This is a genomic window from Cohnella xylanilytica, from assembly GCF_014212175.1.
GTDB lineage: Bacteria > Bacillota > Bacilli > Paenibacillales > Paenibacillaceae > Cohnella > Cohnella xylanilytica.
Genome location: NZ_JACJVR010000110.1, coordinates 1 through 57,154, shown reverse-complemented (window position 1 = coordinate 57,154; position 57,154 = coordinate 1). Strand labels below are relative to the sequence as shown.

At 61.7% G+C, this 57,154-nt stretch carries 53 protein-coding genes and 1 other annotated feature; of the genes, 38 read left to right on the top strand and 15 right to left on the bottom strand.

Annotation, left to right across the window (positions count from 1 at the left end; translation table 11 throughout):
• Positions 1-23 precede the first annotated feature (23 nt).
• Positions 24-926: a sensor histidine kinase gene (locus H7B90_RS26760; protein ID WP_311772821.1), complete on the top strand. Its 903-nt coding sequence runs from the start codon at positions 24-26 to the stop codon at positions 924-926.
• A 122-nt stretch (positions 927-1,048) separates the two neighbouring features.
• Here H7B90_RS26760 and H7B90_RS26755 read toward each other — a convergent pair whose 3' ends face one another.
• A complete protein-coding gene (locus H7B90_RS26755; RefSeq protein ID WP_185139042.1) occupies positions 1,049-1,477 on the bottom strand; it encodes a Dps family protein in 429 nt (142 codons plus the stop codon).
• Between the two features lie 240 nt (positions 1,478-1,717).
• Between H7B90_RS26755 and H7B90_RS26750 the strand changes: the two genes are divergently transcribed.
• The 12 genes from H7B90_RS26750 to H7B90_RS26695 all read left to right on the top strand — a co-directional run bounded on the left by H7B90_RS26750 (position 1,718) and on the right by H7B90_RS26695 (position 12,608).
• On the top strand, positions 1,718-2,617 hold the full coding sequence (locus tag H7B90_RS26750; RefSeq protein ID WP_185138958.1) for a radical SAM/SPASM domain-containing protein: 900 nt from the start codon (positions 1,718-1,720) through the stop codon (positions 2,615-2,617).
• Between the two features lie 259 nt (positions 2,618-2,876).
• Positions 2,877-4,154, top strand: coding sequence for an ArsB/NhaD family transporter (locus tag H7B90_RS26745; protein ID WP_185138957.1), 1,278 nt, complete (start codon positions 2,877-2,879; stop codon positions 4,152-4,154).
• A gap of 75 nt (positions 4,155-4,229) precedes the next feature.
• Entirely contained in the window at positions 4,230-4,634 is a 405-nt protein-coding gene (locus tag H7B90_RS26740; protein ID WP_185138956.1) for a Fur family transcriptional regulator, read from the top strand.
• The gene (locus H7B90_RS26735) at positions 4,601-5,329 is read left to right on the top strand and encodes a winged helix-turn-helix domain-containing protein (RefSeq protein WP_185138955.1); all 729 of its coding nucleotides are present in this window, start codon (positions 4,601-4,603) and stop codon (positions 5,327-5,329) included. Before H7B90_RS26740 ends, H7B90_RS26735 begins: the two co-directional genes overlap by 34 nt.
• A 169-nt stretch (positions 5,330-5,498) precedes the next feature.
• Positions 5,499-6,449: a thioredoxin-disulfide reductase gene (trxB, locus tag H7B90_RS26730; protein WP_185138954.1), complete on the top strand. Its 951-nt coding sequence runs from the start codon at positions 5,499-5,501 to the stop codon at positions 6,447-6,449.
• 48 nt (positions 6,450-6,497) lie between these two features.
• Positions 6,498-6,746, top strand: a complete 249-nt coding sequence (locus H7B90_RS26725) for a glutaredoxin family protein (RefSeq protein ID WP_185138953.1) — start codon at positions 6,498-6,500, stop codon at positions 6,744-6,746.
• Between the two features lie 65 nt (positions 6,747-6,811).
• Entirely contained in the window at positions 6,812-7,378 is a 567-nt protein-coding gene (locus H7B90_RS26720) for a peroxiredoxin (protein WP_185138952.1), read from the top strand.
• A gap of 649 nt (positions 7,379-8,027) precedes the next feature.
• Positions 8,028-8,237, top strand: coding sequence for a cold-inducible protein YdjO-related protein (locus tag H7B90_RS26715; protein WP_185138951.1), 210 nt, complete (start codon positions 8,028-8,030; stop codon positions 8,235-8,237).
• Positions 8,238-8,483: 246 nt separating this feature from the next.
• Positions 8,484-9,920, top strand: coding sequence for an aldehyde dehydrogenase family protein (locus H7B90_RS26710; RefSeq protein WP_185138950.1), 1,437 nt, complete (start codon positions 8,484-8,486; stop codon positions 9,918-9,920).
• A gap of 5 nt (positions 9,921-9,925) precedes the next feature.
• Positions 9,926-11,293, top strand: coding sequence for an aldehyde dehydrogenase (locus H7B90_RS26705; RefSeq protein WP_185138949.1), 1,368 nt, complete (start codon positions 9,926-9,928; stop codon positions 11,291-11,293).
• Between the two features lie 93 nt (positions 11,294-11,386).
• Positions 11,387-12,136 carry a YheC/YheD family protein gene (locus H7B90_RS26700; RefSeq protein WP_185138948.1) on the top strand — a complete coding sequence of 250 codons (750 nt, stop codon included), beginning with the start codon at positions 11,387-11,389 and terminating at the stop codon, positions 12,134-12,136.
• A 121-nt stretch (positions 12,137-12,257) separates the two neighbouring features.
• Positions 12,258-12,608 carry a DUF1444 domain-containing protein gene (locus H7B90_RS26695; protein WP_185138947.1) on the top strand — a complete coding sequence of 117 codons (351 nt, stop codon included), beginning with the start codon at positions 12,258-12,260 and terminating at the stop codon, positions 12,606-12,608.
• 59 nt (positions 12,609-12,667) lie between these two features.
• On the opposite strand, the gene H7B90_RS26690 is transcribed toward H7B90_RS26695, so the two are convergent.
• The 5 genes from H7B90_RS26690 to H7B90_RS26670 form a co-directional block, all read right to left on the bottom strand.
• Positions 12,668-14,734, bottom strand: coding sequence for a GxGYxYP domain-containing protein (locus H7B90_RS26690; protein ID WP_185138946.1), 2,067 nt, complete (start codon positions 14,732-14,734; stop codon positions 12,668-12,670).
• Positions 14,735-15,088: 354 nt separating this feature from the next.
• Positions 15,089-15,748 (bottom strand): TetR/AcrR family transcriptional regulator, encoded by a 660-nt coding sequence (locus H7B90_RS26685; protein ID WP_311772820.1) that lies wholly within the window; start codon positions 15,746-15,748, stop codon positions 15,089-15,091.
• Between the two features lie 46 nt (positions 15,749-15,794).
• Positions 15,795-16,838 carry an ABC transporter permease gene (locus H7B90_RS26680; RefSeq protein WP_185138945.1) on the bottom strand — a complete coding sequence of 348 codons (1,044 nt, stop codon included), beginning with the start codon at positions 16,836-16,838 and terminating at the stop codon, positions 15,795-15,797.
• On the bottom strand, positions 16,835-17,578 hold the full coding sequence (locus tag H7B90_RS26675) for an ABC transporter ATP-binding protein (RefSeq protein WP_185138944.1): 744 nt from the start codon (positions 17,576-17,578) through the stop codon (positions 16,835-16,837). The genes H7B90_RS26680 and H7B90_RS26675 overlap by 4 nt, the downstream gene beginning before the upstream one ends.
• Positions 17,579-17,776: 198 nt before the next feature.
• On the bottom strand, positions 17,777-18,562 hold the full coding sequence (locus H7B90_RS26670; protein ID WP_185138943.1) for a helix-turn-helix transcriptional regulator: 786 nt from the start codon (positions 18,560-18,562) through the stop codon (positions 17,777-17,779).
• Between the two features lie 182 nt (positions 18,563-18,744).
• Between H7B90_RS26670 and H7B90_RS26665 the strand changes: the two genes are divergently transcribed.
• Complete coding sequence (locus H7B90_RS26665) at positions 18,745-20,262, top strand: glycoside hydrolase family 43 protein (RefSeq protein ID WP_185138942.1); 1,518 nt, start codon at positions 18,745-18,747, stop codon at positions 20,260-20,262.
• Positions 20,263-20,368: 106 nt separating this feature from the next.
• Here H7B90_RS26665 and sigZ read toward each other — a convergent pair whose 3' ends face one another.
• The gene (gene sigZ, locus H7B90_RS26660) at positions 20,369-20,965 is read right to left on the bottom strand and encodes an RNA polymerase sigma factor SigZ (RefSeq protein ID WP_185138941.1); all 597 of its coding nucleotides are present in this window, start codon (positions 20,963-20,965) and stop codon (positions 20,369-20,371) included.
• Positions 20,966-21,068: 103 nt separating this feature from the next.
• On the opposite strand from sigZ, the gene H7B90_RS26655 reads away from it, so the two are divergent.
• Positions 21,069-22,094 carry an aldo/keto reductase gene (locus tag H7B90_RS26655; protein WP_185138940.1) on the top strand — a complete coding sequence of 342 codons (1,026 nt, stop codon included), beginning with the start codon at positions 21,069-21,071 and terminating at the stop codon, positions 22,092-22,094.
• 25 nt (positions 22,095-22,119) lie between these two features.
• Here the strand turns inward: H7B90_RS26655 and H7B90_RS26650 are convergent, their stop codons facing one another.
• Positions 22,120-23,046: a DMT family transporter gene (locus H7B90_RS26650; RefSeq protein ID WP_185138939.1), complete on the bottom strand. Its 927-nt coding sequence runs from the start codon at positions 23,044-23,046 to the stop codon at positions 22,120-22,122.
• A 276-nt stretch (positions 23,047-23,322) separates the two neighbouring features.
• Between H7B90_RS26650 and H7B90_RS26645 the strand changes: the two genes are divergently transcribed.
• From H7B90_RS26645 to H7B90_RS26620, 6 genes are all read left to right on the top strand, one after another.
• Entirely contained in the window at positions 23,323-24,516 is a 1,194-nt protein-coding gene (locus H7B90_RS26645; protein WP_185138938.1) for an MGDG synthase family glycosyltransferase, read from the top strand.
• A gap of 303 nt (positions 24,517-24,819) precedes the next feature.
• Positions 24,820-26,292 carry a sensor histidine kinase gene (locus tag H7B90_RS26640; RefSeq protein ID WP_185138937.1) on the top strand — a complete coding sequence of 491 codons (1,473 nt, stop codon included), beginning with the start codon at positions 24,820-24,822 and terminating at the stop codon, positions 26,290-26,292.
• A complete protein-coding gene (locus H7B90_RS26635) occupies positions 26,289-26,975 on the top strand; it encodes a response regulator transcription factor (protein WP_185138936.1) in 687 nt (228 codons plus the stop codon). The genes H7B90_RS26640 and H7B90_RS26635 overlap by 4 nt, the downstream gene beginning before the upstream one ends.
• 78 nt (positions 26,976-27,053) lie before the next feature.
• A complete protein-coding gene (locus H7B90_RS26630; protein ID WP_185138935.1) occupies positions 27,054-27,701 on the top strand; it encodes a hypothetical protein in 648 nt (215 codons plus the stop codon).
• Positions 27,702-27,736: 35 nt separating this feature from the next.
• Positions 27,737-28,351: a TetR/AcrR family transcriptional regulator gene (locus H7B90_RS26625; protein WP_185138934.1), complete on the top strand. Its 615-nt coding sequence runs from the start codon at positions 27,737-27,739 to the stop codon at positions 28,349-28,351.
• Positions 28,352-28,447: 96 nt separating this feature from the next.
• Entirely contained in the window at positions 28,448-29,941 is a 1,494-nt protein-coding gene (locus tag H7B90_RS26620; RefSeq protein WP_185138933.1) for an MDR family MFS transporter, read from the top strand.
• 77 nt (positions 29,942-30,018) lie between these two features.
• On the opposite strand, the gene H7B90_RS26615 is transcribed toward H7B90_RS26620, so the two are convergent.
• Together H7B90_RS26615 and H7B90_RS26610 are read right to left on the bottom strand one after the other, a co-directional pair.
• Positions 30,019-32,340 (bottom strand): FkbM family methyltransferase, encoded by a 2,322-nt coding sequence (locus H7B90_RS26615; protein ID WP_185138932.1) that lies wholly within the window; start codon positions 32,338-32,340, stop codon positions 30,019-30,021.
• 40 nt (positions 32,341-32,380) lie between these two features.
• Positions 32,381-33,934 carry a glycosyltransferase gene (locus tag H7B90_RS26610; RefSeq protein WP_185138931.1) on the bottom strand — a complete coding sequence of 518 codons (1,554 nt, stop codon included), beginning with the start codon at positions 33,932-33,934 and terminating at the stop codon, positions 32,381-32,383.
• A gap of 239 nt (positions 33,935-34,173) precedes the next feature.
• On the opposite strand from H7B90_RS26610, the gene H7B90_RS26605 reads away from it, so the two are divergent.
• From H7B90_RS26605 to H7B90_RS26560, 11 genes are all read left to right on the top strand, one after another.
• A complete protein-coding gene (locus tag H7B90_RS26605; protein ID WP_185138930.1) occupies positions 34,174-34,725 on the top strand; it encodes a GNAT family N-acetyltransferase in 552 nt (183 codons plus the stop codon).
• Entirely contained in the window at positions 34,722-35,744 is a 1,023-nt protein-coding gene (locus tag H7B90_RS26600) for an LLM class flavin-dependent oxidoreductase (RefSeq protein ID WP_185138929.1), read from the top strand. The genes H7B90_RS26605 and H7B90_RS26600 overlap by 4 nt, the downstream gene beginning before the upstream one ends.
• A gap of 26 nt (positions 35,745-35,770) precedes the next feature.
• On the top strand, positions 35,771-36,628 hold the full coding sequence (locus H7B90_RS33200) for an amidohydrolase (protein WP_260411241.1): 858 nt from the start codon (positions 35,771-35,773) through the stop codon (positions 36,626-36,628).
• On the top strand, positions 36,625-37,200 hold the full coding sequence (locus H7B90_RS33195) for a zinc-binding metallopeptidase family protein (protein ID WP_260411240.1): 576 nt from the start codon (positions 36,625-36,627) through the stop codon (positions 37,198-37,200). Before H7B90_RS33200 ends, H7B90_RS33195 begins: the two co-directional genes overlap by 4 nt.
• 27 nt (positions 37,201-37,227) lie before the next feature.
• Positions 37,228-38,247: an ABC transporter ATP-binding protein gene (locus H7B90_RS26590; protein WP_185138928.1), complete on the top strand. Its 1,020-nt coding sequence runs from the start codon at positions 37,228-37,230 to the stop codon at positions 38,245-38,247.
• Positions 38,244-39,254: an ABC transporter ATP-binding protein gene (locus tag H7B90_RS26585; protein ID WP_185138927.1), complete on the top strand. Its 1,011-nt coding sequence runs from the start codon at positions 38,244-38,246 to the stop codon at positions 39,252-39,254. The genes H7B90_RS26590 and H7B90_RS26585 overlap by 4 nt, the downstream gene beginning before the upstream one ends.
• A 30-nt stretch (positions 39,255-39,284) precedes the next feature.
• Positions 39,285-40,238, top strand: coding sequence for an ABC transporter permease (locus H7B90_RS26580; protein ID WP_185138926.1), 954 nt, complete (start codon positions 39,285-39,287; stop codon positions 40,236-40,238).
• Between the two features lie 19 nt (positions 40,239-40,257).
• The gene (opp4C, locus tag H7B90_RS26575) at positions 40,258-41,178 is read left to right on the top strand and encodes an oligopeptide ABC transporter permease (protein WP_185138925.1); all 921 of its coding nucleotides are present in this window, start codon (positions 40,258-40,260) and stop codon (positions 41,176-41,178) included.
• 56 nt (positions 41,179-41,234) lie between these two features.
• Positions 41,235-42,929 carry an ABC transporter substrate-binding protein gene (locus H7B90_RS26570; RefSeq protein WP_260411239.1) on the top strand — a complete coding sequence of 565 codons (1,695 nt, stop codon included), beginning with the start codon at positions 41,235-41,237 and terminating at the stop codon, positions 42,927-42,929.
• 45 nt (positions 42,930-42,974) lie between these two features.
• Complete coding sequence (locus H7B90_RS26565) at positions 42,975-44,315, top strand: LLM class flavin-dependent oxidoreductase (RefSeq protein WP_185138924.1); 1,341 nt, start codon at positions 42,975-42,977, stop codon at positions 44,313-44,315.
• Positions 44,316-44,498: 183 nt separating this feature from the next.
• Positions 44,499-45,044 carry a GNAT family N-acetyltransferase gene (locus H7B90_RS26560; protein ID WP_185138923.1) on the top strand — a complete coding sequence of 182 codons (546 nt, stop codon included), beginning with the start codon at positions 44,499-44,501 and terminating at the stop codon, positions 45,042-45,044.
• Positions 45,045-45,104: 60 nt separating this feature from the next.
• Here H7B90_RS26560 and H7B90_RS26555 read toward each other — a convergent pair whose 3' ends face one another.
• Positions 45,105-45,368 carry a hypothetical protein gene (locus H7B90_RS26555; RefSeq protein WP_185138922.1) on the bottom strand — a complete coding sequence of 88 codons (264 nt, stop codon included), beginning with the start codon at positions 45,366-45,368 and terminating at the stop codon, positions 45,105-45,107.
• Positions 45,369-45,548: 180 nt separating this feature from the next.
• Between H7B90_RS26555 and H7B90_RS26550 the strand changes: the two genes are divergently transcribed.
• The 5 genes from H7B90_RS26550 to H7B90_RS26530 all read left to right on the top strand — a co-directional run bounded on the left by H7B90_RS26550 (position 45,549) and on the right by H7B90_RS26530 (position 52,077).
• Entirely contained in the window at positions 45,549-46,388 is an 840-nt protein-coding gene (locus tag H7B90_RS26550) for a sugar phosphate isomerase/epimerase family protein (RefSeq protein WP_185138921.1), read from the top strand.
• 1,030 nt (positions 46,389-47,418) lie between these two features.
• Entirely contained in the window at positions 47,419-48,936 is a 1,518-nt protein-coding gene (locus H7B90_RS26545) for a DHA2 family efflux MFS transporter permease subunit (RefSeq protein WP_185138920.1), read from the top strand.
• 64 nt (positions 48,937-49,000) lie between these two features.
• Positions 49,001-49,603, top strand: a complete 603-nt coding sequence (locus H7B90_RS26540) for an acyl-CoA-like ligand-binding transcription factor (protein WP_311772819.1) — start codon at positions 49,001-49,003, stop codon at positions 49,601-49,603.
• Positions 49,604-49,701: 98 nt separating this feature from the next.
• The gene (locus H7B90_RS26535) at positions 49,702-50,502 is read left to right on the top strand and encodes a polysaccharide deacetylase family protein (protein ID WP_185138919.1); all 801 of its coding nucleotides are present in this window, start codon (positions 49,702-49,704) and stop codon (positions 50,500-50,502) included.
• 107 nt (positions 50,503-50,609) lie between these two features.
• Positions 50,610-50,850: a binding site (T-box leader), on the top strand.
• A gap of 48 nt (positions 50,851-50,898) precedes the next feature.
• Positions 50,899-52,077 (top strand): aminotransferase class I/II-fold pyridoxal phosphate-dependent enzyme, encoded by a 1,179-nt coding sequence (locus H7B90_RS26530; RefSeq protein WP_185138918.1) that lies wholly within the window; start codon positions 50,899-50,901, stop codon positions 52,075-52,077.
• Between the two features lie 123 nt (positions 52,078-52,200).
• Here the strand turns inward: H7B90_RS26530 and H7B90_RS26525 are convergent, their stop codons facing one another.
• The 4 genes from H7B90_RS26525 to H7B90_RS26510 form a co-directional block, all read right to left on the bottom strand.
• Positions 52,201-53,343: a Ger(x)C family spore germination protein gene (locus H7B90_RS26525; protein WP_185138917.1), complete on the bottom strand. Its 1,143-nt coding sequence runs from the start codon at positions 53,341-53,343 to the stop codon at positions 52,201-52,203.
• Positions 53,340-54,818, bottom strand: a complete 1,479-nt coding sequence (locus H7B90_RS26520) for a spore germination protein (protein ID WP_185138916.1) — start codon at positions 54,816-54,818, stop codon at positions 53,340-53,342. Before H7B90_RS26520 ends, H7B90_RS26525 begins: the two co-directional genes overlap by 4 nt.
• A complete protein-coding gene (locus tag H7B90_RS26515; RefSeq protein WP_185138915.1) occupies positions 54,815-55,912 on the bottom strand; it encodes an endospore germination permease in 1,098 nt (365 codons plus the stop codon). The genes H7B90_RS26520 and H7B90_RS26515 overlap by 4 nt, the downstream gene beginning before the upstream one ends.
• A gap of 105 nt (positions 55,913-56,017) precedes the next feature.
• The gene (locus tag H7B90_RS26510) at positions 56,018-56,320 is read right to left on the bottom strand and encodes a hypothetical protein (protein ID WP_185138914.1); all 303 of its coding nucleotides are present in this window, start codon (positions 56,318-56,320) and stop codon (positions 56,018-56,020) included.
• Positions 56,321-56,504: 184 nt separating this feature from the next.
• Here H7B90_RS26510 and H7B90_RS26505 point away from each other — a divergent pair, with 184 nt between their 5' ends.
• Positions 56,505-57,101 carry an AAA family ATPase gene (locus H7B90_RS26505; protein ID WP_185138913.1) on the top strand — a complete coding sequence of 199 codons (597 nt, stop codon included), beginning with the start codon at positions 56,505-56,507 and terminating at the stop codon, positions 57,099-57,101.
• Positions 57,102-57,154 lie beyond the last annotated feature (53 nt).

Genomic DNA, 57,154 nt, shown 5'->3' with positions numbered 1-57,154 from the left:
GAGCGAAAAGGGGGCGGATGGACGTGCTGATCGGACTTGCGGCCGCGGGGTTCCTCGCGGCGGCCGTCTGCCTGTTCCGCTTGCTCTCCTTGAGAAGAGAGATCCGCGGCATCGCAAGGCATCTCCGCCGTTACAACCGGCACGAGACCGCCGCCAAGCTCACCGTCGGTACGGCCGACCGGAGCATCCAGGCGCTCGCAGAGGAGATCAACCGGCACACCGAGCTGATCGTGCAGGCGAACGCGGAACGCAGAAGGACGGAGGACGAGCTGCGGAAGGCCGTCGCCAACATGTCGCACGATCTGCGAACGCCGCTCACCTCGATCTCCGGCTATATTCAACTGTTGGAATCCCGCGAGCTGCCGGAGGAAGAGAAGAGGGAAGCCGTCGGCATCATCAAGCAGAGGGCGGACCGGCTGCAATCGCTGCTGAACGACTTCTTCGAGCTGACCGTCCTCGATTCGACGGACTATTCCCTGAAGCCGGAGAAGCTGAGATTGAATCGGCTGCTCCCGGATATTCTGCTCGGCTTCTACGACAAGTGGAGCGAGCGGCGGCTGGAGCCGACGTTCCGGCTCCCGGAGGAGCCGATCGTCGTCTTCGCCGACGAGTCGGCCGTCCGGCGCGTCGTGGAGAACTTGATGGTCAATACGATCCGGCACGCAGCAGGAAGCATCGACATTGCCCTGGAAGCCTCGGCGGGAAGGGCCGTGCTGACGATCGGCAACGACGCTCCGCATCTGAAGGGCTTCGATCTGGAGCTGCTGTTCAACCGCTTCTACATGGCGGACCGTTCCCGATCGGGCCGGAGCTCCGGGCTCGGCCTGTCGATCGCGCGCGGCCTCATGCACAAGATGGGCGGCGAGCTGACCGCCGAGATGAAGGGCGAACGGCTGCTCATGAAGTGCGAGTGGAAGTTGGGTTAACAGTAAAAAGGGTTGTTCCGATAAGACATTCGCTTATCGGAGCAACCCCATATTTCTTATGCGGCCCTGTCGCAGCAGGCGAGTCGCTAGCGCGCGCCGCTGGCGCCGCTCAAGGCAATGGTTCACTCGCCGAGGAACGCGCTCAGCATCCACACGTGCTTCTGCAAGCCGGCGAGGATGTCGAGCAGCAGGTCCCCGGTCGCTTCGTCGCCGACGGATTCGGCGTAACTGATGCCGAGCTGCAGCTCTTCGATCATGAGGCGGAAGTCGGAGACGACGGACGACACCATCTGCTCGGCCGTTCGGGTTGCCGCTTCCTCGCGGACGGACGCCTGCTTCAGGGCTTCGGCCAGCGTCGGCACCGCGTCGTCGCCCAGCGCGCGCACGCGTTCGGCCAACTCGTCGATATGGCCGGCCGCTTCGCCGTACAGCTCCTCGAACTTGGAATGCAGCGTGAAAAATTGCGGGCCGCGGACGTGCCAGTGGTAATTGCGCAGCTTTATCTCGGTTACGATCCAGTTGGCGAGTTGTTTGTTCAGAACGGTTGTCATGGCGCTCATAGAAGGTTCCTCCTTGGAATTAAATTTAGACTTAATCTAAATATGAACACATCATAACACCTTTTCAGGCGCGCATCATGAAGATTCGATGAAGGTTTGATGAAGACAGGACGAGGCCGGGCCGCGAGTCCAATAATCCTCCATAAGGAAATCGGCATGCGGCAGGCTAGGTTCCACAGCCGTTGTCTGCTACAATAAAGGAGCCGACAGGCATGGGGGTAATCGCAGCTTATGAGGAGATTCAAGAAGTTCTATATCGAGATTACGAGCGTCTGCAACCTGGCCTGCACGTTCTGCCCGGAGACGAAGCGCCAAGCCCAGTTCCTGCAGCCGGAACGGTTCAGCCGCATTCTCGACGAGATCAAGCCCTATACGGATTCGATCTACCTGCACGTGAAGGGGGAGCCGCTGCTTCATCCGAAGATCGACCGGCTTCTCGAGATCAGCCACGACAAAGGGTTCAAAGTCAACATCACGTCCAACGGGACGCTGCTCCATAAGAACCGCGACAAGCTGCTCGGCAAGCCCGCGCTTCGGCAGATGAATTTCAGCCTGCACAGCTTCGACGGGCATCCCGGGTCCACCGATAAGGAAGGCTACGTGACGAGCGTCTTGGACTTCGCCAAGGAAGCCGCGGCGGAGCACGGCGTGCTGATCTCGCTGCGTCTGTGGAATCTGACGGAAGACAACGCGACGAATCTCGAGAGAAGAAGGAACCGGGAAGTGCTGACCATCCTCGAGAGGGAGTTCGGCCTCGACTATGCGATCGAGGACCGATTCGAGCGGGGCAAGGGCCTGAAGCTGGCCGATCGCATCTATCTGAACCAAGACCACGAGTTCAAATGGCCGAAGCTGACCGAACAAGAGGATGAGGGCAGAGGCTTCTGCCACGCGCTGCGCAATCAAGCGGGCGTGCTCGTGGACGGAACGGTCGTGCCCTGCTGCCTGGACGGGGAAGGCGTCATCAACCTGGGCAACATTCACGACAAGCCGTTCCGGGAGATTATCGAAGGCGAGCGCGCGACCCGGATGTACGACGGGTTCTCGCGGCGCGAAGTGGTGGAGGAGCTGTGCCGGAAGTGCGGCTACCGGCAGCGGTTCAACCTGGAGCCGGCGGACGTTCGCGCCTGACGGATGGCGATCTGTCCGCAATATTCAGCGGATACGCCGATTTAGCCGGATTTACGTTCTTCGCAAGCCATTATTCTTCGGATGACTTGATTATTCTTTGATTTTCTAGTATATTGTTAGTTAATTACATGCGCGCATTGTAACAATCTCATACGCAACAACCGGAGGAGCCTGCCATTCGCAGGCTTCTTTTTGTCTTTTTCCGGGTTCTCGTTCCTCGTTCGGGGAACCAATATATTAGATCATCTGGGGGTACGCCATGGAACAACAAGCGATCTGGGCCATCGTTCTATTTCTGATCACTTACGCGCTAATCGTCTCGGAGAAGATCCACCGGACGATCGTCGCAATGCTCGGAGCCGCGCTGATGGTCGGCTTCGGCATCGTCGACCAGGAGAACGCGATTCATCACATCGACTTCAATACGCTCGGCCTTCTCGTCGGCATGATGATCATCGTCGGCATCACGGCCGAGACGGGGCTCTTCAATTACATCGCCGTCGCGGCGGCCAAGAAGGCGAAGGGCGTGCCGATCCGCATTCTCGTGTCGCTCGCCGTCATCACCGCCGTCGGGTCGGCGTTCCTCGACAACGTGACGACCGTTCTCTTGATGGTGCCCGTCACGTTCAGCATCACCCGGCAGCTCAAGGTCAATCCGATCCCGTTCCTGCTGACGCAGATCGTCGCCTCGAACGTGGGAGGGACCGCCACCTTGATCGGGGATCCGCCGAACATCATGATCGGCAGCGCGGTCAAGGAGCTGACGTTCAACGCGTTCCTCTTCAACCTGGCGCCGATCGTCGTCGTCATCATGGCGGTCTACGTCGGAATCTTCATTCTGATGTTCCGCAAGTCGCTTCGGGCGTCGGAAGAAGCCGTCCGCGGCATCATGGAGATGGACGAGAGGAAGCTGATCACCAATCGGAAGCTTCTCGCGCAATCCTTGAGCGTAATGGGACTGACGATCGTCGGCTTCTTCACGCATCAGCTGCTGCACCTGGAGTCGGCCACGGTCGCGCTCGCGGGAGCGTTCGTTCTTCTATTGTTGACGGGCGAGCACGCGATGGAGAGGGCGCTCGGCAAAGTCGAATGGACGACGATCTTCTTCTTCGTCGGTCTGTTCGTTCTCGTGTCGGGCCTCGTGGAGACCGGCGTTATCGCCGAGCTCGCTCAGAAGGCGATCGATTGGACCGGGGGCGACCCGGTCGCGACGTCGATGCTCATCCTGTGGCTGAGCGCGATCGCCTCCGCGTTCCTCGACAACATTCCGTTCGTCGCGACGATGATCCCGATGATCCAGGAGATCGGGGCGCTCGGCTACGGCGATCTGGAGCCGCTCTGGTGGAGTCTCGCCCTCGGAGCCTGTCTCGGCGGCAACGGGGCGCTCATCGGCGCGAGCGCGAACCTGATCGTCGCCGGCCTGGCGGGCAAGGAAGGCCATCCGATCTCGTTCATGAGGTACCTTAAGTTCGGATTCCCGCTTATGCTTCTGTCGATCGTCATCTCGAGCGCGTACCTTTATTTGCGGTATTTGTAAATCGGGTCCCCTCCTTGACGAAACCCGGCAATAGCATTAAATTTAAACTAAGTATAAGTTGAGGAGGGGAACGCCATGTCCCGCCAAGGCCTGACCGCGCCGCGAAGGCTGATCCTGGACATCGTCAGCGAGTCGCACGACCATCCGACCGCGTCGGACGTCATCGACCGCCTGAAGAGCCAGGGCCATAGCGTCGCTTACGCAACCGTCTATAATTCGTTGAGATATTTGACCGAACAAGGGCTCATCCGCGAGCTCAAGCTCGAAGGGGACGCGAGCCGGTACGATTCGCGGACCGAGGATCACCAGCACATCGTCTGCACCTCCTGCGGGAAGGTGGACGAGGTGATGACGGAATCTCCGAAGGAATGGCTCCGCCGCATCGAAGCCGAGACCGGGTATTCGATCACGGAGGAACAATTGCTCTTCAAGGGGGTGTGCGCCGAATGCAGAACGTCGAACAACCGAACCGCGCATTGACCGCGGCGCCGCCCTTCCCGGAGGGAGCCTTCTGCGATACGACCCGGCGGATCGTGGTGATCAGTCCTTTTCCCGCGCTGCTTCAGGATCTCGTCTCGGAGCTGATGGCCCGCTGCTACGACGTGCTCATGTTCCATCACGCCAAGGAGCCGATTCTCCCGCTGCTGCAGAACGATCTGTTGATCGTGGACCGGACTTGGGGGACGGACGCGGACGAACCGATCGAAGCGGTCGCCTCGTCGGACTGCCTGTTCCTGGTCGGGGACCGGACGCCGGCTCCGCTGCCGGAAGGGAATGCTCTCGTCTGGCCTTCCGATCTCGGGACGGCGATCGCGAAGATCGAAGAGCTCGCGGGGCAGAGCAAGCCGACGGGCGAAGATTCGGCTTCGGGAGCGTCCGACCGGCTGCGGTTCAAGGACGTCGAGATGGATCTGAAGCGCATGATCGTGCTGAAGTCCGGCTCCAAGGTCGACCTGACGAAGACGGAATACGACCTGCTGCGCGTGCTGCTGTCGGCGGACGGCGTCATGACGCGCCAGGACATCATGGAAGCGATCTGGGGCGACGGCTACTTCGGAGGCAGCAATTCGATCGACGTTCATATCAAAAGCTTAAGGCACAAGCTGGGCGACGACCCGAAGCGCCCCGCCTACATCGCGACCGTCCGGGGAGTCGGCTACCGGCTGGCGGAATAATCCCGAGAGAGGCCGCGGAATTTGCCGCGATAGACGCGGCCCGCGGCGCTTCATGAAATCTTCATCAACTCTTCATCATACCTTCATGCAGTTCGATCGCGCGGATGGTATGATTTTTTTGTACCCGATAATTAAACTAAATCTAAATATAAAGATGGAGGGAAACCGAATGCGCAAAACGATTATCGTCGGCACCGGCCCCGCGGGATTGACCGCGGCGATTTACCTGGCGAGGGCGAACCTGAATCCTCTCGTCATCGAAGGACCCGAGCCGGGCGGGCAATTGACGACAACGACCGAAGTGGAGAACTTCCCGGGCTTCCCGGAAGGCATTCTCGGGCCGGAGCTGATGGCGAACATGCGCAAGCAAGCCGAGCGGTTCGGCGCCGAATTCAAGACGGGCTGGGTGAACGAGGTCGACTTGTCCAAGCGGCCGTTCACGCTGCGGGTCGAAGGGCTCGGAGAACTGCAAGCCGAGACGCTCATTATCTCGACCGGCGCGTCGGCGAAGTATCTCGGCATCCCGGGCGAGAAGGAGAACGTCGGACGCGGCGTCAGCACCTGCGCCACTTGCGACGGATTCTTCTTCCGCGGCAAGAAGATCATCGTCGTCGGCGGCGGGGATTCCGCCATGGAGGAAGCGAACTTCCTGACGCGCTTCGCGTCCGAAGTCGTTCTCGTCAACCGCCGCAGCGAGCTCCGCGCTTCGAAGATCATGCAGGCGAGAGCCCGCGAGAACGCCAAGATCAGCTGGGCGCTCGACCGGACGCCGCTCGAAGTGGTCGCGGACGATTCGGGAGTGAAGGGGCTCAAAGTCCGCAACAACGCGACCGGCGAAGAGGAGCTGGTCGAAGCCCAAGGGGTGTTCATCGCGATCGGGCATAACCCGAACACGAAGTTCCTCGGCGGTCAATTGACGACCGACGACCACGGCTACCTCGTCGTCAACCCCGGCACGACGGAGACGAACGTTCCCGGCGTCTTCGCCTGCGGCGACGTTCAGGACAACCGGTACCGCCAGGCGATCAGCGCCGCGGGCACGGGCTGCATGGCCGCTCTCGACTGCGAGAGATTCCTTGAGGAAGCGGCCGCATCGGGCAAAGAGGAAGTTGCCGTCTAAGCGACGTTATTTTCAACCTATAACGAACGAAATGGAGGAGGACCCGCCATGGCCAACGCGAATCCCGTCATCGTCTACACGAGCACGTACTGCAACTACTGCAAGCAAGTGAAGTCGTTCCTCTCCGACAACGAAGTCGAATACGAGGAGCGCAACATCGACCAGGACGAGAAGTACGCCGAAGAGCTGTGGAACACCGGCCTGCGTTCGGTACCGGTCACCGTCTTCGGGGACGTCAAGATTCTCGGCTTCAACCAGACGCAGCTGAGCCGCGCCGTCTCCGAATACAACGCTTGATCGCCCTTCGCCGATACCGATACATGCCAAACATCACGCTAACAACCTAGGAGGATTCAACCATCATGAGCAACCAACAAACGATCGCCTATCCCTTCGCCAAAGTAGGACTGCCCGCTCCCGACTTCAAGCTGCCGTCGACCAAGAACCTCGCGACGCTCGAGGAGACCGTCTCCTTGTCCGAGTACCGCGGCAAGTGGCTCGTCCTGTTCTTCTGGCCGTACGACTTCACCTTCGTGTGCCCGACCGAGATCGTCGGCTTCAGCGACAGCTACGAGCAATTCAAGAGCCTGGACTGCGAGATCGTCGGAGCCTCCGTCGACAGCGTCTACACGCATCGCGCCTGGATCGAGACGCCGGTCGACAAGAACGGCATCGGCGCCATCCGCTTCCCGATCGCTTCCGACTTCACGAAGGAGACGGCCCGCGCCTACGGCATCCTCGACGACGAGTCCGGCGCGGCTCACCGCGGCCTGTTCATCATCGACCCGGAAGGCATCCTGCGCTACCAGGTCGTCACGGACATGAACGTCGGCCGGAGCGTCGAAGAGACGCTGCGCGTGCTTCAAGCCCTGCAATCCGGCGGGCTGTGCCCGGTGAACTGGAAGCCGGGAGACAAGACGCTGGGCTGATTGCGCGTTAAGCCGACATCGGCTTTCGAGTTTATTTTCTCTTCCAATCTGCCATAATAGAGACTAGAAGGGCATAGACTCGGCAAGGCAGCGGGCGAACCGGACACGCAATCGTTCGTCCGAGAGGTGGCGGCAATGAAGGAAGGCAACTTCGCGAGAGGCTGTCTGTGGGGAACGGCGATCGGTCTCGTTCTGTGGGGATTGATCGCGGTTCTGGTATGGAAGCTGGTCTGAAGGTATCAACAGCGCTAATCGTTCAAACAGGGAAGGTCCAGTAGTTCGAGCATTCTAATCTTTTCCAAGTTATTCAGGCTCTCCAAGCGCGAGACTCCGGTTCCCCGAAGGGGCTGGAGTCTTGTCGCGTCTTGGGGGCGGATGGATGGAACTGGCAGGGTGACGGAGGTACGGGCTGGGCATACTCGATTGGGCGAGAGAAGCGCCTCATATGGACTGTGGCCGAGCATAAGGACGATTTCCGATGGCTGGCGAGGGCGTATGAAGCGGTGAAGAATGGCGGCGTCGCCGCTCGCCGGGTTCGCGAACCGGCGAACGCAGCTGGCGTTATCGGAGGCAGGACAAGCTTACCCTCTTGACTTGAGTCGGTCTCTAGGACTATATTAATTCGGTGTCTCTAGTTTTAGCGAAGGGAATGCTTGTACCATTGACTGCGAACGAAGACGCCAAAGCGAAATTGTCCATCGTGAAAATCCTGAAATGCAAAAACCCCGAATGCAAGGCCTGGGTACGGGAAGAGTTCGCGACGCCCGACCAAGCATGCCCGATGTGCAAAGGCCCGATGCTTCGCACGATGAAGCACCTGCCTCCCCTGCAGAAGAAATTCAAAGCACCGGCTAAATAGGATCAGACGGAGAAGAAGCCCGCCGACGCGCGGGCTTCTTCGCGTTCCGGCGAGCGCGGATCGGGCGCGTGAGGCTGGCGTAAATCGGGCGAGAGCGGGCAGAGCGCAGATGGGAGTTAGCGTCGCATCGGATGAGCTGCTTAGAGGTGCTGACGGCGGCGAGGAGAAGCGGGATATCGATTGTGGTATTCTAGAGATAGAAGAATGAACGGCCGATAGAGAGGCGCCGAAGGGAGAGACGCGGAAGTGAGACGGGAATTGTGGATCGATGGAGAGTGGAGATCGTCCGGCATGTACGCGGAGCTGCGGTCCCCTTACTCGGGGGAACGGATCGCCGAAGTAGCGCAGGCCGGGGAACGCGAGACGGGGGAAGCGATCGCGGCGGCCGAACGCGCCTTCGCGATTATGTCGGCGATGCCGGCGCACGGGAGAACGGCGATCCTCGAGCGGGTCGCGCGGCTCATGGAGGAGAGGAGCGAGGAGCTCGCCCGCATCTTGACGCGGGAAGCGGCGAAGCCGCTGAAGACGGCGAGAGGCGAGATCGCGCGCACGATTCAGACGTACAAGTTCGCGGCGGCGGAAGCGGGCCGCATCGGCGGGGAGACGATCCCGATGGACGCGGCGCCCGGCGGAGAAGGGCGGGTCGCCTATACGGTGCGCAAGCCGCTGGGCGTCGTCGGGGCGATCACGCCGTTCAACTTCCCGTTCAACCTCGTCGCCCACAAGGTGGGGCCGGCGATCGCCGCGGGCAATACGGTCGTCCTGAAGCCGGCCGGCCAAACTCCGCTGTCGGCTCTCGCGCTCGCGGAGCTGTTCGAGGAAGCGGGTCTTCCGAAGGGCGCGCTGAATGTCGTGCCGGGCAGGGGCTCGGTCGTGGGCGAAGCGATCGCGAGGGACCCTCGCGTCAAGGCGGTCACGTTCACGGGAAGCCCCGAGGTCGGCATCGCGCTGAAGAGCAAGGCGGGGCTGAAGCGAGTGACGCTCGAGCTCGGCTCGAACTCCGCCCTGATCGTCGACGATACGGTGCGGCTGACGGATTCGCTCATTCAGAGGTGCGTTGTCGGCGCCTATTCGTTCAGCGGGCAAATCTGCATCTCCATCCAGCGGATGTACGTCCACGAATCCTTGTTCGACGAGTTCGTCTCCAGGTTCGCGGAGGAGGCGGGGAAGCTCGTCATCGGCGACCCGGAGTCGGAGGAGACGGACTTCTCCGCCCTTATCCACGCGACGGAGGCTTCGCGCATGGAGGAGTGGGTCGCCGGCGCGGTTCGCCGGGGAGCCAAGCTCGTCGCGGGGGGACGGCGGCTCTCCGAAGCGGTGTACGCCCCGACGGTGCTGACCGGCGTGCCGGAGGACGAGCCGGTATCCTGCCGCGAAGTATTCGGACCGATCGTCTGCGTCGAGCCGTTCCGAACGCTGGACGAAGCGATCGAGAAGGTGAACCGTTCGCGCTACGGCCTTCAGGCCGGCTTGTATACGAACGATCTGCAAGCGGCGATGAAGGCGGCCGACAAGCTGGAGGTCGGCGGCGTCATGATCAACGATTTTCCGACGTTCCGGGTCGATCACATGCCGTACGGAGGCGTGAAGGAGAGCGGCTTCGGACGGGAAGGCATCCGCTACGCGATCGAGGAATTGACGGAGCTCAAGCTGGTCTCCATTCGGCTGCGGGACGGAGGCTGACCTAGATGCCGGATATCGGGGAACTGTTGGATCGCCAGAGAGAATGGATCGCGCAAGGGAAGGCGGGGAGCGTCAAGGAGAGGCTGATGAGGCTGGCCGCGCTGAAGGAAGCGATTCGCAGCCGGGAGCCGAAGCTTCTCGCGGCCTTGCGCGACGATCTCGGCAAGTCGGAGGCGGAGGCGTACATGACCGAGATCGGCATCGTCTATCGCGAGATCGGCTTCGTCCGCAAGCATCTTCGGAAGTGGGCCCGGCCGCGCAAGGCGAAGACCGCTCTGACGCATATCGGGTCGATCGCGCGGATCGTCCCCGAACCGTACGGAACCGTCCTCATCGTCGCGCCTTGGAACTATCCGTTCCAGCTCGCCGTCTCTCCGCTGATCGGGGCGATCGCGGCGGGCAACGCGGCCGTCGTCAAGCCGTCGGAGTTGACGCCGCGTGTATCCGGCGTTCTGGAGGAGATCGTGACGGCGGCCTTCCCGACAGGCGGCGCCCGGGTCGTGCAGGGAGGGCCGGAGGTCAGCGAGGAGCTGCTCCGCCACAGGTTCGACCTCATTTTCTTCACGGGCAGCCCACGGGTCGGGAGAATCGTGATGGAGGCGGCCGCCAAGCATTTGACGCCGGTCGTGCTGGAGCTGGGCGGCAAGAGCCCGTGCATCGTGCACAAGGACGCCGACTTGAAGCTGGCGGCGCGCCGGATCGCCTTCGGCAAATTCACGAACGCCGGCCAGACGTGCATCGCTCCGGATTACATCCTCGTCCACCGGGACGCGAAGGATCGGCTCGTCGCCGAGCTGGCGGCGGCGATTCGCGAATTTTACGGCGACGACCCGCTCCGCAGCCCGAAGTACGGCCGAATCGTCAGCGAGCGCCACTTCGACCGTCTGCTCCGGTTCGCGTCGGAAGGCCGGACGCTGCACGGCGGGGCTTACGACCGGGAGAAGCTTCGGTTGGCGCCGACGATCGTGGATTCCGATTGGGAAGCTCCCGTCATGCAGGAAGAGATCTTCGGTCCGGTGCTTCCCGTGCTCGAATACGGGGAGCTAGGCGAAGCGATCGACGCCGTCGCGTCCCGTCCGAAGCCGCTCGCGCTTTACCTGTTCACCGGGGACCGCTCGGTGGAGGAGGCCGTGACGCGGCGCGTCTCCTTCGGCGGAGGCTGCATCAACGATACGCTCATGCATATCGCGACTCCCTATCTGCCGTTCGGAGGCGTGGGAGAGAGCGGGATCGGCAGCTACCACGGACGTTACAGCTTCCAGACCTTCTCTCATGAGAAAAGCGTCCTGAAGCAGACGACGAGGTTCGATCTCTCGTTCCGCTACCCCTCCTCCGAGCGCGGCATCCGGATCATCCGCCGGTTGTTCAAATGACCGCGGCAACGGGATGAACGCCGTTGCCGAACCCTCCGGCCGCTCATACCTTGGACTATTCCGCATCTTAACGGGTGGAGGAGAAGAGCGAGAATGAGCTCAAGCTATATCGGCAGCAAGTGGAGCAAGACGCTTCCGCTGCTTCGCAACGCCGAGACGAGACGGTGGGTCCCGGAGACCGCGAGATTGTCCAAGGGGAAGCTGAGGTCGCTGCTCGCGCGGTACGAGACGGTTTACGTCAAGCCGGATCTCGGAACGTTCGGGATCGGCGTGATGAGGGTGAGACGGCTGACGGGAGGCGGTTACGAGCTCCGGCACGGAACGAAGAGGGCGACGTATCCGAATTACGAACGGCTGTACGGAACCGTAGCCCGTCTGAGAAGGGGAAGGCCCTATCTCGCCCAACAGGGCATCAAGCTGCTGAAGCACAGGGGCCGGCGCTTCGACGTCCGCGTCATGGTCCAGAGGAGTCCGCGGATGCGGTGGGAAGCGACCGGGGTGATCGCCCGGGTCGCCGCGCCCGGCAAGGTCGTCACCAACTACCATAACGGCGGAACGCCGATGCCGCTGGGCAGGCTGCTGAAGCCGTACCTGAGCGCTCGGGGCATCTCTCGCCAGATCCGTTCCTTGAAGAGGACGGGGGTCAAGGTGGCGAAGGTCATCAAGCGGCGATTCCCCGGGATCAACGAGCTCGGGGTCGACGTCGGCCTGGATCGGACGTTCACGCCGTGGATTCTCGAGGTGAACACGAAGCCGGACCCTTACATCTTCCGGAAGCTGCCCGACAAGTCCGTCGTTCGCAAGGTGATCCGCTACGCGCGGGCTTACGGGCGAATCCGATAACCGAATGCGGCGAAACCAGAGCGCTTCGAGGCGCTTCGGGTTTCGCTTTCTTTATTCCGATACGGTAGAATAGTAGACGATCTACGTGAAGCGAATTCGTTCGCGAGGGAGGCAGCGGGACTTGAGCAGTGTAAAGATCGATTTATACGGGGATTGGATCGAGACGGTTCGCGAGATCTTCCGCGGATCGGGCTTCCCCTTCGAGCCGGGGACGCCGGATACGGTCATCGGACAAACCTATTACCGTCAATCGGCCGATACGGACGAAGAAGCGAGCCGGCTGAGCGAGGAGAACGAGAGCCGGCTGCGAGGCATGCATTCGACGATCCTGGAGCATCTGGACGCCGTCATTATTCCCGATATTCGCGCGCGGACGGGATACGAGGGAGACGAGTTCGAGTTCAAATGGGTTTACCAGCAGGGAGAGCATATCGTCGAGACGTTCTCGAAGTATCGGATTCCCCTCGAGTGAGCCGAGAGAAGAGGGGCCGCCCGCGTCCTAACGGACGTTCGGGTCGGCCCCTCCGCGCTTTATTGCGGCTTCAGTCCGTACGCCTGGCGTACGAGCGAGAAGTAACGGTCGGCCGCGACGACTTCGTATTCCGGCCCGAGCGACTCGGCGATGGCCAGCACGTCGGACGGTCTCATGCCCCACGCGTTCACCCCGACGGAGAGGAACAGCGGCGACTTGCCGTCCCAGCCCGCCTTGGCATCGGCCAGAGCGTTCTTGCCGTCCTGGACCGTTCCGATCCCCTTCTGGTTCGACACGGGGACTCCGCCTACGATATTGATGCCGAAGCTTCCTCCCGCCAGCAGGATGCCCGGGACTTTGGCGTATTTCCCATAGGCGGCGGCTTCCTCCTCGGTGAGCGGAACGTCCGTCGTCCCTTCCCGGTTGATGACCATCGGGATGGTCATGCCGGTCTCCTTCATATACCGATATCCCTTCTTCAGGAAATCCGGGAACGTCGTCTCCGGCCACGGATGCGGGCTGAAGTAGCCGGCTCCGGAAGGACCCGCTACCAGCAGATCGTTGTCGGTGGCCGTCTGCCGGTAATAGTTCAGAATCGCCGGAGCCGCGTCGTAGAGCAGCGGGCTCGAAGTCCAGTTGATCGGCACTTGTCCGCGCGCCGGATCCTCCCATAGAATCTCCCGCATATGATTCTCGTCGTATTGCAGGTTGTCGCCTTCGCCGAAGGTGAAGGTGACGTAAATCTTGTTCTCCGGCTTCGCCTTAACGAGCTTGCGGTCCTTGACCTTCTCCGGCCTCGTCCCCGAGAACACGGTCATGTTGTGGAACCAGTCCGCGGCCAGCGTGAAGACGCTGTAGCTCGAGAGCAGATCGACGGAAGCGGCTTCGCCTTCGAAGTCGTTGCTGAACCAGCCCAGATAAGGAGTGCCGGGTTCGACGTCCGAGAGGATCTTCTCGAACAAGGCCCGCTGCTCGGGCACGTCGGTCGACAGCCAGAACACCATCGCCTTGTTGGCGACCGCGTAATCGCGCAGATAGCCGTAGGGCTCCCGCTGCTCGGACGAGAGCGGACGAACGTTGCCGACGGATACCTTGAACTGGTTCCACATCTCGATGGAGATCGTCAGCTTCTTCGCGTCCGCCGGCGGCTTGAATTCGTAGACGAAGTAATTGCCGTTGTCGGCGAAGCGATGGTCGGCCCCGGGCAGCGCCTTGGAGCCTTGCCGGTCGTAGAGATACGCTTCTTCTTCCGGCGTATTCGTATCGAACCGGGCGATCGTCTGACCGTCGGCCTCCACGGAGATAGCGTGAACGGCGGGGCCCCAGCCGTCCTGCGGGAACGAATCGTCGAACCTCACGTACACCGCGTCTCCGCCCAAGTAGGAGGAGAGGTCGTATTCGTACGTGTCGCGGTTGCTGGCGTCCCGAAGCTGCCGGGTCTCTTCGGCGATCGTGTCGAACGTATCGGGAATGCCCGGCGGAATCGGAATCGACGTATTGGGGCTCAGGCCGATCAGCATCCGGTGCGTCGTCCGGCTCCACAGATGATCGTATTGCCATTGGTAGGCGTCCAGCTTGTCTTCGAACCGCCCCCGCAGGTCGTCGAGCACTTGCAGGTTATAGGGGGCGGCCGTTAGCGTGTCCGCCCATTCCGGGCTGACGACCACCGCGTCCTTGAGCCCCGCGAGCGTCGTCGCGACGTTGATGGAATCCGGGACGTCCGGGTCGTAGACGATCATTCCTTTTACCGCTTTTCTATACTTATTGAACAGGTCCAGATAGGAGTCGTACACGGTGTGCGGAAGCGTCATGTTCTCGAACCAGGGATCGTTCTCGTTCTGAATCAGATAGATGCGCGGCTTCTCTCGGTTGACGAGACCCTGAAGGGTCGTCATGAGCAGCTTGACGTCGCCGGGTTGTTCCCGGACGTTCGCGACGTCGAGCCGTTCGGCGCGCGCGAAGGAGGGGAGGGCTTGATGGGCGGGCCACTGGATCGTGCTCTTCGGCGAAGGCTTCTGCCCGGCCGTTCCGGCCGTCTCGGAAGGTTCGGCGGAAGCGCCGAAGGACAGCGCCGTCGAACAGAGAAGAGAGAGGGCCAAGCTTGCGATCGTTGCTTTGCGAATCAATCGGATCACCTCGTTTGGGGGATTGGATTGCGGCGAAGCGGCTGGCTTGCTGGCGACCCACCTCCTTCCGGCATCGAAGCCTGGAGAGTGATATAGATTGTATGCATAAACATATTAAATATAAATAATAGAATAAATCAATTCATTCGACGAATGTTCTTATTATTCTGTTTATTTCGACAATATACGACCGAAATCTCCTTGGGCATAATCGGCGGGGACTCGCTGTAGGAGTGGGGTGTTGAATATAACAAATATGTCATGAAAATCAAACGCCGAGACCCTGCGGAATGTTCCGCACGGTCTCGGCGCTTTGGCGTTCTGACGTTCCGGCGTACGCGCAATCGGCGACAATCAGGTCAGGCCCCGGACCAGAAAAGCGATCGTCGCCTCCCGTTCCGCCTCGTCGTTCCAGCGAGTCTCCTCGCGGGCTTCGCTCCAGGTACGGGCGAGGACATAGCCGAAGACGGCGGACACGATCAGGCGAACGAGAGTGACGTTCGGCAGGTCGCGCAGCTTCCCTTCGGCCTTGAACCTGTCCAGGATGCGCTCCACGCGCTCCAGCACGAGGGGGAGAATCGCTTCGCGGAACCGCTCCTGCAGATCGGAATGGAAGGGCAGCTCCTGAACGAGAATTTTGAACAAGCTTAGGTTCTGCTTGACGAATTCGATCCGGTTGTCGATCAGCGCGCGAAGGAAGGACTCGAACGAGTCGTAGTCCGCGCTGAGCACGCCGCGGAATTCGCGCATGACGAACGGCGCGATCAAGCGGGCGAGCGCCGGCGTCGCGATGGCGAGCAGCAGGTCCTTCTTCGTCTTGTAGTGGCGGAAAATCGTTCCTTCGGCGACGCCCGCTCGCTGGGCGATCTCGCTCGTCGAAGAAGCGGCGTATCCCTTCTCCGCGAACATCTCGATGGCCGCCCGGACGATGCGCGACTGCTTCTCCGTCACCTTCTTGCCGTCGGAACCGGCTTCGAGCAATTCCTTGAGCCAAGGCTCCATCTGTTCCGTCACCGGGTTCTCTCTCCTTGCGATGGCCGAAGTCCATGAACGATCGGCGTTAAATGGCGCGTTGCTTCTTCAATGCTACAACGTTCAGCAAGGCGAATGCAACCGAGAAGCCCGACAGGACGTAGACGTCGGCCTGGATGTCGGCGAAGCCTTCCCCTCGGAGCATGATGCCGCGCATCGCGTCCGCCCCGTAGTAGAGAGGCATGGCATAGCTGAGCTTCTGCAGCCACGGGTTCATCGCGTCCAGGTTGAACAGCCCGGAGAAGAACACCTGCGGAACGATGACGAGCGGAATGAACTGGATGATCTGGAACTCGGTCGTCGCGTAGGAAGAGAGCAAGGTGCCGAGCGTGAGCGCCGTCAGCGTCAACAGCAGGTTCATAAGCAGGACGAGCCCGATCGAGCCGTCCATGTAGAGTCCCAGCACGTAGATCGAGAAGGCGGCGATCAGGGCGGCTTGGAGCAAGGCGAACAGGCCGAAGCCCGTCAAGTAGCCGCCGACGACTTCGGACCGGCGGATCGGCGTCGCGAGCAGACGCTCCAGCGTGCCGGTCGTGCGTTCCCGCAGGAAGGCGACGCCCGCGAGCAGGAAGACGAAGAAGAACGAGAAGAAGCCGATGAGAACCGGGCCGAACGAGTCGAAGGAAGTCAGACTCTCGTTGCCGTGCAGGTACGATACGCGCGGCTGCATCCGGGCCGCGGACGACGGCGAATTCCCGGGCCCATCCTGCTGCAGCGCCTTCTGCAAGACGACGAGCACGCTCTTGGCGACGGCCGGATCGCTTCCTTCGAGCAGAATGGAAGGAGCGCCGCCCTCCAAGGTCGCGACGGCATCTAACCGCCCGTCGGCAAGCGCGGCCCTGGCTTCCTCCAGGTTCGCGTACGCCGCGACTTCGGCGCCGGCTTGCTCCAGCTTCGCGGCGAGCGGCTCGGGGAGGGTAGCGATGCCGATCGACGGCTTCACGGCCTGGCCGTTGAAGACGAAGTTCATAAGCGTCAGCACGAGCAGGGGAGCGAGGAACAGAAGCGCGAGCGTTCTCTTGTCGCGGACGAATTGCCGGATAATCCGGATGGCGAGAGCTCGGGTTCTCATGAGCGGACGCCTCCCCCGAGAACGATAAACGCTTCTTCGATCGTGCTCGCGCCGCTGCGCGCCTTGAGCGCCTCGGGCGTATCGACCGCGGTGAGCCGCCCGTCGCGGATGAGCCCGATCCGGTCGCACTTGTCGGCTTCGTCCATGACGTGCGTCGTCAGCACGATGGTCGTGCCGTTGTCCCGCATCGCGAGCAGCTCCTTCCAGATCGACTGCCGCAGCGCCGGGTCGATGCCGACCGTCGGTTCGTCGAGCACGAGCAGCTCCGGCTCGTGCAGCAAGGCGATGGCGAGCGAGAGGCGTCTCTTCATGCCGCCCGAATAAGCCGAGACCGGCTTGTTCAGATGGCCTAGCAGATCGACGACGGACAGGGCGGCCCGGATCCGCTCGTTGCGGCGGGCGCCGCTGAGCCCGTACAGCGATGCGAAGAAAACCAGGTTCTCGCGCGCGGTCAGCTCGTTGTACAAGGCGTCGGACTGGGCCATGTACCCGAACCGCTGCAGCATCGCCAGCTGCGGCATCCGCTCGCCGAGCAGGCGCACGGTGCCGGAATCGGCCCGGTCGATGCCCGTCATAAGCTTGATCAGAGTCGTCTTGCCGGAGCCGGACGGACCGAGAAGACCGAACAGCTCTCCGCGCCCGATGTTTAGCGAGACGCCGTCCAGGACGGTCCGGCCGCCGAAGGCGCGGGTCAAGCGGTCGAGCTCGACGACGGGGCGGCTTGGGGAAGAAGCGGTCATGATCGCACTCTCCTTCATTTAGCGAGTAAGTACTCACTTTTTTTCAGGGTCGATTCGATCATACTGCGAGGAAGCTCCTTCTGTAAAGCGGATAATCGCTTGCTTCGTCCGTCCTGGCGGGAGAGGGGGATGACGAAGAAGCCCTTCCCGTCGGGAGGGGCTTCTCGAATCGATCGGCGAAGACCTATACCGGGCGGACTAGCGGGCCGAACCGGAGGCCTCGTTGACGGATTTGCGGTAGGCGCGGGGCGTGCTGCCCACAAGCTGGCGGAATTGCCGCGAGAAGTGCTCGACGTTCGGATACCCGCACTGAGCCGCGATGTCGGCGATTCTCTGCCGCCCGTGAACGAGTCTCTCCTTGGCAAGCTGGATGCGGCATTGAATGACGTCTTCCATGCAGGAGATGCCGAAGGTCGATTTGTAGAGGGATTGCAGGTAGCCCGGACTTAGATGCACGTGCTCCGCCATGACGGGGACGGACCAAGGGTATCCGGGATCGGCGTGGATTCTTTTGCGAAGGTCCAGCAGTTCGTGGTAATACGGTTGCCGAACGGTCGTACGGGACGCTTCGAGCAGCTTATGGAACAAAATTCGGAGCAGGTAGTCGATGGACAGCTCCCGATAGTCGCCGTCGAAGAAGTTCTCGACCGCCAGCAAACGGAACAATTGGCGGCAATAATCGGGATCCGCCACGGGAATCGGAACTCCGACCGGCAGCGCCGTCTCGGTCAAGAAGGGCTCCTCGGATGCGAAGCGCACCCAATCGTTCACGAACCGGTCCGCGCAGGCTCGATATAGAATCTTCCGGCGAGGGGGGAAGAGCGCGGCGCAGTTGGCCGGGTAGGGACGAATCTCCCCGTCGACCCAAAATTCGGCGGGCGTCCGCGTCAGGATGAGCAGCCAGAAGTCGTGCCCTTCCGGGATGTCGTAGACGAAGTCTCCGGGGTGAGCCGCATCGCACCCGACGTAATAAATCGTAGCCAAGAGCCCCAACTCCGATTGTCCTATATTCGAATAGATCAATTTAAAACAAGTATATATCATTGCTGATCGGATGTCAGTCCACTATACTTTCCATGTAATCGGTTCCTTCATCTTCGGAATTATCAATATAGTACGAATCGAACAAGAGCGAGAAGAGAAGCTAGATTCGGCGAGGGGATTCCATGAACAAGACCATCATTCAGAACCCGATCGTCTGGGCGGACGTTCCGGACGTATGCGTCATCCGCGTCGGGGACGTCTTCTATATGGTCAGCACGAGCATGCACTCGATGCCCGGCTGTCCGATCCTGAAGTCGCGGAACTTGATGCAATGGGAGATCGCGAATTACGTCTTCGAGACGCTGGAGGACAACGACGCCCACAACTTGCTGGACGGGAAGGGCATCTACGGCAAGGGCTCTTGGGCCGCGAGCCTGCGGTATCATGACGGCTTGTACTACGTCGCCTTCTCCTGCAACGACACGAACCGGTTCTACGTGTACCGGACGGCGGATATCGAGAACGGACCGTGGGAGCGCTTCGTCATTCCGGGGCTGCACCACGATCCGAGCCTGCTGTTCGACGACGGCCGCGTTTTCGTAATCTACGGCAACGGAGACATTCGGATCCGGGAACTGACGGACGACGCGACGGCGGCGAAGGAGGGCGGCCTCGACCGCTTGCTGTTCGAGACGGAACGCGAAGGAATCGGCCTGCGATGCGAAGGCTGCCACGCCTACAAGCGGAACGGCTTCTATTACCTGTTCTTCATCGAGTGGCCGACCGTCGGCAACCGGCGCCGCCGGCAGGTCGTCTATCGGTCGCGGGAGCTGCTGGGGCCTTACGAACGAAGAGTCGTGCTGGACGACGACTTGGGGTATCGGAACAACGGCGTCGCGCAGGGCGGCATCGTCGATACGCCGGACGGCGTCTGGTACGCGGTTCTGTTCCAGGATCACGACGCCGTCGGCCGAATCCCTTGCGTCGTGCCCGTGACCTGGGAGGACGATTGGCCGGTCTTCGGCGTGGACGGGAAGGTGCCGGAGAGGTTCGAGGTCGCGCTGCCCGGCTCGGAGGCGAAGCCGCTCGTCGCCGGCGACGAGTTCGACTATGCCGAGAACAAGCTGGCGCTCAACTGGCAGTGGAATCACAATCCGGACCCCGCGCTGTGGTCCGTGACGGAGAGGCCGGGATGGCTTCGGCTTACGACGGGACGAACGGTATCCGGCGTCCTTAACGCCCGCAATACGCTGACGCAAAGAACGGAAGGGCCGGCCTGCAGCGGAACGGTCAAGCTGGATTCGTCCGGGATGCGGCCGGGCGACCGCGCGGGGCTGGTCGCGCTGCAGAGCCGGTTCGGCACCGTCGGCATTCGGATCGGCGAACACGGCGAACGCCGCGTCGTCATGAGCGTGAACGACGGGAATGGCCTCGAAGAGACGGTCGAAGCCGCGGCGTACGAGGACCGGTTGGTCTATTTGCGAATCGAGTTCGACTTCGAAGACAGCGCGGATACGGCAACCTTCTATTACTCCGCGGACGGAGAGTCCTGGACGGCCATCGGCCGACCGCTGAAGATGAAGTACACGCTCGATCACTTCATGGGCTACCGGATCGGCCTGTTTAACTACGCTACCCGGGAGATCGGCGGCTTCGCGGATTTCGACTATTTCCGGTATGCCAAGAAGACCTCGACCTGAACTCGAATCGAATGCGAGCCAAATCAAGAAGCGTCCCGGTTCCTTGCGAACCGGGACGCTTCTCCTGTACATTCCTCTCTCTATAACGCTCCCCATAACGCCCCCTTTAAGGGGACCGTTGCAAGCCGTCGCCGCAGCCGTCTGCCCGGCGATTCCGCTTCAGCGGCTTCGGCTCCGGCGACAGAATCCGGAAGTCGACGATGTTCCCGTAGGCGTCCGTCTCGATGTGGCAGCAGCCCGTCAGCAGCCGCCGCAGCATCTCCCGACCGCGCTGGACCCGGGATTTGGCCGCCGAATAGGAGATGCCGAGCCGATCGGCGAGCTCCTTCTGCGACAGCCCCCGAAGCTCCGAGAGCACGAGGGCTTCCCGGTAGACCTCCGGCAGATGCGGAATCGTCGATTCGAAGCAGGCGATCACTTCCCGCGAATAATCCCGCTCGGCCTCTTCCCCGGGCGCCGGCAGCTCCTCGGAGATCTCTTCGGTGCGCCGCTGCTTGCGGTAGTGGTCGACGATCGCGTTCCGAACGATCTGGTAGATCCAAGGCTTAAGCTTCCGCTCGTCCTTCAATTGGTCTTGATTGGCGTAGATCTTCAGGAACGCGGTCTGGACGATGTCGTCCGCGTCCGCCTCGCTGCGAGCGCGGTTCCGGACGAACCGTTGAACCGGTTCCTGGTATTCCCGCCACACGGTCTCGATGTTCATCGGAGAGGTCTCCCCCCAAAAAAAAAATTCGCGAAAAGCTGCGTCCCTCGCAAAAAGCTTCCGTCTCCCTAAGTGTAATGCATTCAGAGGAGGCTGGGAAGAAATGAAGTACAACTTGCTGGGCAACACGGGAGTGCTCGTATCGGAGATCGGGCTCGGGACGATGAATTTCGGCGCGGAAGGCAGCTGGGGCGTGTTCGGCGCACTCGGCGACGACGAAGCGGCGAAGCTCGTCGATCAGGCGCTGGACGCCGGGGTCAACTTCTTCGACACGTCCAACATCTATTCGCAGGGCCGTTCCGAGGAGGTTCTGGGGAAGGCGCTTAAGGGGAAAAGACATCAAGCGCTGATCGCGACCAAAGTCAGGGGCCGCATGGGACCCGGGCCGAACGAGATCGGCTTGTCGCGCCTGCATATCCTGCGCCAAGTCGACGAGAGCCTGAAGCGTCTCGGCACCGACTATATCGACCTGTACCAGATTCACAACCCGGATCAGCTGACGGATTGGGAAGAGACGCTCCGCGCGCTGGACGATCTCGTCCGGAGCGGCAAGGTCCGGTACATCGGCAGCTCCAACATGACCGGGTGGGAGATCGTCAAGACGCGGGCGATCTCCCGGCAGCTCGGGCTGCATGCCTTCAAGAGCAGCCAATCCTATTACTCCTTGGCCGGACGGGAGCTGGAGAGGGAGATTATTCCGGCGCTCCTCGACCAGAACATGGGCCTTATCGTCTGGAGTCCGCTCGCCGGCGGCTTCCTGACGGGCAAGTACAGCCGGGACAGCCGCGGGAGCGAGGACGACCGGCATGCGAAGTTCGCTTTTCCCCCGGTGGACCTGGAGAAGACGTACGGAATCCTCGACGTTCTCCGCGAGATCGCGGCCGAGCGGGAGACGACCGTATCCCGGGTCGCGATTGCCTGGCTGCTGCATCAACGGGCCGTCACGACCGTTCTCGTCGGAGCGAAGAGGCCGGATCAGCTCGAGGATAATCTCGCGGCGAGCGGCCTCGTTCTAAGCGCGGACGAGCTGGCGAGACTGGACGAGGCCAGCCGGCTGCCGGTCGAATATCCGGCGTGGCCGTTCATGGAAGAAGACGATTCGATCATTCGCAAGCATGTCCGTTCCTAACAAGAAGACCCTGGGCTGCTTCCGGTCAAGCGGAAGCCGTCTCAGGGTCTTTGTCGATCTTGGGCGCGTCCGCCTGCTCCGCTCTCATGTAGAGGACGAGCCCGAGGATGACGAGCGCTCCGCCGGCCAACTGGAAGCCGCCGACCATCTCCCGGAACAGCGCCATGCCGAGCAGGCTGGCTCCGATCGGCTCCGCGAGCACGGACATCGAGATCGTCGTCGGCTTGACGTATTGCAGCAGCCAGTTGAAGATCATGTGGCCGAGCACCGTCGGGACGAAGGCGAGCAGGGCGAACACGAGCCATTCCCGGGGCGGATAGCCGGTCACCGGGATGCCGCCGGCGAGGTTGTATCCCCAGAAGCAGAGGAACGTGACGGCGAACACGATCAGGCTGTAGAGGTAGGACGGGACCCGTTCGAGCAGCCGCTTGGCGATCAGCATGTTGACGACGACCGCCAGCGTCCCGAGGAACGAGAGGACGTCTCCGAGCACCGCCGACTTCGACACGCCCGAATCCCCGGAGCCGACGAGAACGACGCCGGCCAGCGCGATCGCCATGCCGGCCAGCGCCGTCCTTCGCGGACGGTCCTTGAACAGGAAGTACGCGCCGGCCATAACGAAGACGGGCTCCAGCGACAGAATGATAGCGGAGCTGGCGATCGACGTATAGTCGAGCGAAGCCATCCACAGCAGGAAGTGCAGCGCGAGAAAAAAGCCGGCCAAAGCGAGCAGAACCCAGTCCTTGGCGGACACCCTCCGAATCGGGCCGAGGTGCTTGGCTCCGAAGGGAAGCATCATGACGAGCGTGAACAGCATCCGGTACATCCCTTGAACGGAGACCGGGGCATCGGAATAACGGACGAGAATCGGCGCGAACGAGATCGCGAGCATTCCGACGACAAGCGGAACGGCGGGAGCCACCGGAGGCGCCCGCCGGGAAGAGGTCGACATGGCGGATATCCTTTCATCGATCAAGATAACTTCATCATTCTAGCGCCGATGCTCGCGATTGGCAATGGCGGACTCCGCCTGCGAACGCGAAGAAGCCTCCTTCGCTTAAGAATGATTTAAGAAGGAGTTCACGGGCGGTTTAGGATTGTCCTCTAGAGTAGAGAGAGAAGACGGACGTCCGGGAAGCCGGATTCGAATCGGCAGGAGTGCGATCCGGGGACGAACCTTCTTGTTCTGCTATTCGATTACAGTCTTGCCGAAAGCCAGGTGGGTATCATGAAAACGACGGACCGGCGCATCCTCATTCTGTACGCCAAGTTCGGAGACGGCCATTATCAGGCCGCGCAAGCGCTGAAGAGAGGCTTCGAAGAGACGGGACTGGCTCGAGCCGTGTTGTTCGACCCGTTCGGCGAAGCGTATCCGACTCTGAATCGTTGGTGTCAAGCCGTTTATTACTTCAGCACTTCGCATCTGCCGGCGGCTTATGGGTTCGGGTATTCGTTAACGGACCGGATCCCGTCCTCCTCGCCGGTCGGCGAGTGGCTGCATTCCCTCGGCAGCGCCAAGCTGGCCGGCATGCTGAACCGCCTGCAGCCCGACGCGGTCGTTCAGACGTTCCCGCTGCTCGCCATGTCGCATCTGAGGCGGCGGACGGGCTTGCGGCTTCCGACCTTCACCGTGCTGACCGACTATGTCCCGCACAGCCGTTGGATCCACGAAGAGACGGACCGTTACTTCGTCGCGACCGAGGAGCTCGGCCGGCAGCTGGCCGATGCCGGAGCGAGAGAGGAAGCGATCCGCGTCAGCGGAATTCCGATCCGGCGGGCGTTTATTGGCGGCGCGCTGCGGGACAGGATAAAGGAGCGGGAAGCGGCCGAACGCGCCGGGAAGTTCGTTCTCGTCATGGCGGGAGCCTACGGAGTGTCCGGCGAAGCGGGAATGCTGACCCGGGAACTGCTGAAGAGGGAAGACTGTTCCGTTCTGCTCATCTGCGGGAAGAACGCCAAGCTCGAGCAGCAGATGCGAGCCCGGTTCGCGAGGGAGAGCAGGGTCCGCGTGTTCGGATTCGTCGAGCGCATCGACCGGCTGATGGCGAAGGCATCGTGCATGATCACGAAGGCCGGCGGCATCACCTTGTCCGAAGCGGCCTCGATCGGCCTGCCGGTCGTCGTCTATCGCCCGATTCCCGGACAGGAGCACGGGAACGCTCTCTACTGGGAGAGACAAGGGAAGCTGACGATCGCCCGCGATCCGGACGAGCTGCTGGAGCAGACGGCCCGTTGGCTCGCGGCATCCGGGGAGGACGCGCCCGGCAGAGCTTCCGGGCGCGGGCTTCCGAGCGCGACGGAAGTCATCGCGGACGAGATTCTTGCTTATCTGGAGCGAAGCGCGGCGCCCTCGCTGGAGCTTATCCCTCGGCCGGGGAGAAGGAATTGGCTGAAGGCTCTGCTGCACCCGAATGGAGTTTAGAAGGAACGCGATCGTGACTTCGCATGCTTGGCCCAGTTGGGCGCTCTTGGCGGGGCCGGGCCATTCTGATTCGGGCCAACTGCTCGCTCATTCCGGCTATCGGAATCAGCCGGATTTATCTGGGCGGCCACTGCCCGAGCGACGAGCCTGGCGGTTGTCCGGCCAGCGGATTTGGGCTGGGGCGTCGATCTGGGCCTATCCGAAATAGTCCGAGTATGTTATATCCAAGTTAAGAACTTGAAGCTAAGAGCTCGAAGTTAAGAGCTCGAACGAACGAAGTCATATCGGCCGGAGACGTCTTCCATGTCCATACGCATGAAGCTCATTCTATCCTACGCGGCGATGCTGATCGTCCCGCTCGTGCTGATCGCCGCGACGACGCTGCTGCTCGCCGCGGCCTCGAACTATCAATATTACAAGATGCTGTACTTCTCTACCGCGGAGAAGTTCGAATTCGACGATCCGTTCCGCATCCTGAAGGAGATGAAGCGGGCCAACGAGAGGAATCCGGGAATTCTAAGCGATGCCGGCTACCTCAAGGAGATCGACGCCGAGCTGCGGGCGTATCATTCCGGCCTCGTGATCCGGGGCCCGGGAGGAATCGTCTACCGGTCGGATTCCGTCGAAGGGAACGCCGATCTCTTGGCGAAGCTGCCTCCGTACGAGCGGTACGGCCTCCGGGAGACGACGTTCCAGACGGACAAGGGCAACGATATGTACGTCGTTTATCAGTACGATTTTACGGCTCCCGCCGGCGAACCCGGCACCGTCTTCATCGCATCCAAGGTCGACCCGGTCGTCTATTGGGTGCGGGAATCGTTCCCGACGCTATTCACCGTTCTCTTGGTTATTCTCGTTCTGACGCATTCCTTGCTCACCTACTTCGTGTCGAGAAGCATCATCCGCCCGTTGAAGTCGCTGCGCCTCGCGGCCGGACGGATCAAGAACGGCGACCTTGACTTCCGCGTCGGGGTCGAAGGGAAGAACGAGATCGGCCAGCTGGGCCTCGCGTTCGAGGAGATGCGCGTCCAGCTTCGCCATTCGATCGAGGTGCAGCTTCAGTACGAGGAGAACCGGAAGGAGCTCGTCTCGAACATCTCGCACGACCTGAAGACGCCGATCACGACGATCAAGGGATACGTGGACGGGGTGCTGGACGGCATCGCCGATTCGCCGGAGAAGGCGATGAGGTACATGAAGATCATCTCGGCCAAGGCCGACGAGATGGATCGGCTGATCGACGAGCTGTTCCTCTATTCCAAGCTCGATCTGAACAAGCTTCCGTTCGACTTCGAGAGGGTCGGGATGCGGGATTTCCTCATGGATTGGTCCGAGGAGATGAAGTTCGAGCTGGAGAAGAGAAACGTCGATTGGAGCTCGGACATCCGCCTCGGGGACTCCGTCGCCGTACTGATGGACCGGGACAAATTCAAACGGGTGCTCGGCAACGTCATCGGGAACGCCGTCAAGTACATGGACAAGGAGGAGCGGCGAATTCGTCTTGGAGCGTTCGAGGAGAACGGCCGGGTCGTGCTGGAGATCGAAGACAACGGGCGAGGCATCGAGGCCGACGCCTTGGCTCATATATTCGAGAGGTTCTACCGGGCGGAGCCGTCCCGGAATTCCGGCACGGGGGGCAGCGGCCTGGGGCTCGCCATCGCCAAGCAGATCGCGGAAGGCCATAACGGGAAGATCGAGGCGGACAGCGAGCCGGGGATCGGGACGACGATCCGTCTCCGGCTGCCGATCGCGGACAGGGAGAAGGGGCGTCTATGAAGAAATTTCTGATTGTCGAAGACGAGAGGCTCATCGCGGAGCTGCAGCGGGATTATCTGGAGATCGATGGTTACGGAGTGGAGATCGCGGAAGACGGGGAAGCGGGGCTCGACCTGGCCTTGAACGGAGACTTCGACCTCGTGCTGATCGACCTCATGCTCCCCAAGCTGAACGGCTTCGAGCTCTGCCGCCGGATCCGCGAGAAGAAGGATATTCCGCTCTTGATGGTCACGGCGAAGAAAGAGGACATCGACGTCGTACGCGGGCTGGGGCTCGGCGCGGACGACTATATCACGAAGCCGTTCAAGCCGGCGGAGCTGGTCGCCCGGGTCAAGGCCCATCTGAGCCGTTACGAGAGACTGGTCGGGACCAAGGAGAAGCGCAACGAGATTCACGTCCGGGGATTGTCGATCGACGCCGACTCGCGGCGGGTGTTCAAGAACAAGGAAGAGATCGTGCTGACGACAAAGGAGTTCGATCTTCTCTTCTACCTGGCCGGGCATCCGAATCGGGTGTTCAGCAAGGATCAGCTGTTCGAGCTGCTGTGGGGGATCGACGCGATGGGGGACTCGCAGACGGTAACGGTGCATGTCCGGAAGCTGCGCGAGAAGATCGAGACGACGCCCGCCGATCCCCAATATATCGAGACCGTGTGGGGCGCCGGATACCGGTTTAAGCTATAAAGTTCTCCCATTCCGAATGCTACCGCTTTCTTCATCCGCCCGCCAAGTGGTATGATGGATGCAAAGGACGGTGCACTAATGACGACAACCAAAGAGAATTCGAATACGACCCCGAGCGAAGAGACGAACTCCAACCATAACGAACAGCTTCTCGAATTGATCAAGAATTTGTACCAGCACAGCATTCAAGCCTTGAAGTCCCAGTTCGAGGACAGCGAGGTAGAGGGCCAGGTCGTTCAGCACGACGTGTACGGCCCCTTGTTCACGTTCCGCGTGAAGAACGATCAGGGCGATTGGTACGCTTGCGGCTTCTTCCTTCGCGAGCTGCTCGCGAACTTCCAGCAGAACAAGAATCCGGCCCTGTGGCTCGGCTCCTTCTTCGTCGACCTGATGAAGGTTCCGGGAGGCGTGATGCTGCCGAAGCCGCCTCAATCGGAAGAAGAAGCGAAGGCGCTTATGGACGGCACGATTCTTCCGCATTGCTTCTCGGCCGTGAAGGAAGAGTTCGAGCCGGAAGAGGTGTATGCCGGACTGGATCTGCACCAGGAGCACGGCCCCGTCTTGGAAGCCGGCTTCCCCAAGTACAAGGAAGGGAACAACGTCTGCGCGATGCCGCTGCATCTGCTGCTCGCCCATTACCTGCTGAACCGCGATCCGGCCGACCTGCTCGTCCAAGGGCTGTACCGGATTCTCGAGGAGCAGGAGAAGGCGAATCCGCAAGCTTGAGCGGCGCAGGCGAGACGAAGGAGTTGCAAGACAGGATGAGCCACAGCGAGGAGAAGGATTTATCGACCAAGGAGACGATCCTGAAGGCTACGCTCGAGCTGATCAAGGAAGAAGGTCTGGAGAACGTCACCCTTCGGAAAATAACGGCAAAGGCCAACGTCAATCTGGCGTTGGTCAATTACTATTTCGGATCGAAGGATTACTTGATCAGCGAAGCGCTCAAGACGCTGCTCGGCACCTTCGGCGAAGCGATGGAGGTCCTGGACGACGAGTCTCTGGCTCCGATCGACCGGTACAAGCAATTTTTGATCAACTACGTTCGCCTGGTGCAGCAGCATCCCGAGCTGCTTCATCAATTGCTCGGCAAAGGCGACCTCATGTTCGCGACCAAGTACGATTACATCGACTACTTGAAGAAGCTCGGCATGAGCAAGGTTCGCGCCATCGTCGAGGAGATTACGGGAGAGACCGATCCGGAGACGCTCTTCATGATAACGATGCAGATCAACGCCGCCGTCTTCTTCCCCGTCTTGATCACCTCGATCAGTCCGAAGAAGGCGGAAGTCTTCCCCAAGATTCCGGTGGAGAAGCTGGTCGAGCATTTGTTCGACCATTATTTCGCCCGCTATTCGGCTCGCTCGAGCGACTGACGCTCTTGACAGCCGAAGGGGCTCTCTATATGCTAGTATTAAACATTGTTTAAAACGGTGTTTAATCTAGAGGAGACTCGGAAAGCGGAGTGCATCATGTCCAATTCGCAATCTGCAACTATGCCGGCCGGAGGGGAATCGTTCTCGATCCGATCGATTCTCGCGCCGCTGATGGCCGTCGTCGTCGGGATGATCATGGTCATTCTCGACAGCACGGTCGTGAACGTCGCCATCCCGGAGCTGGTCGACTACTTCGGAACCGACCTGAAGACCGTTCAATGGACGGTTACCGGCTACACGCTCGCGCTGTCGGCCGTCATTCCGCTGGCGGGCTGGATGACGGACCGGTTCGGCACGAAGCGCATCTTCCTGCTGACGATCGCCCTGTTCACCATCGGGTCCGTGCTGTGCTCGATCGCGCAGACGCCGGAGCAGCTCATTCTTTATCGCGTCATTCAAGGACTCGGCGGAGGCATGGTATCGCCGATCGGGTTCGCGATGGTGTTCAAGCTGGCTCCTCCGGACAAACGCGGCTCCGTCATGGGCGTGCTCGGCATTCCGATGCTGCTGGCCCCCGCGCTCGGTCCCGTGCTGTCGGGCTGGCTGGTCGAATACGTAAGCTGGCACTGGATCTTCCTGATCAACCTGCCGATCGGCATCGTCGCGCTGCTCGTCGGAGCCCGCTTCCTGCCGAAGTCGGAGCGCAAGGAGGGAACCCGGCTGGACATCGTCGGGATGCTGCTCGCGCCGGTCGCCTTCGCCATGCTGGCTTACGGCGTAAGCGAGGGAGGAACGAGCTGGTCGTCGGCTTCTGCGATTACCGGCCTTAGCGTCGGCGGAGGCGCCTTGATCTTGTTTATCGCGGTCGAGTTGCTGCAGAAGCAGCCGCTGCTCGAGCTTCGCGTCTTCGGCTCCTCGGACTTCGTGCGCGGCATTCTGCTGTCGTGGCTGTCGGTGATCGCCCTGTTCGGCTGCATGATCTTGATTCCGTTGTACTTGCAGAACGTGAAGGGCTATTCGCCGCTGGAGACCGGACTCATTCTGCTGCCGCAGGCGCTGTCGTCGGCCGTCGGCATGCCGATCGGGGGGCGGCTGTTCGACAGAATCGGAGCGAGGCCGCTCGCGATGACGGGATTGACGCTGATCTCCGTCTCCCTGTTCCTGCTGTCCCGGATCACGGTCGATACGAGTCTCGGCATGATCATTCTCTCGCTCGTGATGGTGGGGCTCGGAATGGGTCTCACGATGATGCCGCTGAACACGCACGTGCTCAATTCGGCTCCCCGCCAATGGGTGACCCGCGTCACGCCGCTCACCACGGCGGCTCAGCAAGTCGTCGTCTCCTTCGCGGTCGCGGGCTTGACCGGCTACTTGACATCGCAGATCAAGAGTCACGGAGCCGATGCGGGAGCGGCCGGCAATCCGCTCGTCGCGGCGGTCGCCGGCTTCGGCGACACGTTCTTCCTGGCGGCATCGCTCGCCGCGGTCGGCGTCGTCTTCAGCCTGCTGCTTCGCAAGCCGAAGAAGGCGGCGGAAGAGAAGAAGGAAGGAAGCCGGGAAGCCGACGCCTCGATGATGATGGGGCACTAAGGTCGCGCCGGTTCGATCGCTAACAAAGCGCCTCGCCTGCTTCGCATTCGACGGATGCGAGGGAGACGAGGCGCTTTTTATGATGAATGGATGCGATACGCTTCCCAATCGGCCATCCGGCCTGCCGGAACGCAGACGTAATCTTGGCGGAAGTCCGGCGGATCGGCTTCGTCCAGCCGGCGAATCTCGCCGGTGTCGGGGTGCGCTTTGAAGAACTCGTACCCTTCCAACAGATCGAACAGCTCCGTCAACCGCTGCGAGGGCGGACTCTCGTGCCATTCGAAGACAATGACGGGACGCGAGGTTCGAATCGTATCGAGCGCGCCTTCGATCGCCTGCCGCTCATGGCCCTGCGTGTCGATCTTCATGACGCTCACGTTAGACCGATCGTCTTCGCGCAGATAGCGGTCCAGGGCGACGATCTCGACCTCGGTCGGCTCGAAGTCGTCGGTAACCGTCTGGTCGCCTTCGACGAACGAGAGGCCGCGATTGTAGCTTCCGGCTCTGTTCATCTGGAAGCGAACGCGCCCTTCGGAATCGCCGACCGCGACCGGGTGAATCCGCATCCGGCCGAACACGTTCAAGGCGCGGTTCGTCTCGAGCTGTCCGGCAAGCTCGGGGTGAGGCTCGAAGCAGAGGCAGGCGACGTCCGGCTTCGAGCTGGCCACGTACAGAGAGTGGTAGCCGATGTTGGCGCCGATATCCACGAACAGGCTTCCCGGAACGGCGAATCGGCTCAGAAGCGACGCCAGCCTCGGCTCCCAGCCTCTCTGCTTCAAGATGAATTCCTCGATTAATCCGGGGAGCTTGAGCATCATGCGGAACGTTCCTCCGGCGTCGTTAGGCAATTCGACAACCCGTTCCTTGGCAGGCAGAACGGCAGCCAGCCATCTGTCGTTATGAAGGGCGTACGAGTTATTCGGCGCTATCGAGAGGGCGGCATCGTTGTGACGCTTTGCCAGGTCGAGCAGCCCCATGCGCGAGTAACAGACGCACAATTGAACGTGCGGAAGCCAGCTCCAACAGCTCTCATTGTAGAACAATCCGTAGTCGTCGGGCTTCGGAAGCCGGGTCGCCTCGTCGAACCAGTAGGCCGCTTGCTTCCAATCTTCCTTCTTCATGAGAAGGTGACCGATTCGGCAGACGAGCTCCGCCCGCGGCAACCCGAATTCGAAGGAGCGAACGGCCATCCTCAGCTCCTTGTCGGAATCGCCGATCTGTCCGCACAGCTCGGCGGCCGATTCGCAGGCGTGGACCCGGCGGACCGGCGGCGCGTCCGGACACTCCAGCCAGCGCTCGCACGCGTCCAACGCTTCAGCGAACTTCCCTTCCGTTTTCAACCGTTCATATTCGCGCTTATGCGTCCATTCTTCCTCCGAGTACGAACCGGGGCCGGGCTCCTCCGCGGCAGCGACGCTGTACAGCTCCAGGTAGCGTTCAGCCATCTCGTCGCGAGTGAAGCGGGAAGCGACGTATTCGCGCAGCGCTTCGGGATCGGGGTATCGGCCCCGGGAGATCTTGGCCGCCATCTCCCGCGAATCGGAGCAGATCAGCTCCGGGAAGCCGGCGAGCACCTCCGGCACCGAGCCGTTCGGGAACGCCAGCACCGGCGTGCCGCAAGCCATCGCTTCGGCCATGACGAGGCCGAACGGCTCTTCAAGCGACGTGGGGAAGAGTAGCGCCTCCGCCTCGCCGAATAATTTCGTCCGTTCCTCGCCCCCCTTCGGTCCGACATACTTGAGCCGCGGATTGGCTCGGAGCCGCGGAGCGATCTCCCGCTCGAAGTAGGAGGCGTCGCCTACCGGTCCCGCGAGGATCAACTCCTTGCCCGCGGCTTCCGCGGCGTCGATGGCGTGAACGACACCTTTGTACGGGATGACCAATCCCATGTAAAGCAGGTACGGCTTCTTCTCCTTCCGAAGCGGATAATCGTTTAAATTTATGCCATTAAATACATAAGTTCCTTTACCGCCGCCGGTATAATCGAGAGCTCTCCGGCTCAAGTAGACGGGGCGGTCGACCGTGTTGCGATAGGTACCGTGGATGGTGCACAGAGTCGGAACCGGCAGCCTCGCCAGCCCGATGATCGACTTATGGGTATGATCGTGCACGACGGCCGTGCCTTCGGGCAAGGTCCGCTCGACGAACCGGAGAATCTCTTGCGGGTTCGGAGTCGAGTGCTCGTACGGAATCAGCTTGGCGCTTGTCCGGCTGCCCGGAAGGGCATAAAGATAAACGTCGAAGCCTCGTTCCACGAGCGATTCGGTCAAATCGTAAACGACCCGTTCGATCCCTCCGTAGCCCGTCGGAGGTACGGTCAGATGATCCGGCGCGACCTGAACGATGCGGATCGACCCGGGCGAAGCGCCGCCGAACGGGCGGCCGTATTCGGGCGTCATCGAATAACCCCTCTCTTGAACGATTCGTTCCGCGCGCGGCTCAGCTGTCCGGCGGAAGCGAGTCCAGCCATCGCTTGTTGTGAAGCGCGTACTCGTTGTTTGGAGCCAGCGACAGCGCGATATCGTTGTGGCGCCTGGCCGGTTCGATCCGGCCCATCCTCGAATAGCATACGCACAGCTGAACGTGGGGCAGCCAGCTCCAGCAGCTCTCCGCGAACAGAGGTCCGGGATCGGCCGGCTTCGGCAGCCGCGTCGCCGCTTCGAACCAATACGCCGCTTGCCGCCATTCTTCGCTCCTCAGGCGAATGTAGCCGATGCGGCAGAGCAGCTCCGCCCGGGGCACGCCGTATTCGAAGGATCGGAGGGCGTACCGGAGCTCCAGGGTAGCGTCGTTCATTCGTCCGCACAAGCCAGCCGCCAATTCGCAGGCATAAATCCGCCTCTCCGCCGGGACGTCCGGAAGAGCCAGCCAACGTTCGTACTCGCGCAGCGCTTCTTCAAGCTTGCCTTCGCGGACGAGCTTCTCGCAGGAAAGCTTCAGCTCCCATTCCTCCGCCGAATAAGAACCGGCGCCCGGTCCTTCCGCGATCGCGGCGCGATACAGCTCCGCGTATCGAACGGCCATCTTCTCCCGGGAGAAGTTCGCCTCTACGTAAGCGCGCAGCGCCGCGGGATCCGGATAATCGCGGGCCCGAGCCTTCTTCGCCATCTCGTCCGTATCGGCGCAGATCAGCTCGGGGAAGCCGGCCATGACATGGGGGACCGCTCCGTTCGGGAACGCCAGAACCGGCGTGCCGCATGCCATCGTCTCCACCATGATGAGCCCGAACGGCTCTTCCCAGGATGTCGGGAACAGAAGCGCCTCCGCGTGCCGAAGCAGGTTCGTTCTCTCTTCTCCGCCCGTCTCTCCGATATACCGCAGCCTGCGATTGGCGCGGAGGCGGGGCTCGACCTCCCGTCTATAGTAAGAGACGTCGTACAGCGGACCCGCGATGATCAGGTCTTTATCCGCAGCTTCCGCCGCGTCGATGGCCTGCACGATTCCTTTATGCCAACTGATGACTCCCATGAAGAGCAAATACGTTTTTTTCTCCCGTTCGAACGGGTAATCGGCTAAGTTAATGCCGTTAAATACATACGTTCCTTGGCCTCGCCCCACATGTTCGAGAGCCCGCGCGCTAAGATAGACGGGACGGTCGACCGGATTCGTCTGGCTCCCGTGAATGGTGCACAGCGTAGGAACCGGGAGCTTGGCCCGCCCGATAATCGAACGGTGGGTATGATCGTGGATGAGGGCGGTGCCCTCGGGCAGCGTCCGTTCGACGAACCGGAGAATCTCTTCCGGATTCGGAACGGTATGCTCGTACGGGATCAGCTTGGCGCTTGTCCGGCTCCCCGGGAGCGCGTATAAGTAGACATCGTAGCCGCGCTCCACGAGCGTCTCGGTCAGATCGTGCACCATCCGTTCGATTCCGCCGTACTTGAGCGGGGGGACGGGCAAATAATCGGGCGCGACCTGAACGATGCGGACGGCTCCGGGCGCGGCCGGACCAGGCGAATCGCCGCTCCGGCGGCGGACGTTCGAGGACGTCATCGAACAACCCCTCTCGCAGGTGATATGTTCAATGTATGGCCGCGGGAGGAGAACGGAGTGGACGAGAGAAGAGGGGAGTTGGCGGAAGTTAAGACCTCCGTCGACTCGATCGATATTTTCTATTCTGGCATCGAATTCCTTTATAAGGATTTGCCGAACCGCGGTGGTAGAATGGGATAAAATCCGATCTAAACGATTGGAAATATAGTATTTTATTCGATTCGTTGCGAGGTGAGAGGATGGGCGATCGATTCCGCAGGGCGACCCTGGACGATGCCGACGAGCTGCTTGGCGTGATCCTGAGGGCGTACGAGCCGATTCGCCGATTAGGGATCAAGTTCCCGGCGGCGACGGCGGACTTGGCCATGATTCGCGACAATATCGCCAGCCACGAATGCTGCGTCCTCGAGAAGGACGGGGCGATCGTCGCGACGGTGACGGTATCCGAGACGCCGGAGCCGCTGAAGGAGATCACCGATCTTCCGTTCATCATGAAGTTCGCCGTCGAACCCGCGTACAAAGGCCAAGGGCACGGCGCCCGGCTGCTGACCTGGGTAGAGGAGAGCGTCGTCCGCGATACGTGGAAGGCTCCGGCCGTCACGCTGGGCACGGCGCTACGGCATCCCTGGCTCGTTCCGATGTACGAGCGGCGGGGGTACGAGCGCATATACGAAGTCGAGACCGAAGACGACGGAACGATGGTGCTGATGCGCAAACATTTGCTGACGCCGCAGACGACGCCGAGAGCGGCCGGCCGGACCGACGCGGAGAGATGGAGGGAATCGGGATGAGCGTGAAGCTGAGCATACTGGATCAAAGTCCGATATTCAAAGGAGAGACCGCCCGCGAGGCGTTCGGCCATACGCTCGAGCTCGCCCGCAAGGCGGAGCAGTGGGGGTATCACCGCTTCTGGGTGTCCGAGCACCACGATACGGGCAGCTTCGTCGCCGGCACTTCGCCCGAAGTGCTGATCTCCTACTTGCTGGCGCGGACGGAGCGAATCCGGATCGGGTCGGGCGGCGTCATGCTGCAGCATTACAGCCCGCTCAAGGTGGCCGAGAACTTCAACGTGCTGGCGACTCTCGCTCCCGGGCGCGTCGATCTGGGCGTCGGAAGGGCGCCCGGCGGCTTGCACCGCTCGACGAAGGCGCTGCAGCAAGGCTTCGGGGAAGGAGCGCTGTCCCTGGACGAGAAAATCGCGGAGCTGAAGCGCTATGTCGACGACGCGCTCCCGGACGACCATCCGTTCGCCGGACTGAAGGCGTATCCGGTTCCTCCGGCCGCGCCCGAGCTGCATCTGCTCGGAGGCAGCGAATCGAGCGCGGAGCTGGCGGCGAAGCTCGGGCTGTCATACGTGTTCGCGCAGTTCATCAATAGCAGCGAGGAGACGTTCGAGAAATCCGTGAGGGCCTATTACGGGAAGTTCAACGGGGAAGGCGGCGCGAAGCCGCGGCTGATCGTCGGCGTGTACGCGATCGTCGCCGGCACGGACGAGGAAGCGGCATCGCTGCGGACCGAGCATAAGATCGTCAAGGTGCGGCTGGAGAGCGGGCGATCCGTCAATCTCGGATCGGTCGAGCAGGCGGAGCAGTACGGCAAGGAGTCGGGCGAGCCTTATGAGCTGGAGATTCAGGACCCGATCATTCACCACGGTTCTCCGGGAACGGTGCGGGAGAAGCTGCTGGCGTTCGCATCACGCTACGGGATCGAGGAGCTGATCGTCACGACGATGGTCCAGGACTCCGCCAAGAGGCTGCGTTCGTACGAGCTGCTCGCCGAAGCGTTCGCGCGGGTTCCGGCCGAAGGATAAGCGGCGAGGAGGAGACGAAGGGCGGCATGGGAGTACGCGGAATGGTGAGATGGATCGATGAGCATAAACCGGAGTTCGAGAGGATGGCGCTGGATATTTGGGCCAACCCGGAGACGGCTTACCGGGAGAAGCACGCGTCGCGAAGGCAGATCGAAGCGCTTGCGGCTGCGGGCTTCCGGATCCGCGCGGGCGTGGGCGGAATTCCGACGGCGTTCGTCGCCGAATTCGGCTCCGGGAGCCCGGTCATCGGCATTCTCGGCGAATTCGACGCGCTGCCGGGCTTGTCCCAGCGCGTAGCCGCGACGAGAGCGCCGATCGGCGAAGGCGAATTCGACGCTGCGCCGGGTCACGGCTGCGGGCACAACCTGCTCGGCACGGCCGGGGTCGCGGCCGCCATCGCGGTCGCCGCCAGCCTCCGGCTCGCCGCGAAGGGCGGTAGCGGGACTATCCGTTATTACGGCTGCCCGGCGGAGGAAGTGCTGTCCGGGAAGACGTTCATGGCCCGCGACGGCGTCTTCGACGATCTGGACGCCGCCTTGACGTGGCATCCCGGTTCGGCGAATTTGGCGCTGACGTCGAGTACGTCGGCGCTCACGTCGGCGGAGTTCCGGTTCGCCGGGAAGGCGGCGCACGCGGGCGTCTCCCCGCATCTCGGCCGGAGCGCGCTGGACGCGGTGGAGCTGACGAACGTCGCGGCCAACTATCTGCGCGAGCATGTTCCGGAGGGGGCGAGAATCCACTATACGATTACGAGCGGCGGCGTCGCTCCGAACATCGTCCCGGATCGGGCGAGCGTCTGGTATTATCTGCGCGGGGCGAATCGCCCCAAGCGGACGAGCTGCTCCGGCGGCTCGTCCAGATCGCCCAAGGGGCGGCCCTCATGACGGAGACCGGGGTCGAATGGGAGATCAAGGCGGCCGCTTGGGATGTCCTTCCGAACGATACTCTGAATCGGCTGCTGCTGGAACAGAGGCATGCGGCGGGGGAGCTCTCGTTCTCGGAGGAGGAAGAGCGGTGGGCGAAGGAGCTGACGGATTCGCTGGAACCTTACGCTCTGGAAGAGTCCCGGCGGTTCTACGAATCGCTCGGCGTCCCTTCCGGCACCCGGCTGCCGACGGGGGCCTGCGTCTTCCGCCCCTCCGGGCCGCCCGTCGGCGGCGGCTCCACCGATCTCGGCGACGTCTCGTGGATCGCGCCGGTCGGCGCGGTGACGACGACCTGCGCTCCGGTCGGCGTGCAGCTGCATACGTGGCAGGCGACCGCTTCGTTCGGCTCGGCGATCGGGCTCAAGGGCATGCATTACGCGTCGAAGCTGCTCGCGTCGGCCGCCTATGAGCTGATCGCCGGGGACGGAGAAGCTCTCGCGAGAGCCCGGGAAGAATTCGACAGGCGGCGCGGGGGAACGAAGTACTCGCCGGGCATCCCGGCCGAGGCCGCGCCGCCCGTGCCGACTTGATGCGAGCGCCGAGAGGAGGAAGCCGGGATGGCTTATCTGCTGGAAGTCGAAGAGCTGAGCGTCTCGTTCCGGACGGAAGGAGGGGAGATCACTCCGGTCGACGGGATTCGTATCGCCTTAAATCCGGGTGAGACGATGTGCATTGTCGGAGAATCGGGAAGCGGCAAAAGCGCGGCCGCTCTCGCGATCCTGCGGCTGCTGGGCGAAGGCGGCCGGATCAGCGGAGGAAGCGTGCGGCTGAACGGGGAGGATCTCGTATCCAAGACGGGAGCCGAGCTGCGAAGCTTCCGCGGCAAGGAGGTCGCGATGATCTTCCAGGAGCCGATGACGGCGCTTAACCCCGTGCTGTCCGTCGGGAGCCAGCTGATCGAAGCGATTCGTCTGCATTCGAAGCGGAGCCGGAAGGAGGCGAGAAGAGTCGCGGCCGAGCTGCTGCGCAGCGTCGGCATCCCGAGGCCCGAAGCCGTCTTGGGCGAGTATCCGCATTCCTTGTCCGGAGGGATGCGCCAGCGAGTCGTGATCGCCATGGCGCTGGCGAGCGAGCCGAAGCTGCTCATCGCCGACGAACCGACGACCGCGCTCGACGTGACGATCCAGGCGCAAATACTGGAGCTGATGAAGCGATTCCGCGAGAGGAGCGGCGCCGCCATCGTCCTGATCACCCACGACCTTGGCGTCGTGGCGGAGATGGCGGACCGGGTCGCGGTCCTGTACGCCGGCCGGATCGTGGAGGAGGCGGACGTGTTCTCCCTGTTCGAGAACCCGCTGCATCCATATACCCAAGGCTTGATGCGATCCGTTCCTTCGCCGGACGCGGTCCGGGGACAACGGCTCGTTCCGATTCCGGGCTCCGTGCCGTCGCCGGCGGCGATGCCGGCCGGATGCCGGTTCCACGACCGATGCCCGCAGGCGGACCGGCGATGCCGGGAGGAAGAGCCCCCGCTCGAGCCGGTACGAGCGGGCGGACATAAAGCGCGCTGCTGGGCGGTTCGAGAACGTCTTCCGGCGACGGACGCGACGGTCGCGTCCGTCGGAGGAGGCTTATGATGAACCCTAACATTCAAGCGACGAATCGAACGGAGCTGCCGGAAGCGCCTCTGCTGCGGGTCGAGAATTTGAAAACCTATTATCCGCTACGCCGCGGGACGTTCGGACGCGCCGCCGGCTTCGTCCGGGCGGTCGACGGAGTCAGCCTGGACGTCTACCGCGGGGAGACGATGGGGATCGTCGGCGAATCCGGCTGCGGCAAATCGACGCTCGGACGAACGATTCTCCGACTGGAACCGTCCCGCGAAGGCCGAATCTATCTCGGAGGCGAAGAGATCGCCTCTTACTCGCAGAGGCGGATGAGGCCTCTTCGTCCCCGGATGCAGATGATTTTCCAAGACCCGTTCGCTTCTCTCAATCCGAGGAAGACGGTCCGCGACCTCCTCGCGGAACCGCCGATCGCGCATGGATTGGCGGATCGGAGAAGCGTCCAATCCCGCGTCGGGCGCCTTCTGGAATGGGTCGGCCTTCCGAAGACCGCGCTGGACCGTTACCCGCACGAATTCTCGGGCGGACAGCGGCAGCGGATCGGCATCGCCCGGGCGCTCTCGCTGGAGCCGGAGCTGATCGTGTGCGACGAGCCGGTATCGGCGCTCGACGTGTCGGTTCAGGCGCAGATCCTCAATCTGCTGAAGGACTTGCAGGAGGAGCTGAAGCTGACCTGCCTGTTCATCGCGCACGGGCTCGGCGCCGTGAGCTACCTGAGCTCGCGGGTCGCGGTCATGTACTTGGGCAAGATCGTAGAGATCGGACCCAAGGAGGACCTGATCGGGCGGCCCCTGCACCCCTATACGCGGCTGCTCTGGAACTCGAATCCGGTCTCCGACCCGCGGCTTCGCGAACGGGACCGAACGCTGCCGGCGGGCGACCCTCCAAGCCCCGCGAACCCGCCGCCGGGCTGCCGGTTCCATCCGCGCTGCCCTTACGCGTCGCGGAAGTGCCGCGAAGAGGAGCCGCCGCTCGCGGGAGGCCGTCACGCGGTCGCTTGCCATTATCCGCTCGACTGAGATCGCGCGGCAGGGAGGAAGCCACGTCCCATGTTCCCTTATCTGCTCCGAAGGCTGCTGATCGCGATTCCGGTTCTGCTGGGCATTACCGTCATTAATTTTGTCATCATGAAGCTGGCTCCCGGCAATCCGGTCGAGATGCTCATCGATCCGAACACGCCGCCCGAGCTGATCGAAGCGAAGAAGCAGATGCTCGGGCTCCATAGTCCCGCGTACGTCCAATATTTCAAATGGCTGCAGGGCCTTGCGCACGGACAGCTCGGCTATTCCTTCAGCTCTTACGCGCCGGTCTCGCATCTGATCGGAGAGAGAATCGGTCCGACGCTGCTGCTGGCGTTCGCCGCGCTGTTCGCGGGACTTCTCGTAGCGCTGCCGGTGGGTATTTTCAGCGCCACAAGACGCAATACCCGGTTCGACTACCTGATGACCGGCTTGTCGTTCGTCGGGACTTCGATCCCTCCTTTTTTTCTCGGACTGGGGTTGATCTACGTGTTCGCGCTGAAGCTGGGCTGGCTGCCCCCGGGAGGAATGCGCGATTTGAACGGGGGAGGAGGGCTGGGCGACACGCTCCTGCATCTTCTGCTCCCCGCCACCGTGCTCGCCGTCGCGATCGTCGGGAAGAAGATCCGCTACGTTCGGGCGAGCATGCTCGACGTGCTGAAGCAGGATTACTTGCGGACGGCGAGGGCGAAGGGAGCGCGCGAATTCGCCGTGATCTACAGGCACGCCCTGCGCAATGCGCTGCTGCCGATCCTCACCGTGTTCGGGTCGGAGATTCCGCTGCTGCTCGGGGGCAGCATTCTGATCGAGCAGATCTTCCAGTGGCCCGGCATCGGGCAGCTCGCCATGCAATCGATTCTGTCGCGGGATTATCCGACGCTCATGGCGCTCAACCTCGTGGCCGCGGCGGTCGTTCTCGCGACCAATCTGCTCGTCGATCTGCTGTATTCGGCGGCGGATCCGAGAGTCCGGTACGATGCCTGACGAATAAGGAGGCGATACGATGAACGCAAGCACCGGCGCCGGCGGCGGAGCCGCCGTTCGGCCGAAGGCGATAACGGGAGTCGCGGCGGATTCGTCCGCGCCGGAGAGCGGCGCAAGAACCATCTGGCGGCGGTTCGCGCGGCACCGCCTCGCCGTGGCGGGTCTGATCGTCACCGCGCTGCTCATCCTGACGGCGATTCTCGCGCCGTACCTGACCCCGCATTCGCCGTACGCCGTGACCGCGTCGTTCTCCGCCGCCCCGTCGGCCGACCACTGGCTCGGGACGGACCCGGTCGGAAGGGACGTGCTGAGCCGGCTGATCGCCGCTTCCCGGGTGTCGCTGCTGGTCGGCTTCTCTACGGTCGCCCTCTACATGACGTTCGGGACGCTGGTCGGACTTATTAGCGGCTATGCGGGCGGTTGGCTGGACTCGGCCGTTATGCGGATTACCGACATGTTCATGGCGTTCCCGTTCCTGATGGTTATCCTCGTCGTCGTAAGCGCGCTGGGCGCCGGACTGTCGACGCTTATCTGGGTGCTGGCGCTGTTCTCGTGGCCGGCCGTCGCCCGGCTCGTGCGAAGCAGCGTGCTGTCGATCAAGCGGCTCGATTACGTCCGGGCCGGCGTCGCGCTCGGGCTCGGTACGCCGCGCATCCTCTTCGGCCATATCCTGCCGAACGCGCTCGGGCCGATTATCGTCAACGCGACGTTCGGCGTCGCGTCCGCGATCGTGAGCGAAGCGGGGCTCAGCTTCCTCGGCATGGGGGTCCAGCCCCCGACGGCAAGCTGGGGGAACATGCTGACGGACGCGCAGTCGTTGACCGTCCTGACCGAACAGCCTTGGCTCTGGGTGCCTGCGGGATCGATGCTGCTCGTCACGGTGCTCGCGATCAACTTCGTGGGAGACGGACTGAGGGACGCGTTGGATCCGAAGCAATAAGAGGCCGGAGCGATTAGCGTCCGTCCGAAAAAAAAAGATGCAGGGAGGAATCCGAATTGATATCGTCGTCTCGCCTTGTTATGGCCTCGCTATTGGTCCCGCTGATCGTTCTTCTGGCGGCATGCGGCCAAAGCGGCAACAACGCTTCGCCTTCCCCAAGCCTGTCCGAGGCGTCCTCACAGGCCTCTCCGAATGCGCCGAACGCGGACGCCTCCGCTTCTTCGTCCGACCGGCCTGGCGGCGCGGCCAAGGAGAAGGCCGTTACGATCGGCATCGTCAACTCGCCGATTACGCTTAATCAGATCAACGACCAAGGGGATTCCGCATCCAAGAACGTCCAGGCTCTGCTGAACGACGCCCTGCTCGATATCGACTCCAAGTTCGAATTCCTGCCCAAGCTGGCGGATTCCGTCGAGACGCAAGACAAGCAGACTTACGTCGTCAAGCTGAACGCGAACGCCAAGTGGAACGACGGACAGCCGTTCACGACGAAGGACGTCCTCTTCACGCTGAAGACGGCGCTGAATCCGAAGGTCGAGACCTCGTTCCGGCTGAGCTTCATCGAAGGCTTGAACGACGCGGGCAAGCTGGAGGAAGGGCAGACGGACATCTCCGGCCTGAAGATCGTGGACGACCATACGTTCGAGGTGAAGACGAAGACGCCGATCGACCCGAACATCTTCAAAGAGACGTTCGCGACCAAGGTATACTTCCTGCCGGAGCACGTGCTGAAGGACGTCCCTCCCGAGCAACTCGCCACCCACCCGTACTTCCAGAAGCCGGAGGTGACGATCGGGCCGTTCAAGTTCGCCGCGTTCGCCAAGGACCAATACGCGGAAGTCGTGCGCAACGAGAACTATTACAGACCCGTCGCCAAGCTCGGCAAAATCTTCGTGAAGGTGCTGCCCGCCGCCAATCTGGTCGCCCAGCTTCAGACCGGAGACATTCAGCTCAATTCGCTGCCGGTCGGACTCATTCCGATCTCGGATTACGAGAAGGTCAAGGCTCTTCCGAACGTCAACGTCGATTCCAGCGGTCCTTCGGAACCGGCCGAGCTTTTTTTCAACAACAAGGTATTTAATGACGTTAAGGTTCGACAGGCCGTCGCTTACGCCTTGAACCGCGAGCTCATCGTCGAGCAGCTTCTGAAGGGGCAAGGGGAGGTCATCGACGGCAGCGTGCCGAGCGATAATCCGTACTACAACAAGGATATTCCGCTCTATTCCTACGATCCGGAGAAGGCGAAGTCGCTGCTTCGGGAATCCGGCTGGGACGCGAAGAAGACGATTCGCTTCCTCGTGCCGTCCGGCAACAAGATTCGCGAGCAAGCGGCCGACATTCTGACCCAGAACCTGAAGGACGCCGGATTCAAAATCGAGGTTCAGAAGTACGACTTCGGGACCCTCGCGCAGAAGGTGAAGAAGGGCGACTACGACCTGACGATCTTCAACCGCGACTACTATATCGAGCCGAGTCTCTACTTCTCCCTGTTCCAGAGCGACAACAAGAGCAACTTCATCCATTACGCCAACCCGAAGGCGGACGAACTGATCAAGCAAGGCGCCGTCGAAGCCGATCCGGCGAAGCGCCGCGGCATCTACAACGAATTGCAGGCCATTCTCCACGACGATCTTCCGACGCTCAGCATCTATTCGGAGAAGCGAATCCAGGCGGTGTCCAAGGACGTGCTCGTCGGCAAGCCGCTCAATATCGGAATGTTTAACAACGTTAATGAATGGGATTTAAAATAAGCATTCGGTACGCGTTTACTTGAGAAAAGAAAGGCGGAGACAAGCATGGGCAACGCGAGGAGACAATTGAGATTCGGGGCGGCGCTGCACGGGGCGGGAGGCAATATGGCTTCCTGGAGGCATCCCGAAGCGCCTTCGGACGCCAGCGTCAATTTTCCCTATTACAAGAGTCAGGCTCTCAAAGCCGAAGAGGGCAAGTTCGACTTCCTGTTCATCGCGGACGGCCTGTATATCAACGAGAAGTCGATCCCGCACTTCCTGAACCGCTTCGAGCCGATCACGATTCTGTCGGCGCTGGCGGCGGTCACGTCGCGCATCGGCGTCGTCGGCACGCTGTCGACGTCGTACAGCGAACCGTTCACGGTGGCGAGGCAATTCGGTTCGCTCGACCATATCAGCGGCGGGCGCGCGGGCTGGAACGTCGTCACGTCGCCGCTCGAAGGCTCGGCGCTCAACTACTCCAAGGCCGAGCATCCGAACCATGCGCTTCGCTACCGGATCGCGAACGAATACCTGGAAGTGACGAAGGGGCTGTGGGACTCCTGGGAAGACGACGCGTTCATCCGCGACAAGGAGTCCGGCGTCTTCTTCGATCCGGCCAAGCTCCACCGGCTGAACCACAAGGGGGAGTTCTTCTCGGTGCAGGGGCCGCTCAATATCGCCCGCTCGAGGCAGGGTCAGCCGGTCATCTTCCAGGCCGGCGCTTCGGAGGACGGGCGAAGCTTCGCCGCCAAGGTGGCCGACGCCATCTTCACGAACGGAGAGACGTTCGAAGAAGCGAGAAGCTATTATGCCGATGTCAAAAGAAGGGTGAAGGAAGCGGGCCGCGATCCGGAGCGGGTGCTGATCTTCCCGGGCATCGGCCCGATTGTCGGCGGAACGGAAGAGGAAGCGGAGCGCCGCTACCGGGAAGCCGCCGAGCTCGTCTCCGTGGACAACGCGCTCGATTATCTCGGCCGCTTTTTCGAACATCACGACTTCTCGCGATATCCGCTGGACGAACCGTTTCCGGAGCTCGGGGAACTCGGCCGGAACAGCTTCCGGAGCACGACGGACAAGATCAAGCGCGAAGCGAAGGAGAACGGCTGGACGCTGCGAGAGACCGCGCTTCGGGTCACGACGCCGAGGGGAGCGTTCATCGGCGCGCCGGAGCAGGTCGCCGACCGGATTCAGGCCTGGTTCGAGCAAGGCGCGGCGGACGGCTTCATCGTCGGACCGGGCGTTCCCGGCGGATTGGGCGACTTCGTCGACGAAGTGCTGCCGATTCTGCGCAGGCGCGGCTTGTTCCGCGAAGAGTACGAGAGCGACACGCTAAGAGGCCATCTCGGGCTGCCGATTCCGGAGAATCGGTACGCAGTCGAGCGGCGACTGGCCGAGCGCGTGTGACGAAGGCTCCGGGATCGACCGTAGGGGCCTGTCGCCGGAAGCTGTCGAGACCGAAGCGACGAACAATCCCCAGACTCCTTGCGGGCGAGCTCGTTCGCAGAGGCCTGGGTAAGCTTGTCTGTCCTCCTCTTCGCGTGTTAACCTAACCGTGCGTAGGTTAGAACGAACGCTAGGAGGCGCGAAATGTCCGATTACGAGATCGTTCAGAAGCGGATTGTTGCCGATCTGACGTCGGCTCAAGCCGTCCCCGGCGATATTCCCCAGGTGACGGAATTGCTCGTCGGCGTCGCGAAGTGGCTGCAGAGCCGCGGCTCGACCCAATGGCAAGGACTGCTGTACGGCGAAGACTCGCATCAGACGCCGGAGGCGATCCGCCGGGGGAACGTCTTCCTGTTCAAGAACGGAGGCGAGGTCGCGGGGATGGTCATGCTGCTGAGGGAACCGAGCGAATGGGACCGGGAGCTGTGGGGAGACGAGGGGCACGAGAGCTCGATCTATCTGCACCGGCTGGCCGTCAACCGCGCCTATTCGGGCCAAGGGCTCGGAGAAGCCATTCTCGGCTGGGCCGAATCGGGCATCCGCTTCCCGGGGAAGGAGAGAATCCGGCTCGACTGCATCGCGTCGAATCCGGTCCTGAATTCGTTCTACCGGAAAATGGGGTATGCATACGCGGGCGCCGCGGTCAATCCTCACGGGGAATTCAGCAAGTACGAGAGACGGCTCCCTTGAGCCGAACGGGAAGACCGCCGGCGCCATGAGGCGCGCGGCGGTCTTCTTCGCTAGGCGGGACTAGGAGCTTCGGCCCGTCAGCTTGGCGTATTTGCGCTCGTTGCCTTCCCATCTCATCCCGGAGATCATCGCTCCGAGTGTAGGGAAGATCAGCAAACGGCCGAGCAGATAGGGGTAGTGGATTTCTCCGTTGTTCGCCAGCTCGAGGACGGAGAACAGAACGACGCAGCCCATGCCGATCAGCAGCAGGCCGTATCGCATGACGTAGTTCTTTTTGCCGAGGGCGCGCTTGCGCTCCCAGTTCCGGACGAAGGATGAATTCAAGACGGTTCCCTGCTCTCTCTGCCAATGGAATTGATCCTCTCGGCGGTGTTCCGAATCGTTCAACCTATACTATAATATGGGTTGACGTTCGCTCGCAACCTCGAATGAGAACGATTCCAACACCGAAGAGGCCGCAGTCCGGGGTGCGTTCCATACCAGAATCGGTCAGGAGATGAGAAGATGTCTTATCTATCGGTCAGCACTTGGAGTTTGCATCGATTGCTCGGTCCTCTTCGTTGGACGTATTGGGAGGAAGAGACCCGGCAGCACAAGACGGCGGTGCAGGAGCAGCCCGAGGAGCTGACGCTGCTCGAGCTGCCGGCGGAGGCGGCGCGGCGCGGATATCGCGCCGTGGAGATCTGCCATTTCCACTTCCCGTCTACGGAGCAAGAGTACTTGAGCCGGCTTCGGGAGGCGTTCGCTTCGGCGGCCGTCTCGTTCGACACGCTGCTGCTCGATTACGGAGATCTCACGTCGGCGGACGAGACCCGCAGGCGCGCGGACGCCGAGCTGGCGAAGAAGTGGATCTCCGTCGCGGCCGAGGCCGGGGCCAAGCGGATTCGGATTATCGCCGGAGAGGCCGAGCCGGACGACGAGGCGGCGATCGGCCTGTCCGCGCGAGAATTGAACGAGCTCGGCCGATTCGCCGATGCGCTCGGGGTCCGGGTCGTCACCGAGAACTTCAAGGCGCTGACCTCGACGGGAAGAAGCTGCGAGAAGCTGCTCGGCCGGCTGAATCCCGGGATCGGGATGATTACGGACTTCGGCAACTTCGAGCCGCCGTCGAAGTACGGGGAATTCGGGCTTATTCTGCCCCGGAGCGCGTCGGTTCACGTCAAGCCGATCTATGACGAGAACGGGATTCCCGACGAGGAGGAGCTGCTCCGGTGCCTCGACGCCGTGAAGGCATCCGGGTACGACGGGCCGGCGGTGCTTATCTACGACGGACCCGGGGACATGTGGGAAGGTCTGGAGCGGGTACGCGCCATCGTCGAGCCGTATTTGGGGATCGAATCCTGAGGCGAGGGTGAGCCTTGTCTTGCGTATAGGCCTATCGCGCGAAGGGGCTGTCCTCGGGGCCGCAACGGCCTCGGGGATCGTTCTTATATCGGCGGCGCGACCGGCGAAGCCAGTCTCTTCTAGCCTTAGAAGATCCGGCCGCGGGAGGGGAGGGCCACGATTGTGAACGGACAAGTCGATCGAGAAGAGTTCCGCGGCTCGGGCGAACTTGAAGTTGACGACATTTTGAATTGACTTGCAGCAAGCAACCGCATCCATCCGCATGGAAAAATGTACGCGAACGGTCTATTGAGAAACTATGGTTTTGCATTCAAAGAGAAAGCGGCCGATTCTCAAATCGAATAGCTGAGAACGCGTATAAACGGGCGCCTTCCCGACGATTATATCCGATTTTTGCGGCATACGACGGCCTATCTTTCAATGAGTACAGCGGAAGCTGCGAGTCGGAGCTTCACGATGTCGAATCAATTTTAACGATACGAGAGATGTTTGATTTTTATCCTCCGCAGATGCTTATCGTAGGCCGACGCAGCGGAGGACAGACGCAAATTCTGATTCATACGGATGAAGCGGATCCGAGCAGAGGCATGTATGCCATCGTTCCTATCGGCGATGATTTTTTTATGATTTGAACTGCAATTTTACGCAATTTCTAGATAGGTTTATTAGCTCGTACGGCTCCGAGTTTTGGCGCTGGGGTTACGATGGCGGTCGCAAAGTAAGCAAATAGATGGAGTAGGATCGGAGCCTTGTTGGATAGGCCGTCTATCTTGTTTTAGAGACGACACGCTGTAGGGCCTCATGTACGTTTGGGCGATCTACAAAAAAGTCGACGAACCGAGACCATGTCTTGGTTCTCGGCTTTTTTCTTTTTGAAGACGAGGGGGGAGTTGGAGGTTTGATGAGAACCGCACGGTTCGTTCGAGATCGAAAAAAAATGAAATTAAGTTTAAATTGACAGTGACTATCAAAAGAATTAAACTTCCACTATGGGTCCAGAAGGACCGATCGAAAGGTGGATGATAGTACGATGCAAGCGAATGGCAACCGCAAATGGTGGATTCTGGGCGCGCTCTCCTTCGGGCTGCTCGCGATCGCCCTGGACATGACGATTCTGAACGTCGCGCTGCCGACTCTGGCGACCGATCTGAACGCGTCTACGAGCTCGCTGCAGTGGATCGTCGATTCCTACAACCTGGTGCTGGCGGCGATCCTGCTGCCGGCCGGCATGCTGGGCGACCGCTTCGGCCGCAAGAGATTCCTGCTTGCGGCGCTCGTTCTGTTCGGAGCCGCCTCCGCGGCCTGCGCCTTCTCCGGCTCGGCATCGGCGCTGGTCGTCGCTCGGGCCTTCCTCGGCTTAGGGGCGGCGTTCGTCCTGCCGCTGTCGATGTCGATTCTGCCCGTGCTGTTCCAAGGGCCGGAGAGAACGAAGGCGATGATGATCTGGGCGATGGCGAATATGCTCGGCATCCCGCTCGGACCGATCGTCGGAGGCTGGCTGCTGAAGCATTACGACTGGGGCTCGGTCTTCCTGCTTAACCTTCCGCTCGTCGCGGTCGCGATCGCCGCCATCGGATGGCTGCTCCCGGAGTCGAGAAGCGAAGCGAAGCGCCGTCTCGACGTGCTCGGCATTCTGACGTCGAGCGTTGGGCTCGTGAGTCTGACCTACGGCGTCATCCGGACGGGCGAGCACAGCTGGTCCGATCCGACGGCGCTCGCGACGATGGCGGCCGGAGCGGTGCTGCTCGCCGTGTTCGTTCTCTGGGAGCGGAGGACGTCCGAGCCTCTTATCGACTTGTCCTTGTTCCGATCCGCGAGCTTCACCTGGGGAACCTTGCTCGCCACGGTCGTCTCCTTCGCCCTGTTCGGCTTGATCTTCGCCGTCCCCCAATACTTCCAGGCCATTCTGGGCGCGGATACTCTCGGCTCCGGCCTGCGCCTTCTCCCGTTGATCGGCGGCTTGATCGTCGGAGCCAAGGCCGCCCAATCCCTGCTTCCCCGCTTCGGGGCCAAGTCGATCGCCGCGGCCGGATTCGCCGTTCTGGCTGCCGGCTTCCTCATCGGAACGGGCACCGGAGCGGACACCGGCTACGGCTTCATGGCGTCGTGGCTGATCGTCTCCGGGCTGGGCCTCGGGTTCGCGCTTCCGACGTCGATGGATGCCGCGCTCGGCGAGCTGTCCGCCGAACGGAGCGGGGTCGGGTCGGCTCTGATCATGGCGCTGCGCCAAGTCGGCGGCTCGCTGGGCGTCGCCCTGCTCGGAGCCGCCATGAACGGAGCCTATCGGTCGAAGCTGCAATTGGACGGCGTTCCCGCGGAGGCAGCGAACGCGGTCAGGCAGAGCGTGGCCGCGGGTGCGGCGGCGGCGCATCGGCTCGGTTCGGAGTCGCTGATCGCGAACGTGAACCGCGCCTTCTCGGGCGGGATGGACATCTTGCTCTGGATCTGCGGAGGAATCTCCGCGATCGGCGTCGTTCTCGCGCTGCTGTATCTGCCTCGGGGCAGCTCCTCCTCCCGCGGCGGGGAAGCGGGACGGCTCGGCGCCTGACGTTGCCCGAGGCCCGTTCTTCGGGTTAAACTTGAAGGAACGAGAGTTTACCGGAGGCGATCGAGTGACAGCAACCGACTCACCCAAGACCGGGCTGCGGGAGAAGAAGAAGGCCAAGACCCGGGCGGTCATTCAAGCGAACGCGATGCGATTGTTCCGGGAGCAGGGGTATCAGGCGACGACGATCGAACAGATCGCGGACGCGTCGGAGGTGTCGCCGAGCACGATGTTCCGATACTTCCCGACGAAGGAAGCGCTTGTTATCGAGGACGAGTTCGACCCGATGCTGATCGAGCTGTACAGTCGTCAGCCGCCCGGGATGAGCCCGATTCAGGCCTTCTTGCAGACCGTCCGGGAAGGCTCTGCGCGAATTCCGCCCGAGGCCAGACGGGCGGTCCGCGAGCGGATGGAGCTGATCTATTCGGTTCCCGAGCTGCGCGCCGCCAATATGAGCCAGATGTCCGAGACGCTGAATCTCATCGCGGGACTGATCGCCGAGCGGACCGGCAAGGATCGCGGGGATTTGTCCGTTCTCGCCTTAGCCGGCGCGATCATCGGAGCGGTGCTCGGGGCCCATGCGTATTGCGCGTCGCACCCCGAGGAGGATTACATCGATGCGATACAGGACGCCCTCGAGCAGATGGACAGGACGATGACAAGCGGATGAATCGGCGATGAGGCGGCCTAGGCGGGCCCCCTCTCGTCATAATTGCCCTCCCGGCGAACCATACTACCTCAAGATTGGATTGCCGGGAGTGGATAAATGTGGGACACGGAATCGCGCGGCTAACGCTTGTCGCCGCCTGCTTGCTGACGCTGTGCGGGTTCACGGGCCAGCCGGTCGCGAACACGAGGGAGTATTACGAATCCCGGGGAGAGATCGTGTGGGAGGTGCCGACGGACGAGAAGCTGATCGCCTTGACCTTCGACGACGGTCCGGACGCGACGACGACGCTGCAGATTCTGGACCTGCTGGCGAAGTACGACGCGAAGGCGACGTTCTTCGTCGTGGGCAGAAGGGCCGAGCGATTCCCCGAAGTCGTGAAGCGGGAAGCGCTGGAAGGGCACGAGATCGCCAACCATACGTACAGCCATATGTACTTCAACCGCAAAGTCAGCGCATCGGCGATCGCCGGCGAGCTGGAGAAGACGTCGAATACGTTGACGGAGCTGACGGGCCGGAAGTGCCGATGGTTCCGGCCGCCCGGCGGGTTCTACAACGACACGGTCGTCCAGGTCGCGAAGGAACAGGGGTATACGCTGATCCTGTGGTCCTGGCATCAGGATACGCGGGACTGGATCTCTCCGGGAGTCGGGAAGATCGTCCGCAAGGTGCTGAACAACGCCCGCAACGGAGATATCGTGCTGCTGCACGACCATGTCGGCGGCGCCAACCAGACGGTGGCCGCGCTCGGCCAAATTCTGCCCGAGCTCCGCAACAGAGGCTATCGGATGGTAACCGTCTCCGAGCTCCTGCTGCACAAGAGATCGCAGCCCGTCAAGCTCTATCCCCGGAACGACCGGACGGGAGACAGACCGGGAGACCGAAGCGGAGGGGGGCGATGACCTGTCTCGCCCCCTGTCGCCTGATCGGCGAATCGCCAATCTTGTCAATTCCCCTTGCAACCGAAGGACGCCGTGATTATAATTACAGTTAATTTCATATCGATGGCATAAATTCGATGAAGAGGAAGAGTACGTTAGCCGTCTGATCCAACAGAGAGTCGGGAGCCGCTGAGACCCGACGTTCAGGCGATAACCGAACGCCCCCTCCGAGAAGCGCGCTGAATTCCAGTAGGTTGCGCCGCAATTCCAGCGTTAAAGGGAACGCGTATTGTTGGATACGTGTACGGAGTGCCGCCCGATTCGGGCGGAACGAGGGTGGTAACACGGGTTATGAGACTCGTCCCTGATGGGACGGGTTTTTTTGCGTTTTATCGAACCTAACAGGGGGAATGGAAGATGGTTACGCAGACGGTCAAGGATTTGGTCTCGCCGGTCGTCCGGGATATGCAGCCTTCGGGCATTCGCAAGTTCTTCGAGCTGATCGACGGGAAGAAGGACATTATCTCGCTGGGAGTGGGCGAACCGGACTTCGCGACTCCGGCACGCGTGCGGGAAGCTTGCATTCGCGCGTTGGAGGCCGGGAAGACGTCCTACACGCCGAATGCGGGGCTGCTCGAGCTGAGGGAAGAGATCGCCCGTTACTTAAGCGAGAGCTTCCGGCTGGACTACGAGCCGTCGAACGAGGTGCTCGTCACCGTCGGGAGCAGCGAATCGATCGATCTCGCCCTGAGAGCCGTCGTCAGCCCGGGAGACGAGATTCTCGTTCCGGTCCCGTGCTATATCTCGTATTCGCCGATTACGTCGCTCGGCGGCGGCAAGCCCGTCCCCGTCGAGACGACCGCGGCGAACGAATTCAAGCTGACGGCCGAAGCCCTGCTGAAGAAAATCACGCCGCGCACGAAGGTCCTCATTCTCTGTTACCCGAACAATCCGACCGGCGCGATCATGACGTACGAGGACTGGGTTCCCATCGCCAAGGTCGCGCGCGACCACAATCTGGTCGTCATCTCGGACGAGATCTACGCCGAGCTGACTTACGGGAGCAAGCACGTCAGCATCGCCTCGCTTCCCGGCATGAAGGAGCGGACGCTGCTCGTCAGCGGCTTCTCCAAGGCGTTCGCGATGACCGGCTGGCGCGTCGGCTACGTCTGCGGCCACCGGGACCTGATCGCCGCGATGCTGAAGATCCATCAATACACGATCATGTGCGCTCCGACGCTCGGCCAGATCGCGGCGATCGAATCCCTCCGCCACGGGCAGGAGGAGAAGGACTATATGGTCGAGTCCTACAATCAGCGCCGACAGCTGATGGTGCAGGGGTTCCGGGAGCTCGGGCTTCCGTGCCGCGAGCCTCTCGGCTCGTTCTACGTGTTCCCTTCGATCGCGCCAACCGGCCTTAGTTCCGAGCGGTTCGCCGAGAGGCTGCTGAACGAAGGGAAGGTCGTCGCCGTTCCGGGCAACGTGTTCGGCGAAGGGGGAGAGGGCTTCGTCCGCTGCTGCTACGCGACGTCGGTCGGCCAGCTTCACGAGGCGCTGGAACGAATCGGGGGCTTCCTGCGGGAACTGGCCGTATAGCGGGGCAGCCGAGTCGGGGCCGCGGGCCGATTCGTTGCCGCGAGCCTGGTTCGGCTGCCGCAAGCCTGGTTCGGCTGCCGCAAGCCGAGGCCCGATCAACGCCAAGCTCGCGGCTCGCCGCCTCTATCCCGTTCTCCCTTTGTACTTCCCGGTGTTCGTCAACCGCACCTTGACCTCGATGTCCCGGAGACTGCTGCGCTTCAGGAAGAACGCTCCGTCGCGATGAAGCTCGCGGAAGAGGCGGGGGTCATTCCGGTAGAGTACCTCGCCCAGCTTCAAGACGTCGCAGCCTTTGTCCACGCCGAAGCCGTAAGTCGCCCGGAGCTCGCTCTCGACGACCGCGGCCGTCTCCTTCTCGATCCGAGAGATGGCGGCATCCTGCAGCAATTCGTCGAGATACCCCTGCACCTTCACTTGGACGTCGAACTTGACGTCCTTCCCTTGGACGACGGGGTTCACCGAATACCGCGGCTTGATGAGAACGACGGTCGCCGCCGGCTTGCCGCGGTTCGGGACGTTCACGTGCGTGCGGACCAGCTTGCGCTGCGTCCACCGGGCGCCGAGCAGCTCTTCCTCGGACATCCACGTTTTCATTTTCGCCCCGTCGAAGAAGTAAGCGCCGGTAATCCGGAACATCGCGCGGCCGGCCTTGTCTTCCCGCCAATGGCCGCGATCGATGCCGATCGAGGGCAGCATGGCGGCTTCACCCGGCTCGTTAACCTGCCGGATGAACTGATTCCCGTAGATCGGCAGAATCGAGGATCTCTGCGAATAGAGCTGTCCCGGCGTGAACATGATCGTATCCAGCGGCGACAGGTTCAGAAGCGATTGCTGCGTCAGGATGTCCGTCAGCTTCTCCTTCGTCCCGTAGACGAGAATGTTATATCGGATCTCCCGATAGCGGTTGATGGCGTTATAGGCTTCCCTCATGCCCATCTTCATCATTCTCTCCGTGCAGACGATCGCCTTGACGTGCCCCCAGAAGATTCTCAGCTGCGACGTGGCGTTCAGCGAGCCGAGCGCTTCCGCGATCGACGTCCCGGTGCCGGAGCCGACCCAGACCGGAATCTCCTTGCCGACTTCCATGCTCTCCACGCGGGCGACGTTATTGAAGTTCAACACCTGCACGTACGCGGTGTATTTGCCCCCTTCGTAATCGAGCCCGATCGCCGTAATGTAAGCCATGTTCTGAATATCCTTCGAATTCCAGCAGCCGGGAAGCAGAAGGAGAAGAAGAGCGGCGAAGCCGATGCGGAATGCCTTCATCGCCCGTCGTCCCCTTGACGGTCCGGATCGGTCGGATGAATCGCCTTCGGCCTTCTTCTCATCAGGCTCCATGGCAATCGAATATAGGAGCGGATCATCTCTCTCGCGTTCGGCGGCGACCACGGCGCCATGTACGGCATCCCGAACGACTTCAGACGGGACATGTACGCCGCCAGCAGGATAATGCCGAGAATCAGCCCGTAGATGCCGAGGAACGATCCCATGAAGAAGAAAAAGAAACGGAACACGCTGATGATCGTGCTCAGCGACTGATTGACGAGCGTCACCCCGCTGACGGCCGTGATCGCGCCGACGACGACGACCGACGGAGAGACGAGACCCGCCCGGATGGCGGCGTCGCCGATGATCAGTCCTCCGATGGAAGCGAGCGTCTGGCCGATGTTGCTGGGAAGGCGGACGCCGGCTTCGCGGAAGATCTCGAGCAGCATAAGCAGGACGAACATCTCCATCTGGGCCGACAACGGAAGCCCGAGCCGCGAGACCGAGATCGTCGCCATCATCCGGAACGGGATCTGATCCTGATGGAACGCCATCAAGGCGACCCAGATGCCGGGCAGGAAGATCGAGAAGAACAGGCTGACCGCCCGGACGATGCGGGAGAAGCTGACGTAGGCGTAATTGAAATGGACGTCCTCGGGAGACTTGAGGATAAGCGACAGTCCCGCGGGACCGATCAGCGCGAACGGGTTGCCGTCGACGAACAAGACGAATCTCCCCGCCAACAAGCAGCTGAGCGCGAAATCCGGACGGCCCGTGAAGTCCATCAGCGGCAGAAGGGAGTGCCGCGAATCGCCCAGCATCTCTTCCAGCTGGTTGATGCTGTAGAGGCCGTCGATATCGATGCTCCCAAGCCGCGAACGGACGGTCTTCAGCACCTTCGGGTCGAGAAGGTCCTCGAAGTAGAGCAAGCCGATCTTCGTCTTCGTCCTTCGCCCGATCATCGTCGTCTCGTAGCACAGCGATTGGCTGCGTACCCTCTTGCGAAGCAGGGCCACGTTCGTGTTGATGTCCTCGATGAACCCGTCCCGCGGACCTTTGATCGAGATCTCGGTGCTCGATTCGTCGGGCTGCCTCGCGGGGCGGAAGTCCATGCTCATCCGGTACAGGGACGCGCTGTCGTCGAACAGGATCAGCAGGTCTCCCTGGAAGATCGATTCGGCGATCTCTTCGGTCGTCGCCCCGTCCTTCATCCGAATAAGCGGAAGGCTGCCCGACAGCAGCTCGATCCTTCGCTGGACGCCGGGTTCTTCCCGGAACAGGCGGCGCAATTCGGGAATGACGACGAGACTGAGATGGGTGCCGATGACGAGTCCTTCGACGTACACGAACGTAACCGAGCCGCCCTCCGATTCTGCGAACCGGCTGCTCTGGATATGAACGTCGGCGCAGCGGGCGAACGTCTCGCGGAATCTCTCCTCCGACCAGGCCAGCGGGATTCCCGTCTGCGCGCTCATGCGATCTCCTCCTTGCGGGGAAGCGGCTTCTTGATCAGGGAGACGACGAACCAGACGAGCGAGATGCAGGATGCGACAAGGAGGGAGTACGGGAAGTAGATCCGGTACATCCATAGGTAGAAGTCGTACTCGTTGATCGGGATCATCGCGCCGATCACGTAACTGGCCGCGACGGCGACGATGAACCAGGCCCGGCGTCCGGCCCGGCGGAACGGCAGCAGCTCGGCCAGCAGGAAGAGCGCCAGACTGACGCGGACGCTGGCGCCCGACAGCCACTGGTAGATGGAGAAAAAGTCGACGTGCTCGACGTACGGTCCCAGCTTGACGAGCCGCCATTGCTCGTAAGGGGACTCGAGCTGCTTGGCCGCTTCCTTCGGGCCGAATTCCGTGATCGCGCCGATGACGGGTCCAATCATGATATAGAGGGAGATCAAGCCGAACAGCATGAGCTGCCATGGCCGCACCCGAGTCTTGAGGCGATGCTGCATCAGGATCAGCACGATAAGCTCGACGAATCCGCCGCCCGCGAACACCATCCCGTCCAGTACGGGCGTCCAGCCGCGTTCGACGAACGGCTTGAGCAGCTGGAAGTTTTTCTCCGGCCCGTTGGAGATTGCCACGAAGAAGCCGAGCAGAATGACGAAGGGAAGCAGAAGACCGGAAGTGACGGCAATGACCCGAAGCCCCCATACGGCGCACAAGGCGCATAGAACCGTCAGCGTCAGGATCAGAAGGATCTTGGGGCTCGCGGGAAGATAATTGGTGATCGTCCAGGTGGACGTATGGATGACGGTCATTCCGCCGATCAGATAGAGCTGAAGGCAGACGGGGAACAGCAGGATCCAGGAGATCGCGGGATGCGTTCTCTCCGCCAGCCAAGGCTGAAGCTTGCGCTGGCCCGATCGCCGCATGAGCAGTGCGAGAATGGCGCACCAGGGAAGAAGCGCGAAGCCCGTGCAGAGCACGGAGATCCAGGAGTCCCTTCCGGCCGCGTCCAGCAGAAGGGGATTCACGATGACGTGGTTCGTCAGCCCGTTCATCAGCAGCAGGATCATGCATGCCTGCAGAAAGGAGATTTTGCCGCCGGATTCCATTCGAGCCTCACGCACCCTTGCTGGAAAAAGATTGAAACCACACGTATTGTGGCCCGGCGGCGGCCGAATTATGTGGGGAGGCGGGTACGGAGGCGGGGAGGGAGGCTATTCGAGACGGAATCTCTCCAGGTGATCGGTCAACCCTTCCTTGCGCAGAATCTCGGCTTGCTTCGAGCCGATCAGATCGAAGTGGGGGAAGGCGTCCCGGTCGTGAATGTACCGGGGATTCAAGCCGTTCTCGCGGCACCAGGCGGCAAGCCGGCCCTTATCGGCGCAGCCGACCTTGGTGACGGTGGTGCAGCCCGGGAACCGGGGGTCGAGCCAGTAGTGGGTGAGGAACGCGATCTCGCCTCTCGACACCGCGCTTTTCCAACGGTTCAGTTCGTCTCTCGTTATGCCGAATGCCATAATTCCCGTCTCCATGCGCTTGGCGCGATATTTGACAGTATCCTATCAGATTCCGGGACGGATGGGAAGTGGAGCGGGAAGGGGCGGCGGTCGCGGACGGATTCGGGTTCGTGGTAGAATAGGGGACGAATCCGCAGCCGGAACGGCGAAGAAGGAGATGCGCGAAGAGAGGAGAGGGCCGAGTTTGCCGAAAATGGTGTTTTTCATAGGGGCCGCGGGAGCGGGCAAAACGACCGCCGCCATGGCGCTCGTCCGCCGGCGGCCCGCCGCGTTCCTGGACATGGACACGCTGCTGCGTCCGGCGGCCGAGGCGATCATGAAGGTCGCCGGGCTCGATCCGGACGACCGGGATTCGCCGGCCTACAAGGAGCTGTGCCGGGATCTCGGCTACCGGATCACGATGAACGCGGCGGCGGAGAACGTCCGTCTCGGAATGGACGCCTATCTGATCGGACCGTTCACTCAAGAGACGGCCGATCCGGATTGGCTCGAACGGGAGCTCGCGGCGCTCGGGGAGGCGGCGGCCGGGGTCGAGGTCAAGGTCGTCTACGTCTACCTGGAGAACGAGGAGAAGTACCGGGAGCGCATTCAGAGTCGGGAGCTGGCGACGGACGAATGGAAGCTCCGCCACTGGGAGCAGTTCAGCCGGTCCCTCGCGCGCAGGGACGTCCGCTGGAACCTGCCCGAAGGCTCGGTGCTCCGCTTCGACAATTCGGGGGAATGGAACGAGGAGAAGACGAACGTCCTCGAGCGCTTCGTATACGGGGAATCGAAAATTTGAGATGCCATCGACGTCCGTCGGACGCCGGTGGCTTTTTTCTACGGCGTGCCCAG

Bases quoted from the DNA above. Each gene is read 5' to 3' on its own strand.
- H7B90_RS26755 (WP_185139042.1), bottom strand. From the start codon at position 1,477: ATGACAACCGTTCTGAACAAACAACTCGCCAACTGGATCGTAACCGAG.
- H7B90_RS26750 (WP_185138958.1), top strand. From the start codon at position 1,718: ATGAGGAGATTCAAGAAGTTCTATATCGAGATTACGAGCGTCTGCAAC.
- H7B90_RS26745 (WP_185138957.1), top strand. From the start codon at position 2,877: ATGGAACAACAAGCGATCTGGGCCATCGTTCTATTTCTGATCACTTAC.
- H7B90_RS26740 (WP_185138956.1), top strand. From the start codon at position 4,230: ATGTCCCGCCAAGGCCTGACCGCGCCGCGAAGGCTGATCCTGGACATC.
- H7B90_RS26735 (WP_185138955.1), top strand. From the start codon at position 4,601: ATGCAGAACGTCGAACAACCGAACCGCGCATTGACCGCGGCGCCGCCC.
- trxB (WP_185138954.1), top strand. From the start codon at position 5,499: ATGCGCAAAACGATTATCGTCGGCACCGGCCCCGCGGGATTGACCGCG.
- H7B90_RS26725 (WP_185138953.1), top strand. From the start codon at position 6,498: ATGGCCAACGCGAATCCCGTCATCGTCTACACGAGCACGTACTGCAAC.
- H7B90_RS26720 (WP_185138952.1), top strand. From the start codon at position 6,812: ATGAGCAACCAACAAACGATCGCCTATCCCTTCGCCAAAGTAGGACTG.
- H7B90_RS26715 (WP_185138951.1), top strand. From the start codon at position 8,028: ATGCTTGTACCATTGACTGCGAACGAAGACGCCAAAGCGAAATTGTCC.
- H7B90_RS26705 (WP_185138949.1), top strand. From the start codon at position 9,926: ATGCCGGATATCGGGGAACTGTTGGATCGCCAGAGAGAATGGATCGCG.
- H7B90_RS26700 (WP_185138948.1), top strand. From the start codon at position 11,387: ATGAGCTCAAGCTATATCGGCAGCAAGTGGAGCAAGACGCTTCCGCTG.
- H7B90_RS26680 (WP_185138945.1), bottom strand. From the start codon at position 16,838: ATGAGAACCCGAGCTCTCGCCATCCGGATTATCCGGCAATTCGTCCGC.
- H7B90_RS26675 (WP_185138944.1), bottom strand. From the start codon at position 17,578: ATGACCGCTTCTTCCCCAAGCCGCCCCGTCGTCGAGCTCGACCGCTTG.
- H7B90_RS26665 (WP_185138942.1), top strand. From the start codon at position 18,745: ATGAACAAGACCATCATTCAGAACCCGATCGTCTGGGCGGACGTTCCG.
- sigZ (WP_185138941.1), bottom strand. From the start codon at position 20,965: ATGAACATCGAGACCGTGTGGCGGGAATACCAGGAACCGGTTCAACGG.
- H7B90_RS26655 (WP_185138940.1), top strand. From the start codon at position 21,069: ATGAAGTACAACTTGCTGGGCAACACGGGAGTGCTCGTATCGGAGATC.
- H7B90_RS26650 (WP_185138939.1), bottom strand. From the start codon at position 23,046: ATGTCGACCTCTTCCCGGCGGGCGCCTCCGGTGGCTCCCGCCGTTCCG.
- H7B90_RS26645 (WP_185138938.1), top strand. From the start codon at position 23,323: ATGAAAACGACGGACCGGCGCATCCTCATTCTGTACGCCAAGTTCGGA.
- H7B90_RS26640 (WP_185138937.1), top strand. From the start codon at position 24,820: ATGTCCATACGCATGAAGCTCATTCTATCCTACGCGGCGATGCTGATC.
- H7B90_RS26635 (WP_185138936.1), top strand. From the start codon at position 26,289: ATGAAGAAATTTCTGATTGTCGAAGACGAGAGGCTCATCGCGGAGCTG.
- H7B90_RS26630 (WP_185138935.1), top strand. From the start codon at position 27,054: ATGACGACAACCAAAGAGAATTCGAATACGACCCCGAGCGAAGAGACG.
- H7B90_RS26625 (WP_185138934.1), top strand. From the start codon at position 27,737: ATGAGCCACAGCGAGGAGAAGGATTTATCGACCAAGGAGACGATCCTG.
- H7B90_RS26620 (WP_185138933.1), top strand. From the start codon at position 28,448: ATGTCCAATTCGCAATCTGCAACTATGCCGGCCGGAGGGGAATCGTTC.
- H7B90_RS26615 (WP_185138932.1), bottom strand. From the start codon at position 32,340: ATGACGCCCGAATACGGCCGCCCGTTCGGCGGCGCTTCGCCCGGGTCG.
- H7B90_RS26610 (WP_185138931.1), bottom strand. From the start codon at position 33,934: ATGACGTCCTCGAACGTCCGCCGCCGGAGCGGCGATTCGCCTGGTCCG.
- H7B90_RS26605 (WP_185138930.1), top strand. From the start codon at position 34,174: ATGGGCGATCGATTCCGCAGGGCGACCCTGGACGATGCCGACGAGCTG.
- H7B90_RS26600 (WP_185138929.1), top strand. From the start codon at position 34,722: ATGAGCGTGAAGCTGAGCATACTGGATCAAAGTCCGATATTCAAAGGA.
- H7B90_RS33200 (WP_260411241.1), top strand. From the start codon at position 35,771: ATGGGAGTACGCGGAATGGTGAGATGGATCGATGAGCATAAACCGGAG.
- H7B90_RS33195 (WP_260411240.1), top strand. From the start codon at position 36,625: ATGACGGAGACCGGGGTCGAATGGGAGATCAAGGCGGCCGCTTGGGAT.
- H7B90_RS26590 (WP_185138928.1), top strand. From the start codon at position 37,228: ATGGCTTATCTGCTGGAAGTCGAAGAGCTGAGCGTCTCGTTCCGGACG.
- H7B90_RS26585 (WP_185138927.1), top strand. From the start codon at position 38,244: ATGATGAACCCTAACATTCAAGCGACGAATCGAACGGAGCTGCCGGAA.
- H7B90_RS26580 (WP_185138926.1), top strand. From the start codon at position 39,285: ATGTTCCCTTATCTGCTCCGAAGGCTGCTGATCGCGATTCCGGTTCTG.
- opp4C (WP_185138925.1), top strand. From the start codon at position 40,258: ATGAACGCAAGCACCGGCGCCGGCGGCGGAGCCGCCGTTCGGCCGAAG.
- H7B90_RS26565 (WP_185138924.1), top strand. From the start codon at position 42,975: ATGGGCAACGCGAGGAGACAATTGAGATTCGGGGCGGCGCTGCACGGG.
- H7B90_RS26560 (WP_185138923.1), top strand. From the start codon at position 44,499: ATGTCCGATTACGAGATCGTTCAGAAGCGGATTGTTGCCGATCTGACG.
- H7B90_RS26550 (WP_185138921.1), top strand. From the start codon at position 45,549: ATGTCTTATCTATCGGTCAGCACTTGGAGTTTGCATCGATTGCTCGGT.
- H7B90_RS26545 (WP_185138920.1), top strand. From the start codon at position 47,419: ATGCAAGCGAATGGCAACCGCAAATGGTGGATTCTGGGCGCGCTCTCC.
- H7B90_RS26530 (WP_185138918.1), top strand. From the start codon at position 50,899: ATGGTTACGCAGACGGTCAAGGATTTGGTCTCGCCGGTCGTCCGGGAT.
- H7B90_RS26525 (WP_185138917.1), bottom strand. From the start codon at position 53,343: ATGAAGGCATTCCGCATCGGCTTCGCCGCTCTTCTTCTCCTTCTGCTT.
- H7B90_RS26520 (WP_185138916.1), bottom strand. From the start codon at position 54,818: ATGAGCGCGCAGACGGGAATCCCGCTGGCCTGGTCGGAGGAGAGATTC.
- H7B90_RS26515 (WP_185138915.1), bottom strand. From the start codon at position 55,912: ATGGAATCCGGCGGCAAAATCTCCTTTCTGCAGGCATGCATGATCCTG.
- H7B90_RS26510 (WP_185138914.1), bottom strand. From the start codon at position 56,320: ATGGCATTCGGCATAACGAGAGACGAACTGAACCGTTGGAAAAGCGCG.